At 70.9% G+C, this 56181-nt stretch carries 57 protein-coding genes, 2 pseudogenes and 1 riboswitch (1 of these 60 cut by a window edge); of the genes and pseudogenes, 22 read left to right on the plus strand and 37 right to left on the minus strand.

Annotated features, from left to right (window positions below):
• Nucleotides 1-772 carry the 3' portion of an o-succinylbenzoate synthase gene (locus QK288_RS15425; RefSeq protein ID WP_281265150.1) on the plus strand. Its footprint begins 221 nt before the window's first position, so the window shows 772 of its 993 coding nt (coding positions 222-993); the start codon falls outside the window, past its left edge; it ends in the stop codon at nt 770-772.
• A 223-nt stretch (nt 773-995) separates the two neighbouring features.
• On the opposite strand, the gene ccsB is transcribed toward QK288_RS15425, so the two are convergent.
• The 6 genes from ccsB to QK288_RS15455 all read right to left on the minus strand — a co-directional run bounded on the left by ccsB (nt 996) and on the right by QK288_RS15455 (nt 7298).
• Nucleotides 996-1994, minus strand: coding sequence for a c-type cytochrome biogenesis protein CcsB (gene ccsB, locus QK288_RS15430; RefSeq protein ID WP_281267611.1), 999 nt, complete (start codon nt 1992-1994; stop codon nt 996-998).
• Nucleotides 1995-1996: 2 nt separating this feature from the next.
• The gene (locus tag QK288_RS15435) at nt 1997-3736 is read right to left on the minus strand and encodes a cytochrome c biogenesis protein ResB (RefSeq protein ID WP_281265151.1); all 1740 of its coding nucleotides are present in this window, start codon (nt 3734-3736) and stop codon (nt 1997-1999) included.
• Entirely contained in the window at nt 3720-4418 is a 699-nt protein-coding gene (locus QK288_RS15440; protein WP_281267612.1) for a cytochrome c biogenesis protein CcdA, read from the minus strand. The genes QK288_RS15435 and QK288_RS15440 overlap by 17 nt, the downstream gene beginning before the upstream one ends.
• 45 nt (nt 4419-4463) lie before the next feature.
• Nucleotides 4464-5087: a TlpA disulfide reductase family protein gene (locus QK288_RS15445; RefSeq protein WP_281265152.1), complete on the minus strand. Its 624-nt coding sequence runs from the start codon at nt 5085-5087 to the stop codon at nt 4464-4466.
• The gene (locus tag QK288_RS15450) at nt 5084-5740 is read right to left on the minus strand and encodes a histidine phosphatase family protein (protein WP_281265153.1); all 657 of its coding nucleotides are present in this window, start codon (nt 5738-5740) and stop codon (nt 5084-5086) included. Before QK288_RS15450 ends, QK288_RS15445 begins: the two co-directional genes overlap by 4 nt.
• Before the next feature lie 67 nt (nt 5741-5807).
• On the minus strand, nt 5808-7298 hold the full coding sequence (locus QK288_RS15455) for a SulP family inorganic anion transporter (RefSeq protein ID WP_281265154.1): 1491 nt from the start codon (nt 7296-7298) through the stop codon (nt 5808-5810).
• 42 nt (nt 7299-7340) lie between these two features.
• On the opposite strand from QK288_RS15455, the gene QK288_RS15460 reads away from it, so the two are divergent.
• Complete coding sequence (locus QK288_RS15460) at nt 7341-7751, plus strand: MerR family transcriptional regulator (RefSeq protein ID WP_281265155.1); 411 nt, start codon at nt 7341-7343, stop codon at nt 7749-7751.
• A 179-nt stretch (nt 7752-7930) separates the two neighbouring features.
• On the opposite strand, the gene QK288_RS15465 is transcribed toward QK288_RS15460, so the two are convergent.
• On the minus strand, nt 7931-8272 hold the full coding sequence (locus tag QK288_RS15465) for a DUF3176 domain-containing protein (protein WP_281265156.1): 342 nt from the start codon (nt 8270-8272) through the stop codon (nt 7931-7933).
• Nucleotides 8273-8419: 147 nt separating this feature from the next.
• Here QK288_RS15465 and aspS point away from each other — a divergent pair, with 147 nt between their 5' ends.
• A complete protein-coding gene (gene aspS, locus QK288_RS15470; RefSeq protein WP_281265157.1) occupies nt 8420-9760 on the plus strand; it encodes an aspartate--tRNA(Asn) ligase in 1341 nt (446 codons plus the stop codon).
• 146 nt (nt 9761-9906) lie between these two features.
• Here aspS and QK288_RS15475 read toward each other — a convergent pair whose 3' ends face one another.
• From QK288_RS15475 to QK288_RS15495, 5 genes are all read right to left on the minus strand, one after another.
• Nucleotides 9907-10200 carry a Dabb family protein gene (locus tag QK288_RS15475; RefSeq protein WP_281265158.1) on the minus strand — a complete coding sequence of 98 codons (294 nt, stop codon included), beginning with the start codon at nt 10198-10200 and terminating at the stop codon, nt 9907-9909.
• Nucleotides 10197-10451, minus strand: a complete 255-nt coding sequence (locus QK288_RS15480; RefSeq protein WP_281265159.1) for a glutaredoxin family protein — start codon at nt 10449-10451, stop codon at nt 10197-10199. The genes QK288_RS15475 and QK288_RS15480 overlap by 4 nt, the downstream gene beginning before the upstream one ends.
• Nucleotides 10452-10549: 98 nt before the next feature.
• Nucleotides 10550-10648, minus strand: a complete 99-nt coding sequence (locus QK288_RS15485; protein WP_003792170.1) for an AURKAIP1/COX24 domain-containing protein — start codon at nt 10646-10648, stop codon at nt 10550-10552.
• Between the two features lie 130 nt (nt 10649-10778).
• Nucleotides 10779-10973 (minus strand): helix-turn-helix domain-containing protein, encoded by a 195-nt coding sequence (locus QK288_RS15490; RefSeq protein WP_281265160.1) that lies wholly within the window; start codon nt 10971-10973, stop codon nt 10779-10781.
• A 180-nt stretch (nt 10974-11153) separates the two neighbouring features.
• Entirely contained in the window at nt 11154-11669 is a 516-nt protein-coding gene (locus QK288_RS15495) for a metalloregulator ArsR/SmtB family transcription factor (RefSeq protein WP_281265161.1), read from the minus strand.
• A gap of 71 nt (nt 11670-11740) precedes the next feature.
• Here QK288_RS15495 and QK288_RS15500 point away from each other — a divergent pair, with 71 nt between their 5' ends.
• Nucleotides 11741-13174 (plus strand): potassium transporter TrkG, encoded by a 1434-nt coding sequence (locus tag QK288_RS15500; protein ID WP_281265162.1) that lies wholly within the window; start codon nt 11741-11743, stop codon nt 13172-13174.
• Nucleotides 13167-13862: a TrkA family potassium uptake protein gene (locus QK288_RS15505; RefSeq protein WP_281265163.1), complete on the plus strand. Its 696-nt coding sequence runs from the start codon at nt 13167-13169 to the stop codon at nt 13860-13862. Before QK288_RS15500 ends, QK288_RS15505 begins: the two co-directional genes overlap by 8 nt.
• A 66-nt stretch (nt 13863-13928) precedes the next feature.
• On the opposite strand, the gene proC is transcribed toward QK288_RS15505, so the two are convergent.
• Nucleotides 13929-14759, minus strand: coding sequence for a pyrroline-5-carboxylate reductase (gene proC / locus QK288_RS15510; RefSeq protein ID WP_281265164.1), 831 nt, complete (start codon nt 14757-14759; stop codon nt 13929-13931).
• Nucleotides 14760-14824: 65 nt separating this feature from the next.
• On the opposite strand from proC, the gene QK288_RS15515 reads away from it, so the two are divergent.
• Both QK288_RS15515 and QK288_RS15520 read left to right on the plus strand, forming a co-directional pair.
• Entirely contained in the window at nt 14825-15781 is a 957-nt protein-coding gene (locus QK288_RS15515) for a cation diffusion facilitator family transporter (RefSeq protein WP_281265165.1), read from the plus strand.
• A 48-nt stretch (nt 15782-15829) separates the two neighbouring features.
• Nucleotides 15830-16207 (plus strand): hypothetical protein, encoded by a 378-nt coding sequence (locus tag QK288_RS15520; protein WP_281265166.1) that lies wholly within the window; start codon nt 15830-15832, stop codon nt 16205-16207.
• A gap of 4 nt (nt 16208-16211) precedes the next feature.
• Here QK288_RS15520 and QK288_RS15525 read toward each other — a convergent pair whose 3' ends face one another.
• Nucleotides 16212-16643: a nucleoside deaminase gene (locus QK288_RS15525; protein ID WP_281267613.1), complete on the minus strand. Its 432-nt coding sequence runs from the start codon at nt 16641-16643 to the stop codon at nt 16212-16214.
• Nucleotides 16644-16719: 76 nt separating this feature from the next.
• Here QK288_RS15525 and upp point away from each other — a divergent pair, with 76 nt between their 5' ends.
• From upp to QK288_RS15550, 5 genes are all read left to right on the plus strand, one after another.
• Complete coding sequence (gene upp / locus QK288_RS15530) at nt 16720-17355, plus strand: uracil phosphoribosyltransferase (RefSeq protein ID WP_281265167.1); 636 nt, start codon at nt 16720-16722, stop codon at nt 17353-17355.
• Nucleotides 17356-17772: 417 nt separating this feature from the next.
• Entirely contained in the window at nt 17773-18540 is a 768-nt protein-coding gene (locus QK288_RS15535) for a winged helix-turn-helix domain-containing protein (RefSeq protein WP_281265168.1), read from the plus strand.
• Between the two features lie 305 nt (nt 18541-18845).
• The gene (locus QK288_RS15540; RefSeq protein ID WP_281265169.1) at nt 18846-19361 is read left to right on the plus strand and encodes a MarR family winged helix-turn-helix transcriptional regulator; all 516 of its coding nucleotides are present in this window, start codon (nt 18846-18848) and stop codon (nt 19359-19361) included.
• The gene (locus QK288_RS15545) at nt 19358-20707 is read left to right on the plus strand and encodes a deoxyribodipyrimidine photo-lyase (protein ID WP_281265170.1); all 1350 of its coding nucleotides are present in this window, start codon (nt 19358-19360) and stop codon (nt 20705-20707) included. The genes QK288_RS15540 and QK288_RS15545 overlap by 4 nt, the downstream gene beginning before the upstream one ends.
• Nucleotides 20704-22146, plus strand: coding sequence for a serine hydrolase domain-containing protein (locus tag QK288_RS15550; protein WP_281265171.1), 1443 nt, complete (start codon nt 20704-20706; stop codon nt 22144-22146). Before QK288_RS15545 ends, QK288_RS15550 begins: the two co-directional genes overlap by 4 nt.
• 73 nt (nt 22147-22219) lie before the next feature.
• On the opposite strand, the gene QK288_RS15555 is transcribed toward QK288_RS15550, so the two are convergent.
• Nucleotides 22220-23194: a PfkB family carbohydrate kinase gene (locus QK288_RS15555; protein ID WP_281265172.1), complete on the minus strand. Its 975-nt coding sequence runs from the start codon at nt 23192-23194 to the stop codon at nt 22220-22222.
• 154 nt (nt 23195-23348) lie between these two features.
• Between QK288_RS15555 and QK288_RS15560 the strand changes: the two genes are divergently transcribed.
• Entirely contained in the window at nt 23349-23924 is a 576-nt protein-coding gene (locus QK288_RS15560; RefSeq protein WP_281265173.1) for a TetR/AcrR family transcriptional regulator, read from the plus strand.
• 92 nt (nt 23925-24016) lie between these two features.
• Here QK288_RS15560 and QK288_RS15565 read toward each other — a convergent pair whose 3' ends face one another.
• From QK288_RS15565 to QK288_RS15585, 5 genes are all read right to left on the minus strand, one after another.
• Nucleotides 24017-24631 carry a superoxide dismutase gene (locus QK288_RS15565; RefSeq protein ID WP_281265174.1) on the minus strand — a complete coding sequence of 205 codons (615 nt, stop codon included), beginning with the start codon at nt 24629-24631 and terminating at the stop codon, nt 24017-24019.
• A gap of 45 nt (nt 24632-24676) precedes the next feature.
• The gene (locus tag QK288_RS15570; protein ID WP_281265175.1) at nt 24677-25201 is read right to left on the minus strand and encodes a flavin reductase family protein; all 525 of its coding nucleotides are present in this window, start codon (nt 25199-25201) and stop codon (nt 24677-24679) included.
• Nucleotides 25202-25384: 183 nt separating this feature from the next.
• Nucleotides 25385-26908, minus strand: a complete 1524-nt coding sequence (locus QK288_RS15575; protein WP_281265176.1) for an MFS transporter — start codon at nt 26906-26908, stop codon at nt 25385-25387.
• A gap of 179 nt (nt 26909-27087) precedes the next feature.
• The gene (locus tag QK288_RS15580; protein ID WP_281265177.1) at nt 27088-28119 is read right to left on the minus strand and encodes a LacI family DNA-binding transcriptional regulator; all 1032 of its coding nucleotides are present in this window, start codon (nt 28117-28119) and stop codon (nt 27088-27090) included.
• On the minus strand, nt 28098-30140 hold the full coding sequence (locus tag QK288_RS15585; protein ID WP_281265178.1) for an aldo/keto reductase: 2043 nt from the start codon (nt 30138-30140) through the stop codon (nt 28098-28100). Before QK288_RS15585 ends, QK288_RS15580 begins: the two co-directional genes overlap by 22 nt.
• A 185-nt stretch (nt 30141-30325) precedes the next feature.
• Between QK288_RS15585 and QK288_RS15590 the strand changes: the two genes are divergently transcribed.
• The 5 genes from QK288_RS15590 to QK288_RS15610 all read left to right on the plus strand — a co-directional run bounded on the left by QK288_RS15590 (nt 30326) and on the right by QK288_RS15610 (nt 34477).
• Nucleotides 30326-31627 (plus strand): extracellular solute-binding protein, encoded by a 1302-nt coding sequence (locus tag QK288_RS15590; protein WP_281265179.1) that lies wholly within the window; start codon nt 30326-30328, stop codon nt 31625-31627.
• The gene (locus QK288_RS15595) at nt 31624-32664 is read left to right on the plus strand and encodes a sugar ABC transporter permease (protein WP_281265180.1); all 1041 of its coding nucleotides are present in this window, start codon (nt 31624-31626) and stop codon (nt 32662-32664) included. Before QK288_RS15590 ends, QK288_RS15595 begins: the two co-directional genes overlap by 4 nt.
• A complete protein-coding gene (locus QK288_RS15600) occupies nt 32661-33572 on the plus strand; it encodes a carbohydrate ABC transporter permease (RefSeq protein ID WP_281265181.1) in 912 nt (303 codons plus the stop codon). The genes QK288_RS15595 and QK288_RS15600 overlap by 4 nt, the downstream gene beginning before the upstream one ends.
• Before the next feature lie 119 nt (nt 33573-33691).
• Entirely contained in the window at nt 33692-34240 is a 549-nt protein-coding gene (locus QK288_RS15605; protein ID WP_281265182.1) for a TetR/AcrR family transcriptional regulator, read from the plus strand.
• A 66-nt stretch (nt 34241-34306) separates the two neighbouring features.
• On the plus strand, nt 34307-34477 hold the full coding sequence (locus tag QK288_RS15610; protein ID WP_281265183.1) for a hypothetical protein: 171 nt from the start codon (nt 34307-34309) through the stop codon (nt 34475-34477).
• Nucleotides 34478-34562: 85 nt separating this feature from the next.
• Here QK288_RS15610 and ribH read toward each other — a convergent pair whose 3' ends face one another.
• The 7 genes and pseudogenes from ribH to QK288_RS15645 form a co-directional block, all read right to left on the minus strand.
• A complete protein-coding gene (ribH, locus tag QK288_RS15615; protein ID WP_281265184.1) occupies nt 34563-35051 on the minus strand; it encodes a 6,7-dimethyl-8-ribityllumazine synthase in 489 nt (162 codons plus the stop codon).
• Nucleotides 35052-35101: 50 nt separating this feature from the next.
• A pseudogene (gene ribB, locus QK288_RS15620) lies at nt 35102-35752 on the minus strand (3,4-dihydroxy-2-butanone-4-phosphate synthase); the annotation flags it as partial.
• Nucleotides 35752-36396, minus strand: coding sequence for a riboflavin synthase (locus QK288_RS15625; protein WP_281265185.1), 645 nt, complete (start codon nt 36394-36396; stop codon nt 35752-35754). The pseudogene ribB and the gene QK288_RS15625, both read right to left, overlap by 1 nt.
• 90 nt (nt 36397-36486) lie before the next feature.
• Nucleotides 36487-36621, minus strand: a riboswitch (FMN riboswitch).
• 85 nt (nt 36622-36706) lie between these two features.
• Complete coding sequence (locus tag QK288_RS15630; protein WP_281265186.1) at nt 36707-39175, minus strand: DUF2156 domain-containing protein; 2469 nt, start codon at nt 39173-39175, stop codon at nt 36707-36709.
• Nucleotides 39172-40515 (minus strand): alpha/beta hydrolase-fold protein, encoded by a 1344-nt coding sequence (locus QK288_RS15635; protein ID WP_281265187.1) that lies wholly within the window; start codon nt 40513-40515, stop codon nt 39172-39174. Before QK288_RS15635 ends, QK288_RS15630 begins: the two co-directional genes overlap by 4 nt.
• A gap of 175 nt (nt 40516-40690) precedes the next feature.
• Nucleotides 40691-42616 (minus strand): chaplin family protein, encoded by a 1926-nt coding sequence (locus tag QK288_RS15640; RefSeq protein ID WP_281265188.1) that lies wholly within the window; start codon nt 42614-42616, stop codon nt 40691-40693.
• A gap of 83 nt (nt 42617-42699) precedes the next feature.
• Nucleotides 42700-43422: a hypothetical protein gene (locus tag QK288_RS15645; RefSeq protein ID WP_281265189.1), complete on the minus strand. Its 723-nt coding sequence runs from the start codon at nt 43420-43422 to the stop codon at nt 42700-42702.
• A 730-nt stretch (nt 43423-44152) separates the two neighbouring features.
• Here QK288_RS15645 and QK288_RS15650 point away from each other — a divergent pair.
• Nucleotides 44153-44584: a GNAT family N-acetyltransferase gene (locus QK288_RS15650; RefSeq protein WP_281265190.1), complete on the plus strand. Its 432-nt coding sequence runs from the start codon at nt 44153-44155 to the stop codon at nt 44582-44584.
• Nucleotides 44585-44613: 29 nt separating this feature from the next.
• Here the strand turns inward: QK288_RS15650 and QK288_RS15655 are convergent, their stop codons facing one another.
• Genes QK288_RS15655 through QK288_RS15665 form a run of 3 tightly spaced genes read right to left on the minus strand, consistent with a single transcriptional unit; the run spans nt 44614 to nt 46114 of the window.
• Nucleotides 44614-45141, minus strand: coding sequence for an Lrp/AsnC family transcriptional regulator (locus tag QK288_RS15655; protein ID WP_281265191.1), 528 nt, complete (start codon nt 45139-45141; stop codon nt 44614-44616).
• Nucleotides 45142-45201: 60 nt separating this feature from the next.
• Entirely contained in the window at nt 45202-45708 is a 507-nt protein-coding gene (locus tag QK288_RS15660) for a hypothetical protein (protein ID WP_281265192.1), read from the minus strand.
• A 19-nt stretch (nt 45709-45727) separates the two neighbouring features.
• Nucleotides 45728-46114 carry a DUF5997 family protein gene (locus QK288_RS15665; RefSeq protein WP_281265193.1) on the minus strand — a complete coding sequence of 129 codons (387 nt, stop codon included), beginning with the start codon at nt 46112-46114 and terminating at the stop codon, nt 45728-45730.
• Between the two features lie 33 nt (nt 46115-46147).
• On the opposite strand from QK288_RS15665, the gene QK288_RS15670 reads away from it, so the two are divergent.
• Both QK288_RS15670 and QK288_RS15675 read left to right on the plus strand, forming a co-directional pair.
• Complete coding sequence (locus QK288_RS15670; protein WP_281265194.1) at nt 46148-46924, plus strand: LysR family transcriptional regulator substrate-binding protein; 777 nt, start codon at nt 46148-46150, stop codon at nt 46922-46924.
• The gene (locus tag QK288_RS15675; protein WP_281265195.1) at nt 46921-47391 is read left to right on the plus strand and encodes a GNAT family N-acetyltransferase; all 471 of its coding nucleotides are present in this window, start codon (nt 46921-46923) and stop codon (nt 47389-47391) included. Before QK288_RS15670 ends, QK288_RS15675 begins: the two co-directional genes overlap by 4 nt.
• Here the strand turns inward: QK288_RS15675 and QK288_RS15680 are convergent.
• The 3 genes and pseudogenes from QK288_RS15680 to QK288_RS15690 form a co-directional block, all read right to left on the minus strand.
• A complete protein-coding gene (locus QK288_RS15680) occupies nt 47384-48196 on the minus strand; it encodes a DJ-1/PfpI family protein (protein WP_281265196.1) in 813 nt (270 codons plus the stop codon). The two genes, QK288_RS15675 and QK288_RS15680, sit on opposite strands and share 8 nt — an antisense overlap.
• A gap of 72 nt (nt 48197-48268) precedes the next feature.
• Nucleotides 48269-48859: a DNA-3-methyladenine glycosylase I gene (locus tag QK288_RS15685; protein ID WP_281265197.1), complete on the minus strand. Its 591-nt coding sequence runs from the start codon at nt 48857-48859 to the stop codon at nt 48269-48271.
• A 330-nt stretch (nt 48860-49189) separates the two neighbouring features.
• A pseudogene (locus QK288_RS15690) lies at nt 49190-51120 on the minus strand (copper-translocating P-type ATPase).
• A gap of 252 nt (nt 51121-51372) precedes the next feature.
• On the opposite strand from QK288_RS15690, the gene QK288_RS15695 reads away from it, so the two are divergent.
• Nucleotides 51373-52464 (plus strand): cellulase family glycosylhydrolase, encoded by a 1092-nt coding sequence (locus QK288_RS15695; protein WP_281265198.1) that lies wholly within the window; start codon nt 51373-51375, stop codon nt 52462-52464.
• On the opposite strand, the gene QK288_RS15700 is transcribed toward QK288_RS15695, so the two are convergent.
• The 4 genes from QK288_RS15700 to QK288_RS15715 all read right to left on the minus strand — a co-directional run bounded on the left by QK288_RS15700 (nt 52465) and on the right by QK288_RS15715 (nt 56161).
• Complete coding sequence (locus QK288_RS15700) at nt 52465-53445, minus strand: type II CAAX endopeptidase family protein (RefSeq protein ID WP_281265199.1); 981 nt, start codon at nt 53443-53445, stop codon at nt 52465-52467.
• A 25-nt stretch (nt 53446-53470) separates the two neighbouring features.
• A complete protein-coding gene (locus QK288_RS15705; RefSeq protein ID WP_281265200.1) occupies nt 53471-53887 on the minus strand; it encodes a VOC family protein in 417 nt (138 codons plus the stop codon).
• A gap of 253 nt (nt 53888-54140) precedes the next feature.
• Nucleotides 54141-54470, minus strand: a complete 330-nt coding sequence (locus tag QK288_RS15710; RefSeq protein ID WP_281265201.1) for a hypothetical protein — start codon at nt 54468-54470, stop codon at nt 54141-54143.
• A gap of 20 nt (nt 54471-54490) precedes the next feature.
• Entirely contained in the window at nt 54491-56161 is a 1671-nt protein-coding gene (locus QK288_RS15715) for a sodium:solute symporter family protein (RefSeq protein WP_281265202.1), read from the minus strand.
• Between the last annotated feature and the right edge of the window lie 20 nt (nt 56162-56181).

The following is a 56181-nucleotide window of genomic DNA, read 5'->3' on the forward strand; positions in this document are numbered from 1 at the left end:
GTCCGTCCCCGTCAACGCCACCGTCCCCGCGATCGAGCCCGGTGCCGTCGCCGGGCTCCTGGCGCGCTACCCCGGGTGCACGACCGCGAAGGTCAAGGTGGCTGAGCCCGGGACGACGATCGACGACGACGTGGCGCGGGTCGCCGAGGTCCGTCGGGTGATGGGCCGGGCCGCGTCCGTGCGGGTCGATGCGAACGGCCTGTGGACCGTGGACCAGGCCGCGGAGGCGCTCGAGCGGCTCGCCCCGTACGACCTGCAGTACGCCGAGCAGCCCTGCCGCACGGTCCCGGAACTCGCAGCGCTCCGATCGCGGATCGCCGGCCTCGGCGTGCCGATCGCTGCGGACGAGAGCGTCCGCAAGGCCTCGGACCCGCTGGCCGTCGCGCGGGCCGGGGCCGCCGACGTGCTCGTCGTGAAGGCGCAGCCGCTCGGCGGGATCACCGCGGCGCTGTCCGTGATCGAGTCGGCCGGGCTCCCCTGCGTCGTGTCCAGCGCACTCGACACGTCGGTCGGGCTCGGGATGGGGGCGTTCCTCGCCGCGGCCGCGATGTCACCCGGCTACGCCGCGGGGCTCGGGACCGCGGCGATGTTCGAGGGGGACGTCACGCCCGATCCGCTCCTGCCGGCGGACGGGAGGATCGGGGTGCGTCGCGTGGACGCCGCACCTTCCCTGGTGGCCCGGTTCGCCGCGTTACCCGCGCGCACGGCGTGGTGGCGTTCCCGGCTCGAGCGGGTGCACGCCCTGCTCGCTGCCGCTCCGACCTGCTCTTGACGTCCCGCCCCTGACGTCCCGCCCCTGACCGGTCACGACACCCCGCTCACATCCCCTGGGCGGTCACCATCTGTCGGTCGCTGGTCCGCAGAACGACGGGCCCTGACCACTCGGTGACAAACCGGCGGGGTGTTGCGACCACTCGGGCAGGCCCGAGCCGGGCCCGGAGGCGGACCTGCACCGAGCCTCCAGGCCGGCGTGCCGCGTCAGCGGCGGACGACGCTCACAGACCGGAGTAGCTGTGCAGGCCCTTGAAGAACACGTTCACGACGGAGAAGTTGAACATGACGGCCGCGAACCCGATGAGCGCCAGCCACGACGACCGCGCGCCGCGCCACCCACGGGTCGCACGCGCGTGGATGTACCCGGCGTAGACGACCCAGATGATGAACGTCCAGACTTCCTTCGTGTCCCAGCCCCAGTAGCGACCCCAGGCACGCTCGGCCCAGATCGCACCGGCGATGAGTGTGAAGGTCCAGAGGACGAAGCCGACGAGGAGCACGCGGTAGGTCAGGACCTCGAGCCGGTCGGCGTCCGGCAGCGTCTCCATGAAGCGGATCTTCTTGGAGACGGCCGGGTGCCCGAGCCGGTAGGTCTGCACGAGCTGCGCCACCGCGAGCCCGGCGCCGAGCGCGAAGAACCCGGTGCCGGCGATCGCCACGAACACGTGGATGACGAGCCAGTACGACTGCAGCGCCGGCTGGAGCGGCACCACGGGCACGTAGTAGTTGACCGTCGCGATGCCGAGCAGGATGAGCGTGAGGCCCGTGATGAAGACGCCGAGGAACTTCAGGTTCTGCCAGAGCTGCACCAGCAGGAAGATCAGCACGATCAGCCCGGTGCCGGTCAGAGAGAACTCGAACATGTTGCCCCACGGCACACGGTCGGCCGCGATGCCACGGAGCACGATCGACCCGACGTGCAGGATGAGTGCGAGGATCGTCATTGCCATGCCGACCCGTTCGAACCGGGTGCCACGACGGCCGGAGCCGGTCTTCGCCGGTGCTTCCACCCGCTCGAGCACCACGGTGCCACCCTGGACAGTGGCGACCGTCTTCGCGGCGCCCTGCTGCTGCGCCGTCACGGACTGTGTGTCGGTCGCGACGGACACCTCGCCCGCACGCTTGGCCATGTCCAGCGCGAACGAGATGAACGCGATCACGTAGACGGCCATCGCCGAGTACGTGAGCACGACCGAGTAGGTCGCGAGGTTCTCCGTCATGTTCACTGGGGCATCCTAACTCCGAGGTCCGACGTGTGCCGCGTGGCGATCTCGCCGACGGCACGCTCGAGATTGGGGTCCTCGCCGCGGGCGAGGCCCGCGTACTCGAGGTCGTACTCGCCGTTCGCCGCGCCCGTCCGGGGCACGACCTTCACCCAGACGCGACGACGCGGGACGAAGAGCGAGGTGAGGAGGCCGAGCACGGCGAGGACAGCGAAGCCACCGACGAAGAGCTGTGACGGGTCGTGGTGCACGTCGAGCGACACGTACCGCTTGACGCCGTCGAACGTGATCGACCCGGCGTCACCCGGCAGTTTCTTCGTCTGCCCGGGCTTCAGCTGGATGCTCGCGGTGTCCGCCTTGGTGCCGGCGATCTGCGTCAGCCCCTTGGTGTCGAGCTGGTAGACGCTCCGCGGCACCCCGTCGTCGAGCCCGAGGTCGCCCGTGTAGACCTGCAGCGAGAGCAGCGGGTTCTCGATGTCCGGGTACGTCGAGGCGTACGCGCCGGTCGTCTGCTTCACCGCCGTCGGGTAGAAGAACCCGACCATGCCGAGCTGGTCCGGCGACGCGTCCGGGACCTTGATGACGCCGGTGGAGGTGTAGTTCGCGTCGGCGGGGAGGAACGGCACGACGTCCTGGAACGCCACGTTCCCGTCGCCGTCGCGCACGGTCACGTTCATCGCGTACCCGTTGCCGAGCAGGTAGACGTTCGTGCCGCCGATGGAGAGCGGTTCGTTGACGCCGAGGCGGCTGGTCTTCGACTCCCCGCCCTTCTCCTTGCTCGTCACCGTCGCCGAGTAGTCCGTCGCCTGGCCGAGGGCGTTGAGGTTCCGCTCCTCGTACTTCGTGACGAACTTGTCGAGGGTCAGGTTGTAGCCCTTGAGCTGCTCCTGGTTGAACCAGCGACCAGGATTGAACGAGTCGTACGAGCCGAGCACGTTCGAGAACGTCTGGCCTTCCACGAGGAGCCGCTGGCCGGTGTACCCGAAGCCGCCGCCGATGCCGACGGCGATCAGCACGCCGACGAGCGCCGCGTGGAAGACGAGGTTGCCCGTCTCGCGCAGGTAGCCGCGCTCCGCGCTCACCGAGTCGCCGAAGCGCTCGACGCGGTACCCGGAGCGCTTCAGGAGCGCCATGGCGCGCGTGACCGCGCGGTCGACGGACGGGAGGCCCGTGGCCGCGTCCGTCCCGGTCGCGCCGTCCGCCATCGTGTCCGGTTCGACCGCCACGGTGCGGAACCCCGCGAGTCGCGTCAGGCGGACCGGCGTCTTCGGTGGGCGGGTGCGGAGCGCCTGCCAGTGGTGCCGGGTGCGGGGCACGATGCAGCCGATGAGCGACACGAAGAGCAGCAGGTAGATCGCGGAGAACCACACCGAGGTGTAGGTGTCGAAGACCTGGAGCTTGTCGAGGATCGGGTAGAGCGTCGCGTGGTCGGCCTTGTACTGCACGACGCCGTTCGGGTCCGCCGTGCGCTGCGGCACGAGGGACCCCGGGATCGCCGCGAGGGCGAGCATCATCAGCAGGAAGAGCGCGGTGCGCATGCTCGTCAGCTGGCGCCAGAAGAAGCGCACGTACCCGACGAAGCCGAGCTTCGGCTGGTTCACGCCGGCGTCGGTCGTCGCCGCCGCGGTGCCGTCGACGTGGTCGGACGGCCGCTGCGGGTCGGATGCGGTGTCGGCGCCCTCGTTCGTCGCCTGGTCGGTGCCGGTGAGGTCGTTCTCGGACTCAGACTGCCGGGACATAGCTCTGGATCACCGCCCCCACGCTCGACATGACGGCCGACCAGATACCGGTGACCATGAGCAGACCGATGACGATCAGGATCGCTCCTCCGATGATGTTGACGATGCGCATGTGGCGCTTGACGACGCGGATCGCTCCCGAGGCCCAGCCGGCGCCGAGCGCGACGAGCAGGAACGGGATGCCGAGGCCCAGGCAGTACGCGACGCCGAGCCACATCCCCTGCCAGGCACTGCCGGACTGCACGCTGAGCAGGTTGATCGCGGCGAGCGTCGGGCCGAGGCACGGGGTCCAGCCGAGACCGAACACGATGCCGAGCAGCGGCGCGCCGACGAGCCCGGTCGCCGGGGTCCACGACGGCTTCAGGGTGCGCTGGAGGAACGTGAAGCGGCCGACGAACACCAGGCCCATCACGATCACCACGACACCGAGGACCTGCGTGATGAGGTCGCGCCAGCGGACGAGCCAGAACCCGAGCGCACCGAACACCGTCGTGTAGGCGACGAACACCGCCGTGAAGCCGAGGACGAAGAGCAGCACCCCGAGCACGACGCGGCCGCGTCCCCGTCCGCCCTCGGCGACGCCGCCGACGTACCCGAGGTACCCGGGGACGAGGGGCAGCACGCACGGCGACAGGAACGAGACGAGCCCGGCGAGCAGCGCCACCGGGAGGGCGACGAGCATCTGCCCGCTGAGGATCGCGTCGGCGAAGGGATTGCTGCCCACGGCTCAGGAGGCCTTGCCGCTGAGCTCGTCCGACACCAGGGTGTCGAGGATGCTCGTGCTGTCCACGGCACCGAGCACGCGGGCAGCGACCCGGCCCTGCTTGTCGAGGACGATCGTCGCCGGGACCGCGTTCGGGGCGATCTGCCCGGAGAGCGCGAGCTGCATCTCGCCCTTGTCGGCGTCGAGCACGGTCGGGTAGTCGACCTTGAAGGTGCGCTCGAACGCGGCGGCGGTGGCCTTCTGGTCGCGCACGTTCACGCCGATGAACTGGACCTGGTCGTCGGTGTACTTCTCGTGCACCTCGTTCAGGTACTTCGCCTCGGCACGGCACGGCGGGCAGCCGGCGTACCAGAAGTTCAGGACGACGACCTTGCCGCGGAGCGCCTTCGCCGTCAGCTCGTCGCCGTCGGTGGTCATCGCGTCGAAGTCGACCGCGTCCGTGCGCTTGTCCTGGGCGACCTCGGTCACCGCACCGTCGCCGGAGATGTAGTTCTGCGTCGTCCCGCTGCCGTACTGCTGCGAGAGCTTGTCGCTGCTGCCGGAGGAGCAGCCGGTGAGGGCGATCGCGGCGACCAGCATGGTCGCTCCGACGGCGAGGAGCCGCCCCTTCGTGCTGCGCTCGGTCACACTGCTCCTTCGTCGATCGCCGTCCCGCGGAGTTCCTCGGCCGGGTCGGCGTACCCGACCTCGGTGAACCGACCGCTCGGCGTGGCGGGGACACGCTCGAGGGTGGTGATGCTCGAGAGGTCGCAGCGACGCTTGCGCGGGTCGTGCCACAGGGGCTCCCCCGCGAGACGCCGGTGCACCATCCAGATCGGCAGCTGGTGACTGACCAGGACGACGTCGCCCTCGTCGGTGCTCTCCCACGCGGTGGCGACGGCGGCGAGCATGCGGTTCGCGATCGACTCGTACGCCTCCCCCCAGCTCGGGCGGAGCGGGTTCGCGATCCAGGGCCACTCGGCCGGACGACGGAGCGAGCGCTTCGTGAACCCGGGGGGCTGTCCCTCGTAGCGGTTCGTCGGCTCGATCAGGCGTTCGTCGAGCGTGACGTCGAGGCCGTACGCCTCGGCCCACGGTGCGGCGGACTCCTGCGTGCGCTGCAACGGCGAGGCGATGATCCGGCGCACGTCGACGCCGGACTCCTTCCACGCGGCGGCGGACGCGGCGGCCATGGCCGTGCCGAGCTCGCTCAGTCCGAAGCCCGGGAGTCGGCCGTAGAGCACACGGTCCGGGTTGTGTACCTCGCCGTGCCGCACGAGGTGGATTCGGGTCGCGGGCATGGGTTCCAGTCTAGGTCGCTCAGCTGTTCCCACCGCCCGCACAGACGATCCACGGCTTCGGGAGCACTCAGTCGAGGTGACCGGAGAGCCTGCCGTGCAGCGCGACCGACCCGGTGTTCAGGTTGACGACCTCGACGGTCGAGCCGTGCTTCGCGAACCGCTGCTCCACGCCGTCGAGTGCCGCCACGGTGCTCGCGTCGAACACGTGCGCCTCGGACATGTCGATGACGACGTGCTCGGGGTCCTCGGCGTAGGAGAACCGGGTGACGAGGTCGTTCGAGGACGCGAAGAACAGCGCGCCGCGGACCCGGTAGCGGACTGTGTGCTCGTCGACGGGCTCCCGCACCACGGTGACGACGTGCGCCACGCGCCGCGCGAACACCAGCGCCGCGACGACGACACCCACGATCACCCCGGTGGCGAGGTTGTTCGTCAGCACGACGACGACCACGGTGATGACCATGACGGCCGTCTCGCCGAGGGGCATGCGACCGAGGGTCCTCGGGCGGATGCTGTGCCAGTCGAAGGTGGCGACGCAGACCATCAGCATCACGGCCGTCAGTGCCGCCATCGGGATCTCCGCCACCACGTCGTGCAGCACGATCGTGAGCACGAGGACGGACGCCCCCGCGACGAAGGTCGAGATCCTGGTCCTGGCGCCGGCGGTCTTCACGTTGATGACGGTCTGCCCGATCATCGCGCAGCCACCCGTGCCGCCGAAGAACGCCGAGACGACGTTGGCGATGCCCTGACCCCAGGACTCGCGCCACTTGCTCGAGCCGGTCTCGGTGATGGCGTCGACGAGCTGCGCCGTGAGCAGTGTCTCGATGAGCCCGACGATCGCCATGCCGAAGGCGTACGGCGCGATGATCGACAGGGTCTCGAACGAGAACGGCACCGTGATCCCGCTGAACCCGGGCAGCGCGGTCGGCAGCGCGCCCTCGTCCCCGACCGTCGGGACGGCGACGCTGAAGACGATGGTGATCGCGGTGATGACGACCACGGCGACGAGCGGCGCGGGGACCGCCTTCGTCAGGAACGGGAGCGCGACGATGATCGCGACGCCGAGTGCCGTCAACGGCCAGACCACGAGCGGCACGTCGCGGCCGAACAGGTTCGGCAGCTGCGCCGTGAAGATGAGGATCGCGAGGGCGTTCACGAACGCCACGTTGACGCTGCGCGGGATGAACCGCATGAGCCGTGCGACGCCGAGGAACCCGAGCACGAGCTGGATCACGCCGCCGAGCACGATCGTCGGGACCAGGTAGTCGATCCCGTGCTCGCGCACCAGCGGCGCGATCACGAGCGCGACTGAGCCGGCAGCGGCGGACACCATCGCCGGGCGGCCGCCGACGATCGCGATCACCACGGCGATCACCACGCTCGAGAAGAGCCCGACCGCCGGGTCGACGCCCGCGACGACCGAGAACGAGATCGCTTCGGGGATGAGGGCGAGCGCGGTGACGATCCCAGCGAGTACCTCGCGCGTCAGGAGCCTCGGCGAACGGAGTGCGGACAGGACGCTCGGGGCCGCCGGCGCTGAGGTGAGGGTCGTCATCGCGGACGACTCTACCGTTACGTGAGGGTAGAGTTGTCCGCGATGAGCGACCAGGACGACGCGCACGAGGCCGGCACGATGCACATCGGCGAGCTCGCCGACCGCGCAGGGATGTCGCTCCGGACGATCCGGCACTACGACGAGGTCGGTCTGCTCGTCCCGAGCGGCAGGACCACCGGGGGCTTCCGCGTCTACACCCCGCGCGACCTGGAGCGCCTGCTCGTCATCCGCCGGATGAAGCCGCTCGGGTTCTCACTCGAGGAGATGGGCGACCTGCTCGGCATCGTCGACGGGCTCCCCGGTGGTGATGCGGAGGACACGGCCGCACGCGCAGCGCGCCTCGATGCCTTCCTGGAGGACGCGCGGGCCCGCCACGCGAAGCTCGTCGAGCGCGCGGGCATGGCCGAGGAGTTCATCGGCACCCTCAGCACCCTCCGCGCCGCGCTCCCCTGACGCCCCGTCGCGCGCGGCCGCGATCTCGCGCTTGCGCTGCTCGATGTGTGCATGCCACGCCGCCGCGCCGGCCTTCGCGCGCGCCCACATCGCGTCCAGCTCCTCGTCACTCACCGCAGGGGGTTCATGTCGGTCCAACCAGCGCGTGACGCCTGCGCGTGCGCGCGCAACGATCGTCATCATCCCGTCTCCCTCGATCTGCTGAGCAGTTCCCGCATCACCTTCGCACCCGGTTCCTCGCCTCGTGGGATCTTCTGCATGTCACACATCGCTGCGGCGAGGGCGTACCCGAGTTCATGCCGCCCGACGTCGTCGCCGGAGACGAGTTCGAACACCACCGTGAGACGTGCCCAGTACCGGTCTCGTTCTTCCCGCTCGACGTCCCGCCGCCACCGCACGATCGCCCAGCACCCGCCGACGACAGCACCGAGCAGCGTCAGCGCCGCGGCAGCGAGCGCGGCCACCACCGTCGCGACGGCCGCAGGTGGCCAGGCCGCGAGTGCTTCGATCCCCTCCGTCATGAGGACCTCCTCCCCGCTCGCGACCCGGCCACATCGAGAACGCTAGGAGTGCGGCGGAGGCGATCCGAGCCTCCGGGCCGCATCTGTGGACGACCACCGGACGTAACCGGGCTGTGGAGAACCGGCGGCCCGGTAGACTCGACGACCGTGATCGAACGCACCCGCATCAGCGACCTCGCCGCCCTCCCCGACGGTCCCGTCTCCGTGGCCGGATGGGTCGAGACCGTCCGCGATCAGAAGAAGGTGCAGTTCGTCGTGCTGCGCGACGAGACCGGCGCCGTCCAGCTCGTCAACCCCGCGACGCGTGAGGCGACCGAGGGCGACGACGCGTCGACAGCGGCACTCGCCACGACCGAGGCGATCTCGGGTCTGGCGCACGGCTCCTTCATCCACGTCACCGGCACCCTGAAGCACGACGAGCGCGTCAAGCTCGGCGGCCTCGAGGTCAAGGTCGGCGAACTGACCCTCGTCAGCGCAGCGATCCCGGAGACCCCGATCGCCGACGACTCCTCGCTCGACAAGCGACTCGACTGGCGCTTCCTCGACCTGCGCAACCGCAAGCAGAACCTCATCTTCCGCATCCAGACGACGATGGAGCACGCGTTCCGCTCGTACTGGGTCGAGCGCGACTACATCGAGATCCACACCCCGAAGCTGATGGCCTCGGCGTCGGAGTCCCGCGCCGAGCTCTTCCAGCTCGAGTACTTCGAGACGACGGCGTACCTCGCGCAGTCGCCGCAGAACTTCAAGCAGATGGCGCAGCCGGCCGGCTTCGGCGCCGTGTTCGAGATCGCCGACGCGTTCCGCGCCGACCCCTCGTTCACGTCGCGCCACGCCACCGAGTTCACGTCGGTCGACGCCGAGTTCTCGTGGATCGAGTCGCACGAGGACGTCATGGCGATGCACGAGGAGGTCCTCGTCGCCGGTATCAGCGCGGTCAAGGAGAAGTACGGCAAGGACATCGAGGAGGTCTTCGGCTTCGAGCTGCAGGTCCCGACCACGCCGTTCCCCCGCGTCACCCTCGCCGAGGCCCGCAAGATCGTGGCCGACAGCGGCCACGACGTCGTCCGCGCCGACGGCGACCTCGACCCGGAGGGCGAGCGCCGCGTGTCCGCATGGGCAAAGGAGCACCACGGCTCCGAGTTCGTGTTCGTCACCGACTACGACGCCTCGATCCGGCCGTACTACCACATGCGTCACGCCGACGACCCGACGCTCACGAACAGCTACGACCTGCTGTTCAACGGCGCCGAGATCTCCACGGGCGCGCAGCGCGAGCACCGTGTCGACGTCCTCACGGCACAGGCCGAGGAGAAGGGGCTCGACGCCGCCGAGCTCGGCTGGTACCTCGACTTCTTCCGCTACGGCGTCCCGCCGCACGGTGGGTTCGGCATGGGTCTCGCACGCGTGCTGATGCTCATGCTGGGTGAGCCGTCCATCCGCGAGGTCACGTACCTGTTCCGCGGCCCGACGCGCCTGACCCCGTAGGTCGACCCGCGGGGCGGCTCCGTCGGCCCCGTGTCCGTCCACACAACCGAAAGCGGCTCGCACCACGGATTCCCGTGGCGCGAGCCGCTTTCGGTTGTGCGCGGGTGGATCACACCGGCACGCGCGCGGCGGACGGGAGGCTCGGCTCAGCTCTGCCAGTCGATGGCGGCCCGCCCCGTGACGAGTCCACGGATCTCGGCCGCGGCCGCCTGGTGGTCCGGGTGCACCTGGTACTCGTCGAGCCCGGCGAGGTCGTCGAACGTCGCGACCACGGCGACGTCCTGGTTCTTCCCGGGGTAGGCGACGTTCTCGACGACCTGCAGCGTGCGGATCGACGGCACGACGCCGATCAATCCGTGCAGGAGCGTCCGGATCCGGTCGATGGAGGACGCTCGGTCGAGGTCCTCCCGGAGTGTCCACGAGACGACGTGCTGGATCATGCGGAGGCTCCTGCCTGCTCGAGTGCGCGGACGAGGCGGTCCTCGTCGACGCGCCAGTTGCTGTGGACGCGACCGTCGATGAGCACGACGGGGATGTCCTCCGCGTACTCGAGTCGGAGCGCGTCGTCGTCGAGGATCGACGTCTCGGTGAGCGTCACCCCCGGATGCGCTGCGACGACCCGTTCGACGACGGGTCTGGCGTCGTCGCAGAGATGGCATCCGGGCTTGGTGAGGAGCGTCACGGCTGGCATGGGATCAGCGTAGCGCCGCTCGGAGCGTCGTCCCGGCAGTGTCCCCCGGGAACACGAAAGCCCCGGCGAACCGGGGCTTCTGCGGCAAGTCTCGCGACTTACTTCTTGTTGCGACGCTGGTGACGCGTCTTGCGAAGGAGCTTGCGGTGCTTCTTCTTCGCCATGCGCTTGCGACGCTTCTTGATGACAGAACCCATGTGGACCTCGCTCGGACTGATGCTGATGTACGGACACCGGGCCGATGAAGCCGCGGAAAATCAACCTGCCCGATCCTACCGGAGGGCCGCTGTGATGTCGAACGGACGAGTTCGGCGGGACCCGATCGGGTCAGCCGACGTCCGCGATCCCGCCGCGGAGCACCGCTGCGACCGCGGACTCCGGCACCCGGAACGACCGGCCGAACCGGATGGCGGGGAGCTCGCCGGCATGCACCATGCGGTAGACGGTCATCTTCGACACGCGCATCATCTCGGCGACCTCAGCGACGGTGAGGAAGCGCACGTCGTCGAAACTGCCGGTCATGGTCCGCCTTCGGGTGGGCTCGCGCTCGGTCCCGAGCGCGGGAGTTCATGTGTGACCTGAGTGGTCACTGGTAACTGTAGGGGCGCGTGAGCCCCCGTGTCCAGCATCGTCGAGGTCGCTGGACGGACGGTGCGGAACACCGCACAGCACGCCGTGCCAGACCACCCGGAACGGGTGCGGTCAGTCGTCTTCGCCGCGCTTCGTGAACCGCCGTCGCGAGCTCTCGACGACCCGTTCCCAGCCCTGCTGCGCGCCCGAGAACGCCGCGGTGGCGCGGTACGACGCCTCGGCCATGACGCGCCCGAGCTCGGTGCCGACCTCGACCGTCGCCTTGCCGGCCGTGCCGTTCCGACGGACCGAGACGGGCTGCCCGTCGAGGGTCCACGCCGTGGTCGCTGGGGTGCCGTCGGCATCGACCGCTCCGGTGAACGGCACGACCCACTCCTCGATGTGCAGGAGCGGTTCCGGGTCGAGCCGGTAGTAGCGGTGCTGACCTTCCTCCCGACTCGTGACGAGCCCGATGTCCCGGAGGACACGCAGGTGCTTCGAGACGGTGGGCTGGCTGACCCCGAGCTTCTCGACGAGCTGGCCGACGCTGAGCTCACCGCCGGTCGCGTCGGCGCCGTAGGCCGAGAGGAGCGCCCCGAGGAGTTCCCGCCGCGTCGGGTCCGCGACCACGCTGAAGATGTCGGCCATGGGGAAAGGCTAACCGGCCCGGCGCGGATGTACCATGCGATGCGTCCCGCCCATGTCCCCGGAGGCATACGATGCTCGACCGCACGGAGCCGCCGACCGTCTCAGCGAGCCCTGCCCGGCGACGGGCCTCCCGGATCGGGACCGTGCTCCGTTCCTCGCCGTCGCGCCTCGCGATCATGGTGTTCGTCGCGCTCATCCTCGTGTTCACGTTCCTGTTCATGACGCCGATCGCCGCCGCCGATCGCCAGTCGACGCACTTCGCGGACGCGCTCTTCACCGCGGCATCGGTCGTCTGCGTGACCGGGCTGTCCACCGTCGACATGGCCACGCACTGGTCGGTGTTCGGCAAGACGCTCGTGGTGATCGGGACGCAGATCGGTGCGGTCGGGGTGCTCACGTTCGCGTCGATCCTCGGGCTGTTCGTGACCAGGAAGCTCGGGCTCCGCGCGAAGCTCATGGCGGCCGGCGACTCGAACCCCCTGCGCACGCACCACGGCGCCGTCCCGGAAGGGCAGGCCGTCCGGCTCGGTGAGGTCGGCACGCTGCTCGCGACGGTCGCGGTGAGCACCCTGTCGATCGAGATCGTCCTCGGGCTCCTGCTCCTGCCGTCGGTGCTCATCGCCGGCATCCCCTTCTGGACGGCCGTCGGCGACTCCTTCTACTACGCGGCCATGGCGTTCACGAACACCGGGTTCGCGCCGAACGCCAGCGGCCTCGACCCGTTCGCGCACGACTACTGGTTCCTCTCGCTGCTGATGGTCGGCGTCGTCGCCGGCTCGATCGGCTTCCCGGTGATCCGCGCACTCACGAAGCAGCTCCGCACACCGCGGAGGTGGCCGATCCACGTCAAGCTCACCCTCGCCACCAGCGCCGTGCTGCTCGTCGGCGGGGCGATCGTCTACATCGCCCTCGAGGCCTCGAACCCGACCACGTTCGGTGAGGAGGGCGCCGGCCGCACCGCGTTCCAGGCGCTCTTCCTGTCGACGATCACCCGCTCCGGCGGCTTCTCGCTCGTCGACTTCGACCAGCTCAACGGCTCGAGCCTGCTCGTCACGGACATGCTCATGTTCATCGGCGGCGGCTCGGCATCGACCGCGGGTGGGATCAAGGTCACGACGCTCGCGGTCCTGTTCCTCGCGGCGGTCGCCGAGGCGCGTGGCCGGCAGAGCATGGAGGCGTTCGGCCGACGGATCCCGAGCGACGTGCTCCGCGTCGCCGTGGCCGTCGTGCTGTGGGGCGCCACGATCGTCGCCGTCGCCACGGTCGTGCTGCTGCAGATCACGCACGAGTCCCTGGACCGGGTGCTGTTCGAGGTGATCTCGGCCTTCGCCACGTGCGGCCTGTCCTCCGGGGTCTCCGCCGACCTGCCAGAGTCCGGCAAGTACGTCCTCGCGGCCACGATGTTCCTCGGTCGTGTCGGTACAGTGACCATCGCCGCAGCACTGGCCGCCAGCCAGAGCCGGCAACTGTTCCGCCGTCCAGAGGAGAGGCCGATCGTTGGCTGACCGAACCCACCAGCAGCACCCGTTCGGTGCCGTCAGCCACGACGCCCCGGTGCTCGTCATCGGTCTCGGCCGCTTCGGCGCCGCCACCGCCGGGCAGCTCGAACGGCAGGACCGCGAGGTCCTCGTCGTGGACACCGACGCCGGTCTCGTCCAGAAGTGGTCAGACCGCGTCACGCACGCGGTCCAGGCCGACGCGACGGACATCGACGCGCTCCGGCAGATCGGCGCCCAGGACTTCCCGATCGCGGTCGTCGGGACCGGCAGCGACCTGGAGTCGAGCGTCCTCATCACCGCGAACCTCGTGGACCTCGGCATCCCCCAGATCTGGGCGAAGGCGATCAGCCGCTCGCACGGGACGATCCTTTCCCGCATCGGCGCGAACCACGTCGTCTACCCGGAACGCGAGGCCGGCGAACGCACCGCGCACCTGGTCTCCGGCCGGATGCTCGACTTCATCGAGTTCGACGACGACTTCGCGGTCGTCAAGATGTTCCCGCCGCGCGCGGTCCGGGGGAAGGACCTCGGCACCACCGCGATCCGGACGCGGTTCGGACTGACGGTGCTCGGCATCAAGCCGCCCGGTGAGGCCTTCGTGCCGGCGACGCCGGACAGCGTCATCGGCGAGCACGACGTGATCATCGTGTCCGGGTCGACGACCGCGCTGGAGCGGTTCGCGGCCCTGGAATAGGGCGGAGACGGACGGGAGGCTCGTGGCGGCGCCGCCACGAGCCTCCCGTCCGTCTCCTGGTCCCGTCTAGAGCTTGGACAGCTCCTCGGCGCGCGCGATCGCCGCGTCCGCGGCGCGGCGGAGCGTGTCCGCCAGGTCCGCCTCCTGCAGCACCGCGACGGCGCGCTCGGTGGTGCCCTTCGGACTCGTCACCGCGCGCCGGAGCTCCGACGGCTCCTTGCCGGACCGCTCCAGCAGCTCGACCGCGCCGCGGACGGTCCCCTGCACCATCGTCTCCGCCTGCTCGGGCGTGAAGCCGAGCGACTCGGCGGCGCGCTGCCACTCCTCGACGAACAGGAACACGTACGCGGGACCGGAGCCGGACACCGCCGACAGGGCGTCGAGCTCGTCCTCTGGCACCTCGATGACCGAGCCGGACACGTCGAAGAGACTCGAGGCGAGCGCGACCGCCTCCGCGTCGGCTGACGCACCGCCGCTGATCCCGGTGACGCCGTGACCGACGCCGATGGGGGTGTTCGGGAGGGCACGGACGACCCGCACGGTGTCGGGGATCCTCGCCTCCATCGCGCTCGTCGTCACACCGACGGCCACGCTCACGACCACGGCTCCCGGTTCGAGGTCGCCGGCGATCTCGTCGAGGACGTCGCCGATCGCGAACGGCTTCACGCCGAGCACGACGAGTGCCGCGCCGCGGACGGCCGCGCGGTTCGCGTCGGCGTCGGTGTCGCTCGCGTGGGCGTCGAGTCCGCGCTCCCGGTGGGCGGCGGCGGACGACTCGGACTTCGTCGTCACGACCACGGTGTCCGGGGACAGTCCGGCGGCGAGGAGCCCGTCGAGGACCGCGCCGGACATGGATCCGACGCCGACGAGGGCGGTGCGAGGGAGTTCGATCGTCATGCCCAGACCCTACCGATCGACCGGCTGCGTAGGATCGTGCAGCAGATCAGGAGACAGGGGTCACAGTGAGCGCTTCCGGAGGCAACCGGGCCATCTTCGCCGCACTCGGCGCGAACGTCGGCATCGCGATCGTGAAGTTCGTCGCCGCGGCGATCAGCGGATCGGCATCGATGCTCGCGGAGGGCGTGCACTCGCTCGCCGACTCGGCGAACCAGCTCCTGCTGCTCCTCGGCGGACGACGCGCCCGGCGCGCTGCGGACGAGGAACACCCCTTCGGGTACGGACGCGAGCGCTACGTGTACGCGTTCGTCGTGTCCATCGTGCTGTTCTCCGTCGGTGGCGTGTTCTCCCTGTACGAGGGCATCGAGAAGCTGCAGCACCCGCACCCACTCGAGAACTGGTGGCTGCCGCTGGTGGTGCTCGTCATCGCGATCGGGCTCGAGGGCTTCTCCCTCCGGACCGCGCTCAAGGGGGCGAAGCCGCACAAGGGCGCGCTGTCGTGGGTCCAGTACGTCCGCCGGGCCAAGGCTCCCGAGCTGCCCGTCGTCATGCTGGAGGACACCGCGGCGCTCTGCGGCCTCGTGTTCGCGTTCTTCGGCGTCGGGCTGACGGTGCTCACCGGCAACGGGCTGTTCGACGCCATCGGCACGATCCTCATCGCGGTGCTGCTCATCGCGGTCGCGCTCGTGCTCGGCGTCGAGACGAAGAGCCTGCTCGTCGGCGAGGGTGCGACGGCCGCCGACGTCCAGCGCATCAAGGCCGCGGTGCTCGACGGCCCCGAGGTCGAGTCGATCATCCACATCAAGACCCTGTACCTCGGCCCGGACGAGCTGATGGTCGGCGTGAAGGTCGCCGTCGACGGGGATCGCCGGCTCGGTGACGTCGCCGCCGGGATCGACACGGTCGAACAGCGGGTCCGCGCGGCCGTGCCGATCGCACGGGTCATCTACGTCGAGCCGGACGTGCTCCGCACCGGTCCGCGTCCACCCACCGAGGCGATCGTCATCAGGGCCGCCGACTGAGGTTCCCCTTCGTGGCGGAGCCGTCGGGCGGTCCGCCACGATGGAGCCATGTCGGTGCTCTTCAACGTCCTGCTCATCCTGCACTTCATCGGCCTCGCGGCCGTGATCGGCGCGTTCCTGGTGCAGATGCGCCGCAAGGGCGGCTTCCAGACGTTCTGGGTGATCACCGGTCTCGTCACGCAGCTCGTGACCGGCCTCGGGATGATGGGCATCATCGACGCGACGAGTGACGGCGGGGCGAACCACGCCAAGCTCGGCGTCAAGCTCGTCATCGCCGCCGTGGCGCTCGTGCTGGCGTTCGTCGCTCGTGCGCGCCAGAAGCGGGCGGACGCCGGGACCGCGAAGGCGAAGGCGGCGCTGCCGTTCTTCCACTCGGCCGGTGCGCTCGCGATCGTCAACGTGCTCATCGCGGTGCTCTGGAAGTAGCGCGTCAGCGGCGCTGCTGGAAGAAGTCGTCGAGGAGCGCCGCGCACTCCGCCTCGAGGACACCGGCGACGACCTCGGACCGGTGCGGCAGACGACGGTCCCTGGCGATGTCGTAGACGCTGCCGGACGCTCCCGCCTTCGGGTCCCACGCGCCGAAGACGATCCGCGGCACGCGCGCGGCGAGGATCGCACCGGCACACATCGGGCACGGCTCGAGCGTCACGACCAGGGTGTGCCGTTCCAGGTGCCAGTCCCCCGTCGCCCGTGCGGCTGCCCGGAGCGCGAGCACCTCGGCGTGTGCCGTCGGGTCCTGCGTGGCCTCGCGCTCGTTGCGCCCGGTCGCGACCACCACGCCGTGCTCGTCGAGCACCACGGCGCCGACGGGGACGTCCGCCGTCGCCAGACACGCCCTGGCCTCCTCGAGCGCGCGTTCCATCGCGGCGAGGTACGGGCGGGCTGCCGGCTCTTCCACGGGACCTCCTGGCGGTTGGCGGCACGGTAGGCTCGACCCTATGCGAGTCCACGTCGCCGACCACCCGCTCATCACCCACAAGCTCTCGGTGCTCCGCGACCGGACCACACCCTCCCCGACGTTCCGGGCGCTGACCGAGGAACTCGTCACGCTCCTCGCGTACGAAGCAACGCGCAACGTCCGCGTCACGGCGACCCCGATCTCGACCCCGGTGGCACAGACGATGGGCGTCTCCATCGCCAGGCCCCGCCCGCTGGTCGTCCCGATCCTGCGTGCCGGGCTCGGCATGCTCGAGGGCATGGTCAAGCTCGTCCCCACCGCAGAGGTCGGCTTCCTCGGCATGGCGCGCAACGAGGAGACCCTCGAGCCGCAGACCTACGCCGAGCGCCTGCCCGACGACCTCACGGGCCGACAGTGCTTCGTGCTCGACCCGATGCTCGCAACCGGAGGCACCCTCGCCGCGGCGATCGACTTCCTCTTCGCCCGCGGCGCCGAATCCGTCACCTGCGTGTGCATCCTCGGCGCCCCGGAGGGCCTCAAGGCCGTCGAGGACGCCGTCGCCGACCGCGACGTCACCATCGTGCTGGGCGCGCTCGACGAGCGGCTCGACGAGAACGGCTACATCATCCCGGGACTCGGCGACGCCGGCGACCGTCTCTACGGCCTGGCCGAGTAGCGCCGGGCGCAGCGGACCGTCTGCTCGGACGGTTGACAGCGGGTTGGTATACCGCCGATACTCATGGACATGACTGCAACCGTGTCCACCCGCGTCTTCTCCAAGGCGTGCTCCTCCGCAGGGGCAGTGGGGACCGCCGGCACGATGATGCCGGCGATGGCCGTCATGCGTTGTCGAATGTGTGCCTGATCGGTACTCGTTCCAGCCGGATCCCCCGCGACACCACCCCGGTCGCGAGCGAGTGATCCCCAGGTGACGACCACCGACGACGCGCACGTTCGTCGCGAGGTCGATCACCAGCACCCCCGGGTCCGCCCCGGTCCGCAGCAGGACCGCAGGGCGCATCGACGCTCCGTCGATCGGCACAGCCGTACCCGGGCCGACGCATTCGACACCTTCATCGCCCGGAGAACCACCATGTCGCTCACCATCGCCCAGCCTCGCACCTCGCTCCGCACCGCCGCCCCGGCGCCGGTCGACCTCGGCACGGTCACGCCGATCCGTCCCCGCCGTGGCGCGGTCCAGCCGGAGGCAACGACCATCCCGACGAGCCCCGTCGTCGCCCCGCAGCGCAACCGGGCCCTTCCGGAGGGCACCGAGGCCCGCGGCTTCGCGCTCTACGTCGGCATCGACGAGGAGAAGGCCGCAGCCGCCGGGACCACGCTCGCTGCGGTCGTGGAGCAGCTCAAGGCGCTGACCGCGCAGCTGGTCCCCACCGCCGAGACGTACGCGGCAGTCGCCGTCGCCGCCGAGAACTCCGGCGGACGCGACGTCGACGTCGTCCGCCTGGCGTTGCAGGACCGTTCGGCCGTCGCCGCCCGCAAGCAGGCCGAGAAGCCCGAGCCCGAGGAGACCGGCGTCGTCATCGACATCTCCCGGAAGCGCGTGGTGCTCGACGGTGAAGCCGCTCCCCTGACGTACAAGGAGTTCGAGCTGCTGCAGTTCCTCGTCCTCCGCGAGGGACGCACCGTCGACCGCTCGGCGATCATCGAGGGGCTCTGGTCGGACGGCGAGGACGAGACCCCGAACGAGCGCACGATCGACGTGCACGTGCGGCGCCTCCGGTCGAAGCTCGGCGCGTTCGAGGAGATCGTCCGCACGGTCCGTGGTGTCGGCTACCGGTTCGACCGCCACGCCGACGTCGCCGTGCGCTACGCGTCGACCCCGTCGCCCGACCTCTTCTGAGCCATCGGGGCGCGCACACCCGACGCTTGTGCCCCTCTTGGTGAACTCGCAGCGAACGACGGCACTTCCGGCTGGCGCCCGTTACCGCTTCGTTATACAGTCGTTCGTGCAGACGGTGTTTGCTGTGGCAGCGTCTGCGGAATGTGATTGCAGGACACTCTTGGTGCAAGGGAGAGGGCCGGTCGCTCGATGAGCGACCGGCCCTCGTGCATGTGTCGGAAGCGCACGTCGGAAGCGCATGTCCGTACCCCGGTGTCGGAGGCCGTCGGTAGGCTGGAGGACCACCGGACAGAGGGAGTGACAGCGTGAACGACAAGGCGCGCGTCAGCGACAAGGCGACCGCCGTGGCCGCATGGGAAGCGCTGTTCCGCGCCCAGGTCACGGTGATGCGGAACCTCAACTCCGAGTTCCCCGGCGGGGAGATCTCCTTCAACGAGTACGACGTCTGCTTCAACCTCTCCACGCAGCCCGGACGACGCTGCCGGATGCGTGACCTCACCGGGCACCTGCTCCTGACCCAGCCGAGCGTCAGCCGTCTCGTCGACCGGCTCACCGCGCGCGGCATCGTCGAGAAGCAGCCGGACCCGACCGATGCACGCGGTGTCATCGTGGCCCTCACGCCGCTCGGGTTCGACGTCTACCGTGCCGTCGCCGTCCAGCACGCGGCGAGCATCGCCACCCAGGTCGGCGCCGGGCTCACGGAGTCGGAGCAGCGGACGCTCACCGACCTCTGCACCAAGTTGCGCGTCGCCTCGGCGGACGCCCCACCTGCCCGACGCATCGACCGGGCCCTGCCCCAGACCGATCCGGCCACGGTGTGACGGGCGCGATCGTCTGGCTCCGCGACGACCTGCGTCTCGCGGACAACCCCGCCCTGCGCGCCGGGATCGACCACGGCGGACACGTCACGGTGGTCTACGTCCTCGACGACGAGAGCCCCGGCGTCCGCGCGATCGGCGCCGCCGCTCGGTGGTGGCTGCACCACTCCCTCGCCGCGCTCGACGCCGAGCTGCACGACCGCGGCTCACGGCTGGTGCTCCGCCGAGGAGCGGCCGCTGACACGATCGACCAGCTCGTCGCGGACACCGGAGCAGAGGCGGTCTACTGGAACCGCCGCTACGGGGCTGCCGAGCGAGAGATCGACGCCGGCATCAAGTCGTCGCTGACCGACCGCGGGATCGAGGCGCACAGCTTCGCGGCGAACCTGCTCTGGGAACCGTGGACCGTGCTCACCGGGCAGGGCGAGCCGTACAAGGTCTTCACGCCGTTCTGGAACGCAGCGCAGGCGATGCCGGAGCCGCGGCACCCGCTGCCGAAGCCACGCGACCTCCCGACGCCGGCACGTGCGACGGGCGACTCCCTCGGCGACTGGGACCTCCTGCCGACCACGCCCGACTGGGCCGGCGGGCTCCACGACACGTGGGAGCCCGGCGAGCAGGGTGCCGCACGCCGGCTGGAGCACTTCGTCGACCACGCGCTCGAGGACTACGACCAGCGCGACGAGCCCTCGATGGACGCCACGAGCGGACTGTCCCCGCACCTGCGCTGGGGCGAGATCAGCCCCTACCAGGTCTGGCACCGACTGCACGAGCGACTCGAACCAGACCAGCGGAAGCAGGCCCCGGGGTTCCTCCGACAGCTCGCGTGGCGCGAGTTCAACTGGAACGAGTACTTCCACTGCGACGACATCGCGACGGTCAACGTCCGACGCGAGTTCGACGCGTTCCCGTGGCGACGTGCATCCGCATCGGAACTCGAACGCTGGCAGCAGGGCAGGACCGGGATCGACCTCGTCGACGCCGGTATGCGCGAGCTCTGGCACACCGGTGCGATGCACAACCGGATGCGCCTGGTGACCGCGAGCTTCCTCGTGAAGAACCTCCTGGTCGACTGGCGTGTCGGTGAGCAGTGGTTCTGGGACACGCTGGTGGACGCCGACGCCGCGAACAACCCCGGCAACTGGCAGTGGGTCGCCGGCTCCGGGTTCGATGCCGCGCCCTACTTCCGCGTCTTCAACCCCGAGCGCCAGCTCGAACGGTTCGACCCGCACCGGGAGTACGTGCGCCGGTGGGTCCCGTCGGACGAAGACCGTCCCGAGCCGATGGTCGACCTCAAGGAGACCCGGAAGCGGGCGCTCGACGCCTACGACAGGATGCGGCGCGCATGACGATCGACTCCGCCACGATCGAGCAGATCGACGCGCTGTTCCGCGACCGGGTCGAGCGCGGCATCGCGCCGAGCTCCGTGTGGGGCGTGTTCGACGCGGACGGACTCGTGGCCTCCGCTGGGCACGGTGACCGCGGGGACGGTGCCGCGCCGGACGCCGACACGGTCTACCGGATCGCGTCGTGCACGAAGAGCGTCACGGCCGCCACGCTCCTCGGCCTGGTCGCTGACGGACTGGTCTCCCTCGACGCACCGATCACCGACTTCGTCCCGGCGTTCGCCGACGTGCAGCTCCCGACACCGGACTCTCCCGCCCCCACGCTCCGGATGCTGCTGACCATGTCGGCCGGGTTCCCCACCGACGATCCGTGGGGCGACCGGCAAGAGCCCATCTCCGACGACGACCTCGACGCGGTGCTCCGCGCGGGACTGTTGTTCGACTCCGTCCCCGGCACCGGCTTCGCGTACTCGAACCTCGGCTACGCCCTGCTCGGCCGCGCGATCGCGGTCGTGGCCGGTCGCCCGTTCACGGAGATCGCCTCGGACGCCGTCCTCCGCCCGCTCGGCCTCGACGACACCGTCTTCGCTGCCGCCGACGCCCGCGGACACGTCGTGGTCGGGACCCGGCCGTACGACGGTTCGTGGGAACCACTCCCCATCTCGGGCCCCGGTGCCTTCTCACCGATCGGTGGGCTCTTCTCGACCGTCGCCGACCTGTCGCGGTGGGCGCGGCACCTGTCGTCGGCGTTCGCCCCGATCCGCGCCGGCGCTCCAGCCGAAGCCGGGCCGGTCTCCCCCGCCGATCGCCGACTCATGCAACAGGCGATGCGCCGGATCCCCGGGAGCGCGTTCCCGAGCGCGAAGCGTCCGATCGGCTACGGCTTCGGACTGTTCGTCGAGCACGACGACGAACACGGCTCGATCGTCTCCCACTCCGGCGGCTACCCGGGCTTCTCGGCACACATGCGGTGGTCCGTGCAGACCGGCCTCGGTGTCGTCGCCTTCGAGAACGCGACCCAGGCGAAGGTCTCCGTCCCGACCGAGACCGCGCACGACCTGCTGCTCGCGGCGGGAGCCGCCACGGCGGTCACCACCGGCCGGTCACCCGTGACGGTGCTCTCGGAGACGCGAGCCGCGCAGGGTGCCGTGTCGCGCCTCCTGTCCGACTGGAGCGACGACCTTGCAGACGCGATCTGCACCCCGAACGTCGCGCTGGACGTGCCGTACGATCGCCGGCGCTCGGCGATCGCCGAGGCGGTCCGCACCGTCGGCGCCGACCTGTCGGCCGCGCCGGTGGCGGAGCAGTCGTCCACGCCGACGCACCTCCGCTGGTGGGTGCCGGGGACGAACGGCCGACTCCGTGTGGAGATCCGGCTGGCGCCGCTCGCCGCCGGACTCGTCCAGACCCTGATCTGCACGGCGGAGCCCACCGAACGCTGACGGGCAGCGACCGCCGAACGCCGGCCAGCGGCGCTCGAACAGCCCAGCGGGCCGCGGCCGACGAGCCACTCGGTCACACCGGCGGGCGGCCCCCGACGAACCCGACGGCGCGAGCGGCCACGCGGGTGCCCTCCCGTGCGGCCGCTCCGACGCGGACCGGATCGGTCGCCCATGCGCGGATGAACCCGGCCGCGAACGCGTCGCCGGCACCGATTCCGTCGACCACCGTGGCCGGGGTCGCCGGGACCCGCTGCGGGGTGCGCCCCGGACGCCCGACCAGCACGCCGTCGACTCCGAGCGTCACGACGACCAACGGGACGTGGCGGGTGAGCACCCGAACGGCGTCCTCCGGCTCGTCCGCTCCGGTGAGTTCGAGCGCCTCGGCACGATTCGGGACGATGAGGTCGACGCCGCGCACCGCCGCGAGGAACGCGGGACCGCCGACCAGGCGCACGGCCGCGACCGAGGACGGGTCGAGCGAGACCCGTGCGGCGCCGGTCCGCGCCCGGGCGACGAGGTCCACGAGGCGGTCGGTCCCGCCGGACCCGAGCATCGCCTCTCCGGTCAGGTGGACGATGTCGGCACGTGCGACGAGTTCGATCGGCACGTCGGCGGCGGACAGCAGCGCGCTCGCGGCTCCGTCCGTCATCGACGTCCGGCCGCGCTGTCCCCGCACCGAGACGAGCGCACCGGTCGACGTCCGCGCGTCGTACCGGATGTGCGGTCGGACGCCGGCGTCCTCGAGCGCGCGCTCGTGTCGGTAGACGTCGTCGACGCCGACCCGACCCACCATGTCGACCTCGGCACCGAGCCACCCGAGCCACGTCGCCGTCGTGCCGGCAGCTCCCGCGGGGCGGTGTCGGATCACCGCAGCGGGGTCGTGGTCGCCGACCGCCGCTGCCCGGGTCTGGACGAGCACGCCGTCGAGCAGGTCCCCCACCACCAGGAACCGCTTCCCGACGCCGCGACGGCGCCCACCGACCCGGCCTCCACCGCTCGCCCTGGCGGCGCTCGGAGCGGCCGCGGAGGGCTCGGGCGGTGATGTCATCGCCCTCAGTGTACGTGAAGGCGAGTAACTCTCCACTTTGAGGGCCTGTACCTTGCGCTTGTTATCTCATCTCTCAGCCCGGTCTTGGACTCTGCCGCTAATATACCCGTGGTTCGCATTCCAGCGGCCAGCCGAGACCACCGCCGGAGACGACATGCCGCGCAAGCCAGACCCGACCCTGAAGCCCGCCATCGTGCGCAAGGTCGCGCAGCACCTGCAGGACACCAAGATCGAAGACGTGTCCGTGCGCAGCCTCGGGCGCGTGCTCGGCACCAGCGCGTACCCGATCGTCTACCACTTCGGGACGCGCGAGGCCCTGATCGGCGCGGTGGTGGAGCACCTCGCGGCAGCGACGGCCGACATCGCGCTCGACCCGGACGCCGACGATCTCGCACTCACGTCCTACTTGGTGCAGGTGTTCGGCGGCCTCGACGACCCGGAGCGGTCCTTGGCCGCACGGCTCACCTTCGAGCTCGGCGCCGTCGAGTCGCTCGACGGCCGCGACCACGAGCGAACGGTGCACCGGGCGCAGATCGCGTCGATCGCCGACTGGTGCCGTGCGCACGGCTACGGGGAACACGATGCCGACCGTGCGGCACAGGCGGCGGTGCTCCTCGCGCGCGGCATCCAGTGGGGTGCGATCGTGGACCGCGAACACGCCGATCCCGACACCGCCCTCCGCGACCTCGCGCACAAGCTCGTCGCCGGCGCGACCCTCACCTCGGCCTGACGCGACCCTCGCCTCGGCCTGACGCGACCCCGTGACGGACGAGAGGCACGGTGCCAGCTGGCACCGTGCCTCCCGTCCGTTCTGCCGTCAGGTCAGAGCGTGACGAAGCGCTGCGACTTCGCGTTCGCGAAGCGAGCCGCGACGTTCTCCCAGTCGACGATGTTCCACACGGCCTTGACGTAGTCGGCCTTGACGTTGAGGTAGTCGAGGTAGAAGGCGTGCTCCCACATGTCGAGCATGAAGATCGGGACGAGCCCGAGGGGCACGTTCGCCTGCTGGTCGAACAGCTGGAACGTCGTCAGCTTCTGGCCGACGGTGTCCCAGGCAAGCACGGACCAGCCGGAGCCCTGGATGCCGGTCGCGACGGCGGTGAACTGGGCCTGGAACTTCTCGAAGGAGCCGAAGAACTCGTCGATGGCCGCGGCGAGCTCGCCCTCCGGGACCTTCGTGTCCGGGCCGAGGTTGGTCCAGAAGATCGAGTGGTTGACGTGACCGCCGAGGTTGAAGGCGAGGTCCTTCTCGAGCTTGTTGATCGCCCCGAGGTTGCCCGACTCGCGCGCTTCCGCGATCTGCTCGAGCGCGGTGTTCGCACCCGTGACGTAGGTCTGGTGGTGCTTGTCGTGGTGCAGCTGCATGATCTTGCCGCTGATGTGCGGCTCGAGTGCGGCGTAGTCGTACGGCAGCTCCGGCAGGGTGTACTCAGCCATGTGAGTTCCTTTCGATCAGTGGATGGGCGGATGGTGCTCCGCGGCTCACGAGAGCCGGGAACGATCGGTGAGGGAGTGGAATTCCCGGTTGTGGTAGACCAGCGGCTCGCCCCGTTCGTCCCCGATGACGATGTCGAGCACCTCGGCCACGACGACGGTCGAACTGCCGATCGGCGTCGTGGACAGCGGTCGGCACCGCAGCGCGGAGGCGGCGGAGGGCAGGTACCGGTCGCCCGACGGGAGCGTTCCCCAGATCGGGTCGTCGGCCGCGGGGCTGCCGGTGGACGCGAAGCGCCTCGCGAGGGCGACGCCGTGCGAGTCCATGAGGTGGACCACGAACACCGGAGCCCCGAGGACGGCGCCGGCCGAGCCCGAGTTCGTCGAGAGCGAGAAGACCAAGACGGGTGGGTCGATCGCCACGCTCGCGACGCTGGACGCGGTGAGGCCGGTCGGTCCGTCCGGCCCCTCGGCGGTGATGACGGCGACACCGGCGGGGTGACCACGGAAGGCCGACTTGTAGGCGTCCGCGATGTTCGACGGCACGGCGTTTGCCGGTGTTGCTTCGGGCATGGGAGTCGTTGGTTCGTTCCTCGTTCGGATCGGTGTGGCTCACCCCTCGGCGGCCATGTCCCAACGTATGACCTCAACCAAGGTTGAGGTCAACGATTCCCAGGTTCCACGTATCCCGGGCGCGCCGTCACGCCGTCGTCCACGCGCGAAGCTGCATCGAGGGGGCGACGCATGGCGACGCCGTCAGCGGCGGCGGAGCATCACGACGGCACCGGCAGCGGCGACGACCATCAGCACCGCGGCGACGCCGGCCGTGATCGTGACGCCGGAGTCGAACGCCGCCCGCGCCGACTCGAGGAGCACCTGCCCCGCGGACCCGCCGAGGTCCGCAGCCGCCGACACCGCTCCGCCGAGGGTCTCCTGCGCCGCGACGTGCGCGGACGAGGACAGCCCGTCGGGGACGACGACGTGTGCCCGGTAGGTCGTCGCGAGGATCGTCCCGAGCACCGCCGTCCCGAGCACCGCACCGATCTCGTACGCGGTCTCGGAGAGCGCCGACGCGGCACCGGCCTTGTCCGCGGGCGCCGTGGAGATGATGAGGTCGTTCGTGACCGTCTCCGATGCGCCGATCCCGATGCCCAGCAGCACGAACGCGAAGGCCAGCGCGACGATCGACGCGTGGTGTCCGAGCACGGCGACCATGGCGTACGCGGCCGCCGAGAACAGCAGCGCGACGGCGACGACCCACCGCGGGGCCACCCGGCCGACGATCGGCACGACGACGAGCCCCGCGACGATCGTGAGCACGGAGCCCGGGATGAGCACGACACCGGACGTGAAGGGGTCGAGCCCGGCGACGAGCTGCAGGTGCTGGGCGATGAAGAACAGGAACCCGGTCAGCGAGAACATCGCCGCCATGTTCATCAGCACGCTGCCGGTGAACGCCGTGCTGCGGAACAGCCGGAGGTCGAGCATCGGCGTGCGGGAACGCAGCTGCCGGCGGACGAACGCGATGCCGCACAGCACCCCGACGCCGAGCATCGCGATCGCGAGCCCGCGTTCCTCGACGTGCACGACGGACTTGATGGCCCAGGCGATCGGCGCGAGCGTGCCGAGCGACAGCAGCATGCTGAGCACGTCGACCGGGCCGGGGTTGCGGTCCTTCGACTCCGGCACCCAGAACGCCACGCCGACGAGCATCAGCACGAGGATCGGCACCGCGACGAGGAACACGCTCCCCCAGTGGAAGTGTGCGAGGAGCGCCCCACCGACGAGCGGACCGAGCGCGTTGCCCGCGGCGAACATCGTCGACCACACGGCGAGGGCCATCCGTCGCTCGGTGGCATCGGTGAACACGTTGCGGATGATCGACAGCGTCGCCGGCATGAGCATGGCGCCGAACACGCCCATCGCGATGCGCGCGGCGACGAGCATCCAGGCGTCGGTGGCGAACGCGGCCGCGACGGACATCGCCGCGAAGCCGGAGGCGCCGATGATCAGGATGCGTCGGCGGCCGATGCGGTCGCCGACACTGCCCATCACGACGAGGAGGCCGGCGAGGACGAGCGGGTACGCGTCGACGATCCAGAGCTGCGTGGTGGCGTCGGGGTCCAGCGCGCGCGAGATCGACGGCAGGGCGAAGCTCAGGATGGTGTTGTCGACCGAGATCAGCAGGACCGGCAGCATGAGCACGGCGAGCGCCAGGAACCGTCGCGGACGGCTGGTGGTGACCCGCGTGGCGATGGGACTGGTGAGGAGTGCGGACATGGTGGTGCTCCACGGACTTCGAGGGTGGTGCCCCGGGCGCGGAAGTCGTCACGCAGCCCGGCAAGACCTCTCTACTGTACCGTCTGGACGGGTATGTTGCAAATACAACCAAAGGACGGACTGGAGGCTCGTGGCGGGCCCGCCACGAGCCTCCAGTCCGCCTGGTGGTCGCCCCGGACCTACGCCGACTCGCGGAGCAGCAACCGGTGGCGCACGCTGCGCTGCACCGCGGCACCGGAGCGCGGCAGGTCACCGGCGAGCATGCCGAGGGCGAGCTCGAGCGCCTCGCGCGCGACCGCGTCGAGGTCGACCGCGAGCGTCGTGAGCGTCGGGGACACGAGCCCGCCGAGCGGGAGCCCGTCCACACCGACCACGCGGACGTCACCGGGGACGTCGACGCCCGCACGGCGGCACGCCTGCAGTACGCCGAGGGCCATCACGTCGTTGAAGGCGATGATCGCGTCGAGTCGGCGCTTCCGACCGAGGATGCGCACGGTCTCCTCCGCCCCGCACTCGGCCGTGCCGTGCGGTGCGTGGACGACCTCCGGCAGGTAGCCGCGTCGACGCAGGGCGTCCAGCATGAGCACGCCGCGGACACTCGTGTCGTCCGGCGAGGAGTTGTCGAGCACCACGGGATGGCGCACCCCGGTCGCGACGAGGTGGTCGGCGAGCACCTCGATCCCGTCGGCGGGGTCGATCCACACCGCGGCGGTCGGCGGGTCGGACGAGGGGTCCAGCTCGACCATCGGGACCGATCCGAGCAGGTCGTTCCAGCGCTCGCGACGGGAGCCGAAGTACCCGATGACCACGTCCGTCTGCGCGCCGAGCGCCGTCACCATGCGGTCGGGGTCGCTCGCCAGGTCGACGTCGGCGAGCATGACGTTCCACCCCTGCTCGGCGGCGAGCTGGAACACCGACGCGGCGAGCTGCGGTGTGTACGGGTTCCTGAGGTCGTTCACCACGAGACCGAGCTGGTGGTCCCCACCCGTGACGAGCCCGCGGCCGAAGCGGGACGGCCGGTAGTGGAGCTGCTCCGCGACCGCGAGCACCCGCTCCTTGGTCGCCGCGCTGATCCCGGACATGCCGTTCATCGCCCGCGTGACCGTCTGTCGGGACACCCCGGCGGCCGCGGCGACGTCGATGATCGTCGCGCGGCCGCCGGGTGCTGGGACCGGTTCGGTGGCGTCGGTCAGTCGCGGAGGTCCAGCCATGCCACCTGTTCGGGAGTGAGGTCGACGGAGAGGCCGGTCATGGACGACCGGGCTTCCGCGATCGTACGCGGTCCGAAGAGCGGGAACGTCGGGAACGGCTGGTTCAGGACGTACGCGAGCGCGATCGCGGTCGCCGGGACCCCGAACTGCTCGCCGAGCTCGCGGGCGCGGCGCAGTCGCTCGAAGTTCTCGTCCGAGTAGTAGCAGCGCACGAGCTCGGCGTCGCTGGTGTCCTCGGGCGTCGCGCGTCCGGTGAAGAACCCACGGGCCTGGGACGACCACGGCAGCAGGGGCACCTGGCGCTCCGCCAGCCACTCCTTCGACGCGGCATCGGTCGCGTGGCGGCAGCCGGCCCACGGCACGTCGTACGCCTCGGCGAGCCCGAAGTGGTTGCTGAGGACCTCGAACTCGTGCTTGCCGTTCGCGCGGGCGTAGGCGTTCGCTTCGTCGAAGCGCGCGAGGCTCCAGTTCGAGCCGCCGTACACGCGGATGCGGCCGGCGCGACGGTGCTCGTCGAGGACGTCCACGAACTCCCCCACGGGGATGTCCTCGTTGTCGCGGTGCATCATGTAGATGTCCGCGTAGTCGGTGCCCTGGCGTTCGAGGCTCTCGAGCAGCTGTCGGCTGAGGGACTCGGGGTCGCAGTACGGCGTGTGCGCTCCCTTCGTGATGACGACCACGTCCTCGCGGATCCCCCGGTTCTGGATCCACTTGCCGAGTCGGCCCTCGAGCACGCCCCCGCCGTAGATGTACCCGGTGTCGAAGACGTTGCCGCCCTGCTCGACGAAGAGGTCGAAGATCGCGCTGGCGTGTGCCAGGTCCGGCTGGTTGTCGACTCCCATCACCAGACGAGACAGGCGCTTGCCGACGCCGGGGATCTCGCCGTACTGCATCGGGTTGTCCGCCTGCACCGTCAGCGGGCGGCCGCTCACGGTGGGGATGTCGGCGGTCTCGGCCTCGAACGGGTAGCGCAGGCCGATCGCCGCGCGCCACTTGTCGAGGGTCCTGGCGGTGGCGAGGGACTCGTCGAGCGTGTACTCGGAGGCACCGACGCGGCCGGCGGCCAGGGCAGCGGTGGTCGCGTCGGCCTCGAGCGCGTACGGCTTCGCGCCGCCGAACGACAGGGTCCTGGGGTCCTCGTCGACGGTGCGGATCTCGATCGTCTGGTCCTCGCCGAGGGTCCACGGGTCGGTCAGCGTGATCTTCCCGCTCGTGCCGTGGATCGTCACCGCGTTGTCGTCCTGCACGCGGACGCCGGTGCGGACGTCGGCGGTGATGCCGCCGCGGTAGGTGAGCTGCGCGGTGGTCCACTCGTCGACCCCGGTCGGGCCGAGCGTCCCCGTCGCGGTGAGCTCGGTCGGCTCGGCGACGGCCACACCGGTCGCGGCCTGCACGATCGCGGCGGCCATCGTCACCGGGTAGCCGCCGACGTCGAGGATGCCGCCACCGGCGGTGTCGACGTCGAACAGCCGGCCGCTGCGGGACCCCGCGCGGAACGCGAACGACGCGTCGATGTGCGTGACATCGCCGATCGCCCGCTGCCGGACCAGCTCGAGGAGTGCGGCGGTCTGCGGGTGGAAGCGGTACATGTACGCCTCCACCAGCGGCAGCCCGGCCTGACGGGCGGCGTCGGCGAGCGCCATCGCGGTGCCGTGGTTCGGCGCGAGGGGCTTCTCGCAGAGGACGGCCTTGCCCGCGGCGAGCGCTGCGAGGACGAGCCGGGCGTGCCCGGTGTGCACGGTGGAGACGTAGACGGCGTCCACGCGCGGGTCGGCGAGGACCTCGTCGTACGTCGCCGCGGTGACGTCCGCGAAGCCGTGCTCGACGGCCTCGTCCGCGAACGCCTGCGCCCGCTCGACAGAGGAGCTGCCGGCCGCGACGAGTGTGCCGCCCGCCTCGCTCGCCGACAGCTGGGAGAGGAACCGGCGGGCGATGCCGCCAGGGCCGAGGACCGCCCAGCCGGGGGTGTCGTTCGTCGCTGCGGTCGGGGTGCCGGTGGTGGTCGCGGTCTGCGCTGACATGCGGATCCTGTTCGTCTCGTGAACCTTCACGGTCGGGTCGACGCTAACGCGCTCGGCCCGTTGCCGCAATGCAGATGATGCTTGACACGGCGTGTCGTGCAGAGCATGCTCTGACCCAATTCGTGAGCGTTCACGGTCGATCGCTCACGGACTCCCCGATCTCAACGACGAGAGCAGGCATCCCCGTGACAGCAGCACCATCGATCAGTCTCAGCCGGCGGGGCTTCCTCGCCGGCGCCGGCGCACTCGGCGCCGCAGCGCTCCTTGCCGGGTGCTCCACCGGCACCTCCATCTCGAAGGACCCCGACGAGCTCGTCCTCTGGTACTGGAACCGGTCGCTCGACCCGAAGTTCCTGAAGCAGGCGGCCGCGGGCATCGACGGGCACCGCCCGATGCGCCTCCGCCCCGACCTCATCGGCGGCGCGTCCTACGACACGAAGTTCCGGACGGCGCTGGCGGGCAACGCGTTCATCCCCGACGTGCTCATGGTGAACTCGAACTGCTGGCTGTACTTCCCCGACGAGGAACTGTTCACGGACTTCGACGACCACGGCGGCGCGGCGAAGAAGTCCGAGTACTACGACTGGAAGCGCGCACTCGGCACCACCCCGAGCGGACGGCAGTGCTTCTGGCCCGTCGACACCGGACCGACCGCGTTCTTCTACCGGCAGGACGTCCTCGCGAAGGCCGGCCTGCCGACCGACCCGGACGAGGTGTCGGCGTCGATCAGCACGTGGGACGACTTCCGGACGTTCGGGTCGACCCTCCGGAAGAAGGCCGACGTGGCCACGGTCATCACGGCCAACCAGCTCTTCAACCAGTACGTGTACGCCAGCCCCACCCGGTACTTCGACCGTGACGACCAGCCCGTCTTCGAGCAGGACGACAGCAGCATCCGGAAGGCGTGGGAGAACGCCGTCGCGTGCGCGAAGTCCGGCGTGACCGGGAACCTGCAGTCCGGCACCGACCAGAACGCCGGATGGGTGTCCGGCCGCGTGGCGGGGCAGATCGAGGGCGCGTGGTGGACCCAGGTGATCCACGACACCGCACCGGACTCCTCCGGGCAGTGGCGGATGGCCAGGCAGCCCGAACGCCCCGGCAACAGCGGCGGCTCGTTCCTGGCCGTCCCGAAGACGTCGAAGGACCCAGCGGCCGCGGCGGCCTTCGCGCAGTGGATCACCTCCCCCGAGGTGCAGTCGCACACCTACAACGACATCCAGCTCTTCCCGTCCACGCCCGGTTCGTTCGACAACGGCCTGATGCGGAAGCCGGGTGACTTCTTCGGCGACCAGGACCCGCTGTCGTTCTTCAGCGACACCGCGATGGACGTCCCGGTCACCTACATCTCGAACAACGAGCGCTTCATCGGCGCCTTCGCGACCGAGATCACCAACGTCGAGGCAGCGGGCAAGGACCCGGACCGGGCCTGGCAGGACGCCGTCGACCAGACGAACCGGGTCCTCGAGAAGCGCGGGGTCACGGCATGAGCACCAAGCAGGCACCGCCCACGACGAGCATCCCCGCCGTCGTCGGGACGCCCACCGCGTCGATCACGACCGCGGCCACCGGCAAGCGCTTCGGCCTCCGTCGGTTCTGGCCGCAGTACGTCGCGATCGCCCCCTTCTACGTCCTGTTCCTGGTGTTCGGGCTGTTCCCGATCGTGTTCTCGATCGTGCTGTCCTTCACCGACTGGGACGGCATCGGCAGCCCCACGTGGGTCGGCTTCGCGCAGTACCAGTACCTGCTCGGCGACCCGCGGTTCTGGAACGCTGTCGGGAACACGTTCCTCATCTGGATCATGTCGACGCTCCCGATGCTCTTCCTCGCACTCGTGCTCGCGTTCCTGCTGCACGGCAACATCCGGGCCAAGGGCTTCTACCGGGTGGCGTTCTTCATCCCGAACGTCACGAGCATGGTCGCGATGGCGATCGTGTTCGGCTCCGTCTTCTCGGACGGGTTCGGACTCGTGAACGCCGCGATGCGTGCACTCGGCGCCGACCCCGTCGGGTGGCTGTCGTCGTACTGGGGCATCAAGGTCACGATCTCCGTCATGGTGATCTGGCGCTGGACCGGGTACAACGCGATCATCTACCTCGCCGGGCTGCAGTCGATCCCCACCGAGCTGTACGACGCCGCCAAGGTCGACGGTGCGAACACGTGGCAGATCTTCTCGAGGATCACCGTCCCGATGCTCCGGCCGGTCATCCTCTTCACCCTGATCACGTCGACCATCGGCGGGCTCGGGCTCTTCACGGAGCCGCAGATCCTGTTCAACGGCGGCGCGGTCGGTGGTCCGGACGAGGCCGGCATGACGATCGTGCTGTACCAGTACGAGCAGGCGTTCAACCAGTTCGACTTCGGGTACGGCTCGGCGATCGCCTGGGTTCTGTTCATCTTCTCCGTGGTGTTCGCGATCATCAACTGGCGTCTGCTCAGTGAACGCGACGGCCTCAAGACACCCAGGCGGCTGCGCACGGCGCGCACCGTCATCGTCCGCACCGCGAAGAAGGGCGTCGACGCATGACCACCACCGAGACCACGACCACGAACACCGCCGCTGCGCTCGGTCGCCCCGGTGCCGCCGAGTCCGACCACCGCCACGGGTTCCGCCGAGGCTGGATCGGGACGCTCGTCACGCACGTGTGCCTGGTCGTCGGGGTCCTGCTGTCGATCTTCCCGTTCTACTGGCTGCTCGTGATGTCGACGTCGACGAACGCGGAGATCTTCGGGTACCCGCCGTCGCTGTGGTTCGGCGACAACGCGTTCGCGAACATCGCGAGCGTGTTCGGCAGCGTCGACATGCTCCGGGCACTCCTCAACACGGTGATCGTGGCCGGCGGCACGGCGGTCCTCGTCATGCTGTTCGACTCGCTGGCAGCGTTCGCGTTCGCGAAGTACGAGTTCCCGTTCAAGCGCGCACTGTTCACGGTGATGCTCGCCACCTTCCTGGTGCCGGGGAGCCTGTCCCTCGTCCCGAGCTTCGTGCTCATGGCGAAGCTCGGGTGGATCGGTGGGCTGCAGGCGCTCATCATCCCCGGCGCCGCGAACGCGTTCGGCATCTTCCTGCTGCGGCAGTTCGCGACGACGTCGATCCCGAACGAGCTCATCGACTCCGCCCGGGTGGACGGTGCCGGGTTCTTCCGGACGTGGTGGTCGGTCGGTGTGCCGATGCTCCGCGGTGGGCTGGCGTTCCTCGGGATCTTCACGTTCATCACCGCCTGGAACGACTACGTCTGGCCGCTCATCGTGCTGATCGACCCGAAGGGGCAGACCCTGCAGGTCGCCCTCGCCGGCCTGAGCTCGGTGAACGCGACCGACCTCGGCGCCGTGATGGCCGGCGCGGTGATCAGCGTGTTCCCGCTGATCGGGGTGTTCATCATCGGGTCGCGGCACTTCATCGCGAACATCGCGGCCGGTGCGCTGAAGGGCTGAGACACGGACGGCGGCGCGGGTTCCGCGTCGCCGTCCGCACACTCCTAGACTCACCCCTATGGCAAGTGCGCCCCGATGCGCGCTGCACCGTGTCCTCGACGCCTCCTAGACTCACCCCTATGGCAAGTGCTCGCGACCGTGTCCTCGACAGCTTCGTCGCCATCGTGTGCGAGGAAGGCGAGCGCACTGCGACCCTCGACGCCGTCGCCGCCCGCGCCGGCGTCTCGAAGGGCGGACTGCTGTACCACTTCGGCTCGAAGGCCGCGCTGGTGGAGGGCCTCTGCGACCGGCTCGCCGACCTCTCCGCCGTCGACGTCGACCGCATGCGCGAGGCCGAGGACGGCCCTGCGCGCTACTTCGTCCGCAACTGCCAGTACGTCGGCAGCGAGCTCGACCTCGCCCTGCTCGCCGCGAGCCGCCTGCAGCAGGCCGGCTACGAAGAGGCCGGCCGCACCCTCGACGAGACCGAGAACGCCTGGCTCGCGACGCTCGTGGACGCGCTCGGGGACGTCCCCACCGCGCAGGCGATCAAGCTCATGGGCGACGGGCTGTACCACGCTGCGTCCCTCGGTGCCGCGAGCGACGGCCGCCCCGACCGCGCCTCGGTCGAGATGGAGCCACTGCTCGTCGTCGTCGACCGTCTGGTGTCCACGAAGCCCGTGGCGTGAACCAGCACACCCCGACCTGGGGATAGACTGGGTCCGATCCACCCGCCTGATTCCGGAGGTACCACTGTGGGCCGCGTCATCGCCGCTGTTTTCTCGATCCTGCTCCTGCTGGTGTCGATGTACCTGTTCGGCGTCGCGTTCCAGGTGAGCTCGGGTCAGGCATTCGTGTTCATGGGCGGCATCCTGCTCATGTGCATCTCCTTCTTCCTGCCGATCCACGTGTTCGGCAAGCGGTAGTCACACACCGCACGGCAACGGGCCCCGCACCACATCGGTGCGGGGCCCGTTTCGCGTCCGGTCCGGACTGGAGGCTCGGTGCGGGTCAGGCGGGGACGGTCGCGGCGCGCAGGCTCCGCAGCACCACGGCCGTCGCGATCGCGGCGTGCGCCGCCTCGGCACCCTTGTCCTCCTTCGAGCCGGGCAGCCCTGCTCGGTCGATGCCCTGCTGCTCGTCGTCGAGGGTGAGCACGCCGAAGCCGACGGGCTTGCCGGTCTCGATCGCGACCCGGGTGAGGCCGCTCGTCGCCGCGTCGGACACGTACTCGAAGTGCGGCGTGCCCCCGCGGATGATCACGCCGAGGGCGACCGCCGCGTCGAACCCGTTCTCGAGTGCCGCCTTCGCGACGACGGGCAGTTCGAAGCTCCCGGGGACGGGCAGCACGGTGGCGTCGGCGCCGAGGCGCTCGACCTCGCGCTGGGCCCCGGCGAGCAGTCCCGCCGCGATCGTGTCGTGCCACTGCCCGGCGACGATCGCCACCCGGATGCCGCTGCCGTCGACGTGGTCGCGGTCCGCCGCGCCTGCTCCGCTCATCGTGTCGTTCCTTCCGTGGGCGCGGCGTCCGCCGCTGCCCGGTCTGCCGCGTCCAGCCACTCGGCGAGTGCGGCGATGGTGATGACGGGCACGCCCTCGCGCGCCCCCAGTTCGACGAGCCGCGGCAGCCGCATCATGCTGCCGTCCTCGTCGACGATCTCGCAGATCGCCGCCGCGGGCCGCAAGCCCGCCGCGGTGACCAGGTCGATCGCTGCCTCGGTGTGCCCGGCGCGCTCCCGCACCCCGCCGGGTCGCGCGCGCAACGGCACGACGTGCCCTGGACGGTGCAGGTCGCCGCGGACCGATGCCGGGTCGGCGAGCACCCGGAGCGTCCGGGCACGGTCGTGGGCGCTGATCCCGGTCGTGACCCCGACGGCAGCGTCGACCGTCACGGTGTAGGCGGTCCCGCGGACGTCCTCGTTTTGGGCCACCATCGGCGGCAGGTCGAGCGTGTCCGCGATCGCGGCGCTGACCGGCGCGCAGATGAACCCGGACGAGTGCGCCACGGTCCAGGCGATCCACTCCGGCGACGCGAGTTCGGCGGACAGGATGACGTCGCCCTCGTTCTCGCGGGACTCGTCGTCCGCGACGATCACCGGCCGGCCGGCCGCGATGGCGGCGACGGCGTCCTCGATCGTCGACAACCCGGCCACGTGCCCTGGTGCTGCCACGTCGACGACGTGCGGGGCGTCGGCGACCATCACTGAGCCTCCAGTTCGAGGACCTGCGCGGCGGCGTCGAGCCGCAGCATGCGCCGGACGTGCCGGGCGAGGACGTCGGTCTCGACGTTGACCCGGTCGCCGGGGACCCGGTCACCGAGCGTCGTGGCGGTGAGGGTCTCGGGGATCAGGCTGACCTCGAACCAGGCATCAGCCGGGTCGGTCGTCTCCGGGGAGACGGCGCTGACGGTGAGCGAGACGCCGTCGAGCGCGATCGAGCCCTTGTCGACGACGAGCGGGCTGAGCTCCGGCGTCAGGGCGAACCGGACGCGGCGCCATCCGTCACCGTCCGCGGTCTCGAGCACCGTCGCGGTGCCGTCGACGTGGCCCTGCACGATGTGGCCGCCGAGCCGGTCGCCGACGGAGGCCGCGCGCTCGAGGTTCACCCGGTCACCCACCCGCAGCGACCCGTGTGCGCTCATGTCGAGCGTCTGCTTCATGACGAAGGCGGTGAACGTCTCCGGGGTCTGCTCGACGACGGTCAGGCAGACGCCGCTCGTCGCGATGGAGTCGCCGTGCTTCGCATCCGTGACCACGAGCGGGCCACGGATCGTGAGCGCGACGGAGTCGCCCTGGGGGTCGACGGCGGTGACGGTGCCGAGTTCCTCGATGATGCCGGTGAACACTGGTGTCCTCTCAACGGGACTCCGGGGGCGTTCGACGATCGTCGGCATCGACGGACCCGTGCGCCCACGCAGGTGGTCGCGTCGTGTCCGCCAGCGCGCCTCCCATCCGGACTCTCACCGTCGGTCCCGGAGTTTCACCGAGTCAACATCAGGCGGGTTCACACCCGTCGTCAGTTCGTGGACTGTCACCACCGGTTCGGAATTACACCGACCCCGGAGCGCTTGCGTACCCCGAACGATACCCCAGCCATGTGGGCGTCGCATCGACACCGGTCACACGCCGTCACGTCGTCATGGGGCTCGTGGCTCGTCAGCCGCGGCCGCGCGCGAGTGCGACGGCCTGTCGGAGCGAGAGGTCGGGCAGGTACGCGCGGACCACCGCGACCCCGATGGCAGGCAGTGCCACCGGGTCCGGGTACGCGAGCGCGAGCGGGTGCAGGTCCGGGCCGAACTTCTGCTTGAACCGCAGGAGCGACCGGAAGCCGTAGACGGGTTCCAGGACACCGCCGACGAGTTCGAGGAGGTTCTGTCCGCCCTCGGGGGCAGGGCCGCCGGCGCTGGCGAGCGGCGCGGCGGAGAGGCTGAGCCGTTCGGCGCCGTCCTCCCGCATCCGTTCGGCCGCGCTCGCGACCAGGAACTCCATCACGCCGTTCGGGGCTGCTGCGGTGCGGCGCATCACGTCGAGGGTCCATCCCACGACGCGCCCTTCGCGGAACGACGGCAGCCAGCTGGTGACGGCGAGGACAGTCCCCTCGGCGTCCTGCGCGACGAGCGTGCGGACGGCGGGGTCACGCATCTCGTCGATCCCTCCGAGCGTGAAGCCCATCTCCGGGAGCTCGCGCTCCGCGACCCACTCCTCCGAGATCGCCTCGATCTGGCGGGTGGTGGTCGCGGGGAGCTCGTCCCAGCTCGCCCACGTGGCCGTCACGCCCTCGCGGGCGGCCTTGTTCACCGAGGTCCTCACGTCCTGCTTCCGCTTGCCGCTCGTCGTCCAGGTCCGCGGGTCGAAGTCGGCGTCCTCGGCGACGGGCAGCGTCGCCCAGCCGACGGCGGTCAGCGCCCCGGCGACCTGCACGTCCACGCCGTAGAACACCGGCGTCCACCCGTTGTCGTCGCAGTACCGGGCGAAGTCGGTCAGCGCGGCCGGCCGGGCGTCCGGGTACCCGAACGGTCCGCCGACGGTGACCGCGACGCCGCCGTTGCGCCGGAACGCGACACCGGCCCGGCCGTCCGCCGCGAACCAGTACGCGTTGCCGCGCCAGGTCGTCATCCACCCGAACGTGTCGCCGCCGCCCGCGACGAGCAGCGCGCGGGCGCGCTCCCGGTCGCGGTGGACCTCGTCGGAGTCCGCGTCGGGTCGTGCGGCACCGGTCGGGCCGATCGCCGCGATGGCGACGACGAGCCAGAGCACCGGGCCGGCGAGGCCGAGCGTCAAGCGGAGCGCCGGGTCGAGGGCCGGCAGGTGGTCCCAGAACGTGGTCGGGGCGATCGGACCGAGCGCCGCCACGACCACGCGCAGGGGGTCGGGGACCCGGTTCGGCGACGCGTCGGTGACGACCAGCAGCACCGTGACGATCACCGCCGCGGCGACGAGCACGGCCGCGGCGAACCCGACGGTGCGGCGACGAGACGGCAGCACGGTGAACGATCGGCGGAGCACGACGAGGACGACCGCGGTCGCCAGCGGGACCGCGATGGAGGCGAGGATCGAGAGCGTCACGACGAACTGGTCCTCCGAGCCGTGCAGGCGCTCCACCCGACCAGGGACCGCGCCGTACGTGACCGCCGCAGCGAGCGCGGTCACCACGTCGACCGCCACCACGAGCCACACCGCGAACCGGCTGCCGCGGAACAGCCCGAGGCCGCCGACGACCAGGACGAGGAGCGGCGGCACCGCGAGCAGCACCGTCCACGGATCAGCCGCGTGGTACGCCAGGAGCCGTCTGAGGCACTCCCCCGCGACGCCGTCCGTCCGGCACCCGGACACCGGTGTGACCGGGCCGGCCCCGACGACGGCGGCGATCGGCGCGAGGATCCCGACCCGGGCGCGCGAGACGAGCGCGATGACCGGCCCCACCGCGGACACGAGGACGACGGTCCCGAGCAGGACGCGCGTCTCTCGGTGCGAGCTCCGCACCCACCCGGTGCGCTTCGGAGTGTTCCGGAGCAACTCGCCGAGCATCCACCCGGCTGCAGCTGCCAGCACCGCGTACAGGTCGGAGGCATGCCCGGCGTAGAGGAACAGGGCCGCGACGACCGCGAGGGCGTTGACGCGGATCCGTCGGCGCCACAGCGGACCGGCGAACGCGCTCGCGGTGACGATCGTGCCGACGACGGCGGTCCACGGGTCGAACGCGGTCGCGCGCCCGAGGAGGAGCGGACCGGCTCCACGGCCGTCGAGGTCGACGAAGGCGCTGAGTGCGCCGACCCCGGTTCCGACCACCGTCGTCACGACGAACGCGACGGCGGTCCGCCACGAGCCCATCAGGCGTTCCGAGGCGCCGACGAGGACGACCACGCCGGCGATGGTCAGGACCAGGGCGACGAACCCGGTCGACGCGGCGAACACGCGGAGCGGCCCCAGCGCAGCGGTGCCGGACGCTGCGTGGTGGACGCGCATCGCGACGCCGATGGCGGAGGTCAGCACGACGAGGAGCACGACGACACTCGTGACCGGGTACCGCCGGACACGACCGACGACGGCGCGCCCCGCGCGGGTCAGCCGGGCGCGCACGGGCGCGACACGCTCCTCGTCGAGGACGCGGCCCCCGCCGGTCACAGCGCCCCTCGCATCGACGGCAGCCCGAGGTGCGCGACCACTGCCGGCAGCCCGTTCGCGAGGACGTACCGCACGGTGTTCCAGTCGTGCGCCGATCCGGGCGAGACGATGACCGACGTCTGCATGCCCGCCTGCACCGCGGCGTCGCGGAGCGCGGTGGTCGACGCACGGTACGGAGCGTCGTCCTGCCCGAACCCGAAGACGGTGAGGTGGTCGTGGTACGGAGCATCGCGACGCATGGTGGCGATCGGCGCCGCGGCCTCGTAGGCCGCCCGGGAACCCCCGAAGCCGACGCGGACAGTGTTCGCGAGCGACCCGTTCTTCACCGTGAGCTCACTCGAGATGGCGAGCGCCGTACCGAACACCCCGGGGTGCTCGGTGGAGAACTGCATCGCGCAGGTCGCGCCCTGGGAGAAACCGGTGATGCCCCACGCGTCGGGTGTCGACGCCACGTCCAGGTGGTCCGTGATCCAGCGGACCGTGTCCGTCATCACGTACGTCGCGCTCCGCCCCAGGCGGCGCGAGTCGACGCACATCGGGTTCCGGTTCGGCGCCCCGAGCTGGTCGGGCGAGACGACGATCGGTGCCAGACCGTGGTGCGCCGCTGCGTAGCGGTCGAGGTAGCCACCGAGGTTCCCGGTCTGGAACATGTCGGACGGCTGACCCGGCTGCCCGGACAGCGCGATCAGGACCGGGAGGGTCGGCGGGTCCGCCGTCTGCGCGGCTGGCGGGAGCCAGACGACCGCCTTCCGTGCCCGGAAGTGCGAGACCGTCGCGGGGATCCGCACCGACAGTGTCCGTCCGGACTTCGGCATGTTCGTGGGGGCGGTCCACCGTGCTGCATCGACGACCGGGGTCCCGGCAGCCACCGCGTGCTGGTGACCGAGCGAACCCGACGGGTAGGGGTTGGTGGTGATCGCCTGCTGGATCGTCCGGTAGGCGCCGAAGTCGACGTTCACGCCGAGCCCGGACGCCAGCAGGACGGCGGCAGCTGCGGCGACCGCGACGGTGCGACGCCCCCAGCCGCCCTGCACCAGGACGACGAGGCACATCGCGACGGCAGCGCACGCGAATGCGATCCACATCCGGGTGACCGGCGTGAACGCGACGCCGAACTCGTCCTGCACGTCACCGAGCCACCACACGAGGACGAGCCCGACCGCAGCACCCACCACGAGCGCCGCGACGCGGACGAGCAGCCGACGTCCTCGACCGCCCGCGCGCGAGCTGCGACGGAACGGACCGACCAGCGCCCAGACGGTCAGCACCGCTGCCACGACGTCGACCGGGATGAGGACGTCGGGCCGGACGATCGGCACGCGGAGCAGTTCGTTGAACACGCGTTCATCGTCCCGCTCGGTGACTCACCCGATGCTGCCGAACCGCTTCCGCTCCTCACAGCATCGGCATCATGCGCTTGCAGGAAGCACCCGGCTCGTTCTCAGGACACCTCCTTGCCGGAGGCGTGGCGCTGCGGGGTACCGGCGAACCGGTACCCCGCAGCGCGGATGGTGATCAGTGGCGGCGTCGGAGGACGAGTGTCCCGGCACCCCCGACGAGCAGCATCAGCGCGATCCCCGCTGGTACGAGCTGCGAGGACGCTCCCGTGTACGCGAGCCCGGACTGGGTCGCCCAGGAGGTCGCTGCGCGGGCCGCCGTGGTGGCGACCGTCGCGACACCGGCGGTGGAGACCGCGGTGCCCGAACCGGTCGTCGACACGGTGGTCACGGCGTCGGCCGTGGTCCCCGAGCCGTCATCGCCGATCGGGGTCGTGACGCCGCCGGGCGTCGAGCCGCCGTCGCCCGGGTCCGTGCCGCCGCCGGGCGTGGTGCCGTCACCCGGGTCCGTGCCGTCGCCGGGGTCGGTGCCGTCACCCGGGTCGGTGCCGTCGCCGGGCGTCGTGCCGCCGTCACCGGGGACCGTCGTGGTCCCGGTGCTGGTGCCGTCGCCGACCAGGCCGATGCCGTTCCCGCCGATGGTGATCGGGAGCGAGACCACCGGTGCGATCTGCGTCCCGGACAGGACCCCGTCCGAGCCCGACGTGGATCCGGCCGTGCCACCGGTCGTGCCGGTCGCGGTGCCGCCAGCCGGCACGGTCGTCGTGGCTCCGGTGCTGGTGCCGTCGCCGACGAGACCGATGCCGTTCCCGCCGATGGTGATCGGGAGCGAGACCACCGGGGTGACCTGCGTGCCCGAGGCGGTGCCGTCCGAGCCGTCGGTGACCGGGCCGGCCGTGGCGCTGCCGTCAGCCGTGCCCGTTCCGCCGGTCGGCGCGGTGCCGGTCGTGCTGGTGCCGTCACCGAGGAGACCGATGCCGTTGCCCGCGATGGTCACCGGCAGGGAAACGGCCGGTGTCACCTGCGTCCCCGACGCGATGCCGTCGGAACCGGAGGTCGTCGGGGCGCCCGTCGTGCCGGTCGAGCCGGTCGAGCCGGAACCCGGAGTACCGGCAGCCGGGGTGGTCGCCGATCCGGTGGAGGTTCCGTCTCCCACGACGGCGATCCCGTTGCCGGAGACCGTCACCGGGATCGAGATCAACGGTGCCACCTGGGTCCCGGAGACGGTCCCGTCGGCGCCGGAGGTCGATCCCCCGGTCGATCCGCCGGAGGTCGCGCCGGCCGGAGCCGCCGCACCCGTCGTCGAGCCGGTGGAGGTCCCGTCACCGAGCAGACCGATGCCGTTCCCGGACACCGTGATCGGCAGCTCCACCGCGGGGGCGACCTGCGTCCCCGAGGCGATGCCGTCCGAGCCCGACGTGGTCGCCGCAGCGGGAGCCGGAGTCGGAACCGGAGCAGCGGGTGTTGCCGTCGCCGAGGTCGACGCGGCGTCGCCACCGACCGCGATCGCGTTGCCGGTCACGTCGACCGGCGCGGTCACGTCACCCGCGACCTGCGTCCCCGAGGCGATCCCGTCCGACCCGGAGGTCGACGGTGCCGCGGGAGTCGCCGGAGCGGGAGTCGCCGCCACGGGAGTCGCCTGCGCGGGTGCCGCTGCAGCGGGTGCCGCGGCGGGGGCAGGGGCGGTCGGCACGGCGGTCGACGCTGCGTCGCCACCGACCGAGATCGCGTTGCCCGTCACGTCGACGGGCGCGCTCACGTCCGGTACGACCTGCGTCCCCGAGCCGACGCCGTCCGACCCGGAGGTCGACGGCGCCGCGGGAGCCGGATCCGGCACCGCCGCCGACGCAGGGTCGACGGCCGGTGCGGCGGGAGCAGCCGGAGCGGCCGGAGCCGGGACGGCCGAGGACACCGCGTCGCCCAGCACCCCGAGGGCGTTGCCGACGGCGGAGACGGGCGCGTCGATCGACGGCGCCACCTGTGTTCCTGAGACGGTGCCGTCCGTGCCGGAGGTCGTCGCCGCGTTCGCCGCGGTGGCCCCTCCGACCGTCAGCCCGCCGACGAAGAGGGCGAACCACAGCCCTCTCGAGACGTACTTGTTCATGGTCATCACTCCTGATCGAGATGTGTTCCCGACCGCGGTCGCGGTCGGTGGCGCGTCCTGCCTGACGGGCAGGTGCGCCGATCTCAATCAGGGGCGACGTCGTGGTCGCCGGTGAGCGACGCGGGAACGGCGTCGTCGGCGATGGTGCCGCGTGTCCCCGCGGCGAGGGGGTCCTGGTCGGCGTCGGCGGCGACCGTGCCGACGACACCGGCGCCAGCCGAGCCGACGGTCGTGGTGCTGCCGGCGAGTCCTGATCCGGAACCGCCGAGCGGCGAGTCCTGGTGGCCGTGTCCGTCGGGGACGAACAGCGCGCCACCGCCGATCGTCGCGGACGCGGGAGCGTCCTGCTCACCGGAGGACGCGGCGGGCGCGAGCACGGTGACGTCGTCCGCGGCCGGGGTGGCCTGCGCGACCACGGCCTCGGGTGCCGCAGCGGCCCGAAGAGCTACCTGCCCCGACGGTTCGCCCACCGACGTCGAGGAGCCGCCCAAGGCGGGAACACCGTCACCTGCCGGAGGCGAGGGGATCTGTGGATGGGGCACCGAGCCTCCAGGCAGGGTGCCCCCACCGGTCCCGGGCGTGCCCGGAAGCACGTCCGGGACCGTTCCCACGGCGGTCCCGACGCCGCCGAGGGTGTCATCGACCAGCCCGCTGACCGGTGCGGTCACCGTGCCGAGCGTGTCGTCGCCGAGCAGCGTGCCGACGATCGGGACGGCGCCGACGACGTGGTCGAGGGTGCTCACCACCGTCGTCACCGGGCGTGCGTCGGTGAGTGTCTGCACGGTCCCGGTGACGGGACGGAGCACGGTGGCGACGGTGCCGGTGAGCGGACGGGAGGCGCTGGTCGCCTCCGCAGGGTCGGCCGGCGGAGTCGACGTGGCCGGCGCCGTCGTGGTGGCCGGCTCGGCCGGCTGCGGTGCGGTCGGCTGGACCGGAGTCGCCGGTCCGGGAGCCGTCGGTGTGGCGGCTGGCTGCGGCGCGGACGGCTGCGCGGGGGTGCTCGACGGCGGTGCTGCCGGAGCGGGTGCTGCGGCCGGTGCTGGCGCAGCGGCCGGGGCTGGCGCGGGGCCGCTGCTGCGGGGGCTGGCGCGGCCGGGGCTGGCGCGGGTGCCGGTGCTACGGGGGCTGGTGCGGCTGGGGCCGGGGCTGCGGGGGCGACGGCCTGGTGCACGGGGTCCACGACGTCACCGAGGGCCTGCCCGACGCCACCGGCGACGCCGTGCACGGTGTCGCCGAGCCCCTGCACGAGGCCGCCGACGAGACCCGGCTGCGACTGCGACTGCGTCTGGGCGGGCGGCGCCGTGGAGGCAGACGCGGAGTGCGCGCCGAAGGTCAGCGAGAGCAGCACGGCGGCGGCGCTCACCCCGGTGCCCACGAGGGCGTACCGGATCGCAGCGTGCCAGGGTGCACGCAACGGCTTGTCCATGCGCTCACCTCCTGATCTGGCTGCGCACGTAGAGTGGTTGACCGGCACGGTACGCCTGATCGGGCGATCGCGCACCCCCTTTCCCAAGGAACCGTCAGGAACAGCTCGGCATGACCTCGATCTTCAGCGCCCCCACCCGTAACCTCGACATCGTCACGCTGCACGAGATCCTCCGGCTGCGCCAGGACGTCTTCGTCGTCGAGCAGGCCGCTGCCTACCCGGACATCGACGGCCGCGACCTCGAGCCGGGCACGATCCAGTTCTGGGCGGGCGAGGGCTCGGTCGACGCCACGCTGCGCCTGCTGCGCGAGCCCGACGGAACCGAGCGCATCGGTCGTGTGGCGACCGCGGCGGCCGCTCGGGGCAAGGGCCTCGGCGCGGAGCTCATGGAGGCCGCGATCGCCGAGACACGCTCCCCCGTCGTGTCGATCGACGCCCAGGAGCACCTCGAACAGTGGTACGGCCGGTTCGGGTTCGTCCGCTCCGGGGACCGGTTCCACGAGGACGGCATCCCGCACATCCCGATGACCCGCACGCGGTAGCTCGTGCCGCGAGGTTCGGGCTCCCCGGCTCAGGCGTGCCAGCGACGGAGCTCGTCGTACGAACGCCCCTGGCGCTCCCGGTCCGCGACCAGGCGCTCGAACACGATGTTCGTCTGCGTCGTCGCGACGGACGGGTCCCCGCTCAGCTCGTCCGCGACGAAGTCCCGCAGCTGTTCGGTCGACGTGCACGCGATGTGCACGAGGAAGTCCTTGTCCCCGGCGAGGAACGACACGTCGAGCACGACGGGCACCCGGAGCAGGCGCTTCGCGAAGTCCCGGAGCTCGTGCCGTGCTGCCGCGTGCACCCGGACCGAGACCATCGCCTCGATCGAGAACCCGAGCCGCGCCACGTCGACGTCCGCCCGGTAGCCGCGGATCACCCCGGCGTCCTCGAGGGCGCGGACCCGCGCGAGACACGTCGACGGCGCGATGCCCACCGCGGCGGCGAGCCGGTTGTTCGGGATCCGCGCATCGGCGGCGAGGGTCCAGAGGATGCGCTCGTCGACCTCGTCGAGGCGCGGGGCCGGGTCGGGTCGGCGGACTGGGCGATCGGACACGGGACCACCGTAACGCGGGCTCACGGCGATCGAGGGAAGGGTGCGCGGGGGCGCGGCGCGCTACATCGCCAGCGTCATGCCGATCACGGCGACCGTCATCGCGAACACCTCGCCGCTGCGCACCGCCCGACGGTCGTCGCGCGCCCACTCGTACCGCAGGAGCCAGCCACTGAACGCGCAGTACCCGATCACACCGCCGCCGAGGACCGCCGACAGCGCGATCCCGTGTCCGGCGTGCGCGTCCGCGATCCCGGTCGCGTGACCCATCAGGAGCATCCCCGCCATCACGACCGACGACAGCGCCCGGTGCACGTCCATCGGCTCCGCCCGGCGCCCGTCCGCCCGGCGACGGCGCATCACGGGCAGCGGCGCGAGGAGCAGCAGCAGCGTCGCCGCGAGCAGCGTCCACACCGCACCGGCGTGCACGACGGGCATCACCATCGCGACGAGCATGACCGCGGCGGGCACGATCACGCCGGGGCGCGGACGGTACCGGTCCCCGACGATGCAGCACACCGAGGCGAACTGCGGCACGACGAGCATGGCGTCGGCGACGGTCTCGTGCACTGGTGGTCCCGGCTGGAGGTCAGTCCTGCTTCGCAGCTGCGCGCGCGGCGCGGTCCTGCTTCACGCGGGCGTTCTCGGCGTGCACGGCGGCCTGCGTCGCACGCTCCTGCACGAGCCACTCGGGCTTCTCGACGAGGAGGTCCTTGATCTGCGCGGTCGTCAGCGGCTCGTCGATGCCGGAGCGGCCGAGACCGGAGATCGACACGCCGAGCTTCTGCGCGACGACGGGACGCGGGTGCGGGCCGTCGCGACGGAGTTCCTCGAGCCACGTCGGCGGCTCGGTCCGGAGTTCCTCGAAGGCGGTCCGCGTGACGGGCGCGTCGCGGAAGGACTCCGGAGCGGCCGACAGCAGGATGCCGAGCTTCTTCGCAGCCGTCTCGGGCTTCATCGTCTGTTCCTGCGCCATGGTGTCAAGGGTACGGCCCCTATGCTCGGTTGCATGACCGCGGCACTCACCATCGCCTTCGTGCCAGGGGTGTCCCCGGCCAAGTGGGCACGCGTGTGGCGTGATCGCTTCCCGTCCGTGGAGCTCCGGCTCCGTCCGATCGGCTCGTCCGACGTCGACGCGGCACTGGCCGACGACGTCGACATGGTCTTCGCCAGGATGCCCGTCTCGGACGTCCACAACGCGATCCCGCTCTGGACCGAGACCGCGGTCGTGGCGACACCGAAGGACTCCACGCTCGCGGACTCGTCCGAGATCACCCAGGCCGACCTCGACGCCGTGCACGTCATCGACGCCGGTCCGGTGCCGGCTGACGTCGACGGCGCGCTCGACCTCGTCGAGGCGAACGTCGGCGTCGTCGTCCTTCCACAGTCCCTCTTCCGCAAGGCCAGCCGCAAGGACCTCATCGCTCGCGCACTCGTCGACTCTCCCGGCACGCGGATCGCGCTCGTGTGGCGGGACGAGGACGCCTCGGAGCTCACCGAGGAGTTCATCGGCGTGGTCCGAGGGCGGACCGCCAACAGTTCCCGGAGCCAGCCGGACCAGCCGGGAGGCCCGGATCGCGCCGGCGACGCCGACGCACGTCCGTCCCGTGGCGGCTCCAAGGCCACTGCGGGTGGCAAGGACGCCGCCGGCGGCAAGGCCAAGGCGAAGTCGCCAGGCGGCGCCAAGTCCGGCAGCGGCAAGGGCTCGAACAGCGGCAAGGCCCCGAAGCCCGGTCGCGGGCGGATGCGGGGCAAACCCAGCCGTGGCTCGAAGGGCAACCGATGACGGACACGCGCCTGCAGACGATGCCGGCCACGAGCCTCCCGGCCTGGCTGGACGCGACGATGGCGGAGTACGTCGAATCGCGCATGCAGGCCGGCGAGACCCGCGAGCAGGCCGAGGCCAACAAGCAGAAGTCGCTCGACCAGTGGTTCCCCGGTGGCCAGCCGCTCGCCGGGCACCACGTGTGGGACGTGCTCGACGGCGACGACACCGTCGTCGGGTACCTGTGGATCGGGCCGTTCGAGCCGGGCAGTGCCGACTGGTGGGTGTTCAACGTGGAGATCGACGAGGCGCACCGCCGGAAGGGCCACGCCCGCCGGGCGCTCGACCTCGGGCACGCCGTCGCGAAGGACGAGGGTGCGACGAGCATCGGGCTGAACGTGTTCGGCTACAACGCTGGCGCCAAGGAGCTCTACGAGCGGCTCGGGTACGGCGTCACCGCGATGCAGATGAAGCTGCCGCTCACCTGATCACGGCCGCTGCCGCCCGTGCGACGCGTTCGCCGCGGGACTCCTCGGCGGCTGCACGCGCCTCGGCGACGACGCGCGCGTCCGCCCGATCCGCCGACCCGGCGTCGAAGGGCGGCTGCGGGTCGTACTCGATCTGCAGCTGGATGCGCTCGGCGACCGGCTGACCGGCGAGCTCGGACGCGAACCACAGGGCCATGTCGATGCCGGCGCTCACCCCGGCCGCGGTGACGATCGACCCGTCGTCGACCACCCGTTCGTCCACCGGCGTCGCGCCGAACGCGGCGAGCATCGGCTTCGAGGCCCAGTGCGTCGTCGCCCGCTTGCCGGCGAGGAGCCCGGCGGCACCGAGGACGAACGCGCCGGTGCACACCGAGGTGACCCACGTGGCGCGTTCGGCCTCCCGTCGGACGAACCCGACGATCTCGGGGTCGAGCATCGCGTCGAACGCACCGTCGCCACCGGGGACCACGAGGACGTCCGCCGGAGCGGCGTCGGCGATCGTCACGGTGGGGACGAGGGACAGCCCGCAGTCGCTCGGCACCGGGTCGAGCGTGGCGGCGACGTACTCGATCCGGGCGCCGGGCACGCGACTGAGGACCTGCGCCGGTCCGGTGAGGTCGAGCTGTGTGAGGTCCGGGAACAGCAGGAACGCGATCCGGATCTCCGACGGGTCGTGCTCCGGGGTGGTCACGTCGTCCTCGACGGGATCGGAGGCGGGGACCTCGACGTCGACCGGCACGTCGACGTGCACCGCGTCGACGGGGGTGATCGGCGTGACCCGGGGGTTCGGGTGCTCGTGCGTCATGCCCGCGACCCTAGCCCCGCGGGGTCGTGTCCGCCCGGGCTGCGTCCGCCCGGGCAGCCGCCGTCGAACGGCTCAGGCCCAGACGCCCGAGGTGCCCCGCCGGTGACTGCCGACCAGGTGCGTGTCGACGATGCCGAGCGCCTCCATCAGCGCGTACATCGTCGTCGGACCGACGAAGGCGAACCCGCGCTTCCGCAGCGCCTTCGACAGTGCGAGCGACTCGTCGCTCTTCGTGGGGACGTCGGCGTACGTGATCGGCTCCGGAGTCCGGTCGGGGCGGAAGGACCACACGAAGTCCGCCAGTCCGCCGTCCTCCCGCAGAGCCACCGTGGCGTTCGCGTTGGTGATCGTCGCGAGGATCTTCGCCCGGTTCCGGACGATGCCGGCGTCCGCCATCAGTCGGGCGACGTCCGCTTCACCGAAGCCCGCGACCACGTCGGCGTCGAAGTCCGCGAAGGCGGCGCGGAACGCCGGTCGCTTCGCGAGGATCGTGCGCCACGAGAGGCCGGACTGGAACGCCTCGAGCGAGAGCCGCTCGAACACGCCGCGCTCGTCCCGCACGGGCATGCCCCACTCGGTGTCGTAGTAGTCGCGCAGCATCGGGTCGGTCGAGGCCCACACCGGGCGGGCGAGTCCGTCGTCCCCGGTCACCAGATCAGTCACGCCCCCATCCTGGCGGACCGCACCGACGTCATCGTCCTCCCCACTCGTGATGCGGGAGCTGACCTGCGGGACCCGAACCGAGCCTCCCGTCCGCGCATCCGCCCGTCGCCCGGTCGTCGACCGGTCACGACACCCCGCTCAGTGCTGCCGAGCGGCCTCGAAAGGTCGCTCGAGCGCGCTGGATCCGACAGATAGTGACCCCTCGGCGGACCCCCGCCGGGGTGTTGTGACCACTCGACCATCTGCCCGGGCGGGAGACGCGGCCGGGCGACGCGGAGCGGGCGCCACGGGCGGGCGCCGCCGGCCGGCGACCCCGGCCGGCACCGCGCGTCAGGCGCGGAAGCGACGGAGGAGCTGGGCGTTCAGGCTGACGATCACGGTCGACAGGCTCATCAGCACCGCGCCGACCGCCGGGGACAGCACGAACCCGACCCCGCGAGCACCCCGGCCGCGAGCGGCACCGAGAGCACGTTGTACCCGGTGGCCCACACGAGGTTCTGCACCATCTTCCGGTAGGTCGCACGCGACAGGTCGATCACGGTGAGCACCCGACGCGGGTCGTTCGACGCGAGCACGACGCCGGCACTCTGCACCGCGACGTCGGTCCCCGCGCCGATCGCGATCCCGACGTCGGCACGCGCCAGCGCCGGGGCGTCGTTCACACCGTCACCGACCATCGCGACCACGGCGCCGGACTCCTGCAGCCGTGCGACCTCGCCGTCCTTGTCCTCTGGCAACACCTCGGCGCGGACCTCGTCGATGCCGAGCTCCCGCGCGACCGCATCGGCCACCTGCTGGGCGTCGCCGGTGACCATCGCCACCCGGATCCCGCGGTCGTGCAGGGCACGGACGGCCTCGGCGGACTCGTGACGGACGGCGTCGCGCACGGCGAAGGCGGCCTGTACCGTCCCGTCGACCACCGCGACGATGACCGCCGCTCCGTCGGCACGCCACCCGTCGACGGCGGACTCGAACGCGGACGGCATGGTCGCACCGCTCTCGCGGAGCATCGCGGGTCCGCCGACCTCCACACGTCGGCCCTCGACGACCGCGCTGACCCCGCGGCCGGGGACGGACCCGGAGTCGGTCACCCGGTCGGGCACGGGCACGCCACGGGCGTTCGCCGCGCTGACGATCGCGCGCGCCACCGGGTGTTCGCTGTCCCGCTCGGCAGCGGCGGCGAGACCGAGGACGGCGTCGTCCCCGACGGTGTCGACGACCTCTGGAGCTCCGGTCGTCAGCGTGCCGGTCTTGTCGAACACGACGGTGTCGACGTTCCGCATCGCCTCGAGCGCGAGCCGGTCCTTCACGAGGATCCCGGCCTTCGCGGCGCGCTCGGTGGAGATCGCGACGACGAGCGGGATCGCGAGACCGAGGGCGTGCGGGCAGGCGATGATCAGCACGGTGACGGTGCGGGTGATCGCCTCGGTCGGGCTGCCGAGGAGCAGCCACACCACGAAGGTGATGATCGCCGCCCCGGTGGCGAAGGAGAACAGGAGCGCCGCAGCACGGTCGGCCAGGACCTGGGTCCGCGAGGACGACGACTGTGCCTCGGCGACCATCCGCTGGATGCCGGACAGGGCGGTGTCGTCGCCGGTGGCGGTGATCCGGACGCGGATCGAGCTGTCCGTCGCCACGGTGCCCGCGACGACGCGGTCACCAGCGGTCCGCTCGACGGCCGCGGACTCCCCCGTGATCATCGACTCGTCGACCTGCGCGCGTCCGTCGACGACCTCGCCGTCCGCCGGGACGCGGCCGCCTGGCCGGACCACGACCGTCTGGCCGACCTGGAGGCTCGACACCGGCACCTGGGACACGTCGCCCTGGTCGTCGATCACGTCCGCCTCGTCGGGCAGCAGTGCCGCGAGCGCGTCCAGGGCGCTCGACGCGACGCCCATGGCGCGCATCTCGATCCAGTGCCCGAGCAGCATGATCACGATGAGGAGCGCGAGCTCCCACCAGAAGTCGAGGTCGAGCCCGAACAGGCCGAGGCTCGTGATCCACGACGCGACGAAGGCCACGACGATTGCCATACCGATCAGGAGCATCATGCCCGGCCGCTTCGTCCTGGCCTCCGACCACCCGCCGGTCAGGAACGGCCAGCCGCCGTACACGAACAGGACCGTACCGAGCACCGGGGAGACCCAGCTCGCCCAGGCCGCGTCGGGAAGCGGATAGTGGAGGATGTCGGCGAACATCGTGCTGAACGCCACGACCGGGAGCGCGAGGACGAGGCTCCACCAGAAGCGGTCGCGGAACATCGCCGCGTGGTCGCCGTGTCCGCCGTGCCCGTGGTCGTGCCCGCCGTGCCCAGCGGTTCCGCCGTGGTCCGCGTGGTGGTCGTGGCCGGCGTGCTCGTCGTGCTCGTGGTGGGCGTGGTCGTCGTGCACGTGTCCCTGGTGGTCCGCGTGCTCGTCGACGGTGGTTCCGTGGCGGTGCTCGTCCATGCCGTCCACCATACCCCCTAGGGGTACCCGGTGGCGGTCGCGCCGGAGAGGGCGCACCATTGCCGCATGAGACGACCCGAACTCGTCCGGCGCACCCTGGCTGCCGGATGCACGATCATCGCCGTCCTCGCGGGCTCCCTGATCCCCGCGGCGACCGCCGGCGCAGCGACGACCCCGGCGACCCCGGTCACCGCACTGCGCGTCACGAAGAACGTCATGGTCGACCCCGCCGGCAAGGCGGTCAAGCTCCGCGGCGTGAACCGATCAGGCACCGAGTACAACTGCCAGCAGGGCGGCGGGATCTTCTCCGGCCCGACCGACCAAGCGTCGATCGACCTGCTCCGCTCGTGGAACGTCAACACCGTGCGGATCCCGCTCAACGAGCACTGCTGGCTCGGCATCGACTGGGCACCGCAGTCGACCGGCGAGCCCTACCGCGCAGCAGTGCAGGACTACGTGGACCGGCTGGCCGCGAACGGGATCCGTTCGATCCTCGACCTGCACTTCACCGGCCCGGTCGCGATCTGGGGCGAGCAGGAGAAGGAGATGGCGAACACGACGTTCTCGTTGCCGTTCTGGACCTCGGTCGCGAGTCGGTTCGCCTCGAGCCCCGCCGTCCTCTACGAGCCGTTCAACGAACCCCACGACATCTCCGAGGCGTGCTGGCTGAACGGGTGCACGATGCCGGAGGGGTGGCAGGCGGCCGGGTACCAGCAGCTGGTGAACACGATCCGGGCCACCGGCGCCAAGCAACCGATCATCGTCAACGGTCTCGACTGGGGCCACGACATGTCGCCGATGCTGCGCTCGCTGCCGAAGGACCCGGCGAAGGCCCTCGTCGCCGGGCAGCACCTCTACAACTTCAAGGGCTGCGTGACGGCCTCGTGCTGGTCGGCGAACTTCGCCCCGGTCGCCGCGCGGATGCCGATGGTCGCCGAGGAGATCGGCGTGAACGACTGCTCGACGACCATGCCACTGGCGTTCATGCGATGGATGGACGCGAACGGCGGTGACGGGTACGTGTTCTGGAACTTCGGCACCACCGGCTGCCCCGACGGCGGACAGTACGGCGGTTCGGCGCTCATCAGCGACTGGAACGGCACTCCGACCCCGTACGGTGACGCAATCCGGCGGTACTTCCTCAGCCGCCCGGTGTGATCAGTCGGCCGGGCGGATCGGCTCGGCGGCCGCGACGGTCGTCGCCGGGGTGGGCGCGAGTGCACCCCGGCGACGGATCGCACCGGTCACGACGAGCACGATGACGACGAGCGCGAGGACGATCCACCCGCCGTACCCGAGCGGACTGCGCGCCACGTCGGACACGTCGACACCCGAGGCGACGAGCACCGCTCCCACGCCGGCGGCGCCGTTCACCCCCGCGTGGGCGAAGACGGCGGGCCAGACCGATCCCGTGCGGAGCCGGAGCCACCCGAGGACCATGCCGAGCAGCACGCACGCGACGACCATGAAGACGACGCCGAGCCAGTCCGTGCGGCCGAAGTTGTAGCCGAGCAGGATGATCGGCGCGTGCCAGACACCCCAGACGACACCGGACCCGACCAGCGCGACCCAGGTGCCGTACCGCTCGAGCGCCGGGACGAGGAAGCCCCGCCACCCGATCTCCTCACCGACCGTGGCGAACGCGTTGAACACCGAGACGAAGGGCACCTGCGCCAGCTGCAGGGCGACGAGCAGTCCGATCGGCATCGGCAGTTCGCGGAGCCCCGCCGCGGCGAGGACGTCCCGGTAGCCGGAGAAGCCGGCGAGGTCGATCGGGAACCAGCCGGCGAGCACCGCCACGACGAGCGCCGCGACCGGGAAGAGCACGCCGCCGAGGTACGCGAACACGGTCACCCAGATCGTGCGACGCACCGGGCGGAGCGGCCACACCCCGAGGAACCGCAGCACCGGCCGCGGACGCCGTCGCCCGAGCAGCGCGAGGACGACGACCGCAGACAGCAGCGGCGTGAACATCATCCCGACGATGAACAGCGTGGCGAACGGCGTCCCGAGCCCGCGTCCGGACAGCCAGAGCGGGAGCGTCACCGCCCACGCTCCCCCGAGCGCGAGCAGGACGAAGAGCGTGGTCGCCCACCCCGGGACACTGCGGTCGACGGCGGGCTCCCCCTGGTGGATCATGCCGGAATGCTACCGGCCACGACCGTCACGCCGCGGGTGGGCCGTCCTCGGCGGCCTGCGGGTCCATCCACACGTACTCCCAGCGGTGGCCGTCCGGGTCGGTGAAGCTCCGCTGGTACATGAACCCGAGGTCCATCTCCGGCCGGTCCTCGGTGCCCCCCGCTGCGACGGCCGCGTCGACGATGCGGTGCACGTCGTCCTTCGAGTCGGCGCTGAGGGAGTTGATCACCTCGATCGTCGAGGGGTCGGCGATCGCCTTGTCGGTGAACTCGGCGAACTTCGCCGTGGTCAGGACCATGAGGTAGATCGTGTCGCTGACGACGACGCACGCGGCGGTCTCGTCGCTGAACATCGGATTGATGGAGTACCCGAGCGCCTCGTAGAAGGCCTTCGAGCGGTCGAGGTCGGCGACGGGCAGGTTGATGAAGACCATGGTCGGCATGGACCCAACCTGGCCCTCCTGTGTGCGCACCGCAACCGTTTCGTGTCGCAACCATCGCTGCCGGACCCGACCCGAGCCTCCCGTCCGCTCCGAAGCGACAACGTCGCGGTCGTACGACGACCGCTCTGTCGCTCCTTGCGGACGCACACTGTTGCGCCCGTACGACGAAGTCGCTGTCGTACGACAGCGACTTCGTCGTTCCGAGTCGAGCCGGGTCAGCGGCCGGCCGATCGCTCAACGGCCGACCGATCGCTCAGGCGAGCTCGCGGCCCTCGCCTGCTGCCTTCTGGTGCGCCTCCGCCTCGGCCTGGCCGATGATGTCCTCCGCCGGGACGGGCGCGAGCCGGTCCCAGAGGAAGAAGAGGAGCCCGCCGGCGAGCATCGAGAGCCCGACCCAGAGGTTGATGTGGATGCCGCCGGTCTTCTCCGGGTCGGTGTCCCAGTGCACGATCCCGACGATCGTCGTGATGATGCCGTAGAGGACGAAGAGGCCGCCGAGGATGCGGCGCAGGTCGAGGCGGCGGGTGGAGCGGACGAGCGCGGCCTTCTGCTCGTCCGTCATCGAGGTGGTGGTGTCACTCATGAGCGGTGATCTCCTTCGGATCAGAGGAACGGCAGGTAGAGGACGACGCAGAGCACGAGGGCTATCGTGCCGAGGAGCGCCGGCGAGCGGTACCAGGCGGTGTCGGTCGCGACGGCGTCACCGTGCATGTCGATCTTGCCGACGCCGTAGACCAGGCCGCCGAGGTCCTTCTCGGCCTTGGGCTTGGTGAACATCGACACGACGAACCCGACGACGAGCACCGTGACGAACGAGATGATCGCGCCGTACAGCGTCTCGGCGGTCCCGGTGGCGAACAGCTTCGGGTTGACCAGGTACGCGATCCAGGTGACCGTCGGGGTCACGATGCCGAGGATGTAGCCCCACAGCGCGCCCTGGGTGGTCATCCGCTTCCAGAGCAGACCGAGGATGAACACGGCGAACAGCGGCGCGTTGAAGAACGAGAACAGCGTCTGCATGTAGGTCATGATGTTCCCCGCCTGGGCGGCGATGAACGCGGTGGCGATGCCGACGAGGACGCCGACGACGGTGACCCAGCGACCGGTCTTCAGGTAGTGCACGTCCGGCATGTTCGGCTTGATGTAGCGCTGCCAGATGTCGTAGGTGAAGACCGTGTTGAACGACGACACGTTCGCCGCCATGCCGGCCATGAAGCTCGCGAGGAGCCCCGTCACCGCGACGCCGAGGACGCCGGTCGGCAGGTACATCTGGATGAGCTTCGGGATCGCGTCGTTGTACGTCAGCGTGCCGTCGGCGAACTGGTTGCCGACGACCGCCGCGGCGATGAGGCCGGGGATGACGACGATGAAGGGGATGAAGAGCTTCGGGATCGCGGCGATGAGCGGGGTGCGGCGGGCTGCGGACATGTTCTTCGCCGAGAACGCGCGCTGCACCTCGGTGAAGTTCGTCGTCCAGTAGCCGAAGCCGAGCACGAAGCCGAGGCCCAGGACGATGGCGAGCCAGTTGGCGCCGATCGGGTTGGTCACGTCACCGAAGCCGGTGCCGGCCCACGCCTGCAGGTGCTGCACGCCCTGTGTCTCGATGATCGCGGACTTGAGGCCGCTCCAGCCGCCGACGCGGTGCAGGCCGACGATCGTCAGCGGGACGAGCCCGGCGATGATCACGAAGAACTGCATGACCTCGTTGTAGATCGCGCTCGAGAGCCCACCGAGGGTGATGTACGCCAGCACGAAGCCGGCGGAGACGATGATGGCGAGCCACTCCGGCCAGCCGAGCATCGCCTCGATGACGATCGCCATCGCGTAGAGGTTGATGCCCGCGATCAGGACGTTCGACACCGCGAACGCGATCGAGTTCACCAGGTGCGGTGCCTTGCCGAAGCGACGGAGCATGAACTCCGGCACCGACCGGACCTTGGAGCCGTAGTAGAACGGCATCATCACGAGCCCGAGGAACACCATCGCCGGCACGGCACCGACGAGGTAGTAGTGCAGGGTCGCCATGCCGATCTGGGCACCGTTGGCGGCCATGCCGAGGATCTCGGTCGCGCCGAGGTTGGCGGACACGAACGCCAGACCGGTGATCCAGGCGGGCATCGAGCGGCCGGACAGGAAGAAGTCCATGCTCGTCCTGACCTGTTTCCGGGCGGTGAACCCGATCCCGATGACCACCGCGAAGTACACGATGATCATCAGGTAGTCGACCCAGCCCAGGTTGAGCTGGATCCCGTTGTTCGCTGCAGCGAGAACCATGTATTGACTCCACGTCGATG

It is taken from the genome of Curtobacterium sp. 9128, assembly GCF_900086645.1.
Classification (GTDB): Bacteria; Actinomycetota; Actinomycetes; order Actinomycetales; family Microbacteriaceae; genus Curtobacterium.

Bases quoted from the DNA above. Each gene is read 5' to 3' on its own strand.
- QK288_RS15435 (WP_281265151.1), bottom strand. From the start codon at position 3,736: ATGTCCCGGCAGTCTGAGTCCGAGAACGACCTCACCGGCACCGACCAG.
- proC (WP_281265164.1), bottom strand. From the start codon at position 14,759: ATGACGATCGAACTCCCTCGCACCGCCCTCGTCGGCGTCGGATCCATG.
- QK288_RS15460 (WP_281265155.1), top strand. From the start codon at position 7,341: ATGAGCGACCAGGACGACGCGCACGAGGCCGGCACGATGCACATCGGC.
- QK288_RS15495 (WP_281265161.1), bottom strand. From the start codon at position 11,669: ATGGCCGACATCTTCAGCGTGGTCGCGGACCCGACGCGGCGGGAACTC.
- ribH (WP_281265184.1), bottom strand. From the start codon at position 35,051: ATGAGCGGAGCAGGCGCGGCGGACCGCGACCACGTCGACGGCAGCGGC.
- QK288_RS15555 (WP_281265172.1), bottom strand. From the start codon at position 23,194: ATGACATCACCGCCCGAGCCCTCCGCGGCCGCTCCGAGCGCCGCCAGG.
- QK288_RS15550 (WP_281265171.1), top strand. From the start codon at position 20,704: ATGACGATCGACTCCGCCACGATCGAGCAGATCGACGCGCTGTTCCGC.
- QK288_RS15600 (WP_281265181.1), top strand. From the start codon at position 32,661: ATGACCACCACCGAGACCACGACCACGAACACCGCCGCTGCGCTCGGT.
- ccsB (WP_281267611.1), bottom strand. From the start codon at position 1,994: ATGACGGAGAACCTCGCGACCTACTCGGTCGTGCTCACGTACTCGGCG.
- QK288_RS15670 (WP_281265194.1), top strand. From the start codon at position 46,148: ATGACCGCGGCACTCACCATCGCCTTCGTGCCAGGGGTGTCCCCGGCC.
- QK288_RS15535 (WP_281265168.1), top strand. From the start codon at position 17,773: ATGTCGCTCACCATCGCCCAGCCTCGCACCTCGCTCCGCACCGCCGCC.
- QK288_RS15595 (WP_281265180.1), top strand. From the start codon at position 31,624: ATGAGCACCAAGCAGGCACCGCCCACGACGAGCATCCCCGCCGTCGTC.
- QK288_RS15570 (WP_281265175.1), bottom strand. From the start codon at position 25,201: ATGCCCGAAGCAACACCGGCAAACGCCGTGCCGTCGAACATCGCGGAC.
- QK288_RS15440 (WP_281267612.1), bottom strand. From the start codon at position 4,418: ATGCTCGTCGCCCTCCCGGTGGCGCTGCTCGCCGGGCTCGTCTCGTTC.
- QK288_RS15525 (WP_281267613.1), bottom strand. From the start codon at position 16,643: ATGGAACGCGCGCTCGAGGAGGCCAGGGCGTGTCTGGCGACGGCGGAC.
- QK288_RS15585 (WP_281265178.1), bottom strand. From the start codon at position 30,140: ATGTCAGCGCAGACCGCGACCACCACCGGCACCCCGACCGCAGCGACG.
- QK288_RS15710 (WP_281265201.1), bottom strand. From the start codon at position 54,470: ATGAGTGACACCACCACCTCGATGACGGACGAGCAGAAGGCCGCGCTC.
- QK288_RS15640 (WP_281265188.1), bottom strand. From the start codon at position 42,616: ATGAACAAGTACGTCTCGAGAGGGCTGTGGTTCGCCCTCTTCGTCGGC.
- QK288_RS15490 (WP_281265160.1), bottom strand. From the start codon at position 10,973: ATGACCGGCAGTTTCGACGACGTGCGCTTCCTCACCGTCGCTGAGGTC.
- QK288_RS15580 (WP_281265177.1), bottom strand. From the start codon at position 28,119: ATGGCTGGACCTCCGCGACTGACCGACGCCACCGAACCGGTCCCAGCA.
- QK288_RS15480 (WP_281265159.1), bottom strand. From the start codon at position 10,451: ATGCCAGCCGTGACGCTCCTCACCAAGCCCGGATGCCATCTCTGCGAC.
- QK288_RS15450 (WP_281265153.1), bottom strand. From the start codon at position 5,740: ATGCCCGCGACCCGAATCCACCTCGTGCGGCACGGCGAGGTACACAAC.
- QK288_RS15650 (WP_281265190.1), top strand. From the start codon at position 44,153: ATGACCTCGATCTTCAGCGCCCCCACCCGTAACCTCGACATCGTCACG.
- QK288_RS15705 (WP_281265200.1), bottom strand. From the start codon at position 53,887: ATGCCGACCATGGTCTTCATCAACCTGCCCGTCGCCGACCTCGACCGC.
- QK288_RS15695 (WP_281265198.1), top strand. From the start codon at position 51,373: ATGAGACGACCCGAACTCGTCCGGCGCACCCTGGCTGCCGGATGCACG.
- QK288_RS15500 (WP_281265162.1), top strand. From the start codon at position 11,741: ATGCTCGACCGCACGGAGCCGCCGACCGTCTCAGCGAGCCCTGCCCGG.
- QK288_RS15680 (WP_281265196.1), bottom strand. From the start codon at position 48,196: ATGACGCACGAGCACCCGAACCCCCGGGTCACGCCGATCACCCCCGTC.
- QK288_RS15665 (WP_281265193.1), bottom strand. From the start codon at position 46,114: ATGGCGCAGGAACAGACGATGAAGCCCGAGACGGCTGCGAAGAAGCTC.
- QK288_RS15485 (WP_003792170.1), bottom strand. From the start codon at position 10,648: ATGGGTTCTGTCATCAAGAAGCGTCGCAAGCGCATGGCGAAGAAGAAG.
- QK288_RS15465 (WP_281265156.1), bottom strand. From the start codon at position 8,272: ATGACGGAGGGGATCGAAGCACTCGCGGCCTGGCCACCTGCGGCCGTC.
- upp (WP_281265167.1), top strand. From the start codon at position 16,720: ATGCGAGTCCACGTCGCCGACCACCCGCTCATCACCCACAAGCTCTCG.
- QK288_RS15560 (WP_281265173.1), top strand. From the start codon at position 23,349: ATGCCGCGCAAGCCAGACCCGACCCTGAAGCCCGCCATCGTGCGCAAG.
- QK288_RS15700 (WP_281265199.1), bottom strand. From the start codon at position 53,445: ATGATCCACCAGGGGGAGCCCGCCGTCGACCGCAGTGTCCCGGGGTGG.
- QK288_RS15455 (WP_281265154.1), bottom strand. From the start codon at position 7,298: ATGACGACCCTCACCTCAGCGCCGGCGGCCCCGAGCGTCCTGTCCGCA.
- QK288_RS15475 (WP_281265158.1), bottom strand. From the start codon at position 10,200: ATGATCCAGCACGTCGTCTCGTGGACACTCCGGGAGGACCTCGACCGA.
- QK288_RS15605 (WP_281265182.1), top strand. From the start codon at position 33,692: ATGGCAAGTGCTCGCGACCGTGTCCTCGACAGCTTCGTCGCCATCGTG.
- QK288_RS15675 (WP_281265195.1), top strand. From the start codon at position 46,921: ATGACGGACACGCGCCTGCAGACGATGCCGGCCACGAGCCTCCCGGCC.
- QK288_RS15565 (WP_281265174.1), bottom strand. From the start codon at position 24,631: ATGGCTGAGTACACCCTGCCGGAGCTGCCGTACGACTACGCCGCACTC.
- QK288_RS15575 (WP_281265176.1), bottom strand. From the start codon at position 26,908: ATGTCCGCACTCCTCACCAGTCCCATCGCCACGCGGGTCACCACCAGC.
- QK288_RS15715 (WP_281265202.1), bottom strand. From the start codon at position 56,161: ATGGTTCTCGCTGCAGCGAACAACGGGATCCAGCTCAACCTGGGCTGG.
- QK288_RS15520 (WP_281265166.1), top strand. From the start codon at position 15,830: ATGTCGGTGCTCTTCAACGTCCTGCTCATCCTGCACTTCATCGGCCTC.